General features: G+C 70.7%; 57 protein-coding genes (1 of these 57 running past the window's edge). 19 read left to right on the top strand and 38 right to left on the bottom strand.

Annotated features, from left to right (window positions below; genetic code table 11):
* The 4 genes from CXQ92_RS12950 to pdhA all read right to left on the bottom strand — a co-directional run.
* Positions 1-381, bottom strand: the 5' portion of a protein-coding gene (locus CXQ92_RS12950; RefSeq protein WP_104168089.1) for a hypothetical protein. 3 nt of this gene lie to the left of the window's left edge; 381 of the gene's 384 nt are visible here — the first part of the coding sequence; the start codon lies at positions 379-381; its stop codon lies beyond the left edge, outside the window.
* Positions 382-454: 73 nt separating this feature from the next.
* Positions 455-2080 carry a dihydrolipoamide acetyltransferase family protein gene (locus tag CXQ92_RS12945; RefSeq protein ID WP_104168088.1) on the bottom strand — a complete coding sequence of 542 codons (1626 nt, stop codon included), beginning with the start codon at positions 2078-2080 and terminating at the stop codon, positions 455-457.
* 1 nt (position 2081) lies between these two features.
* Positions 2082-3152: an alpha-ketoacid dehydrogenase subunit beta gene (locus CXQ92_RS12940; RefSeq protein WP_104168087.1), complete on the bottom strand. Its 1071-nt coding sequence runs from the start codon at positions 3150-3152 to the stop codon at positions 2082-2084.
* Positions 3149-4318 (bottom strand): pyruvate dehydrogenase (acetyl-transferring) E1 component subunit alpha, encoded by a 1170-nt coding sequence (gene pdhA / locus CXQ92_RS12935; RefSeq protein WP_258069936.1) that lies wholly within the window; start codon positions 4316-4318, stop codon positions 3149-3151. The genes CXQ92_RS12940 and pdhA overlap by 4 nt, the downstream gene beginning before the upstream one ends.
* A gap of 241 nt (positions 4319-4559) precedes the next feature.
* Between pdhA and CXQ92_RS12930 the strand changes: the two genes are divergently transcribed.
* Complete coding sequence (locus CXQ92_RS12930; RefSeq protein ID WP_043441957.1) at positions 4560-5003, top strand: Lrp/AsnC family transcriptional regulator; 444 nt, start codon at positions 4560-4562, stop codon at positions 5001-5003.
* Between the two features lie 55 nt (positions 5004-5058).
* Complete coding sequence (locus tag CXQ92_RS12925; RefSeq protein ID WP_104168085.1) at positions 5059-5718, top strand: dihydrofolate reductase family protein; 660 nt, start codon at positions 5059-5061, stop codon at positions 5716-5718.
* 23 nt (positions 5719-5741) lie between these two features.
* On the opposite strand, the gene CXQ92_RS12920 is transcribed toward CXQ92_RS12925, so the two are convergent.
* The 7 genes from CXQ92_RS12920 to CXQ92_RS12890 all read right to left on the bottom strand — a co-directional run bounded on the left by CXQ92_RS12920 (position 5742) and on the right by CXQ92_RS12890 (position 11054).
* On the bottom strand, positions 5742-6521 hold the full coding sequence (locus tag CXQ92_RS12920; RefSeq protein ID WP_104168256.1) for an enoyl-CoA hydratase/isomerase family protein: 780 nt from the start codon (positions 6519-6521) through the stop codon (positions 5742-5744).
* Positions 6522-6581: 60 nt separating this feature from the next.
* Positions 6582-7712 carry a 1,2-phenylacetyl-CoA epoxidase subunit PaaE gene (paaE, locus tag CXQ92_RS12915; RefSeq protein WP_104168084.1) on the bottom strand — a complete coding sequence of 377 codons (1131 nt, stop codon included), beginning with the start codon at positions 7710-7712 and terminating at the stop codon, positions 6582-6584.
* A complete protein-coding gene (gene paaD, locus CXQ92_RS12910) occupies positions 7712-8224 on the bottom strand; it encodes a 1,2-phenylacetyl-CoA epoxidase subunit PaaD (RefSeq protein ID WP_104168083.1) in 513 nt (170 codons plus the stop codon). Before paaD ends, paaE begins: the two co-directional genes overlap by 1 nt.
* Positions 8225-8245: 21 nt before the next feature.
* The gene (gene paaC / locus CXQ92_RS12905; RefSeq protein ID WP_104168082.1) at positions 8246-9070 is read right to left on the bottom strand and encodes a 1,2-phenylacetyl-CoA epoxidase subunit PaaC; all 825 of its coding nucleotides are present in this window, start codon (positions 9068-9070) and stop codon (positions 8246-8248) included.
* Positions 9067-9414: a 1,2-phenylacetyl-CoA epoxidase subunit PaaB gene (paaB, locus tag CXQ92_RS12900; protein ID WP_104168081.1), complete on the bottom strand. Its 348-nt coding sequence runs from the start codon at positions 9412-9414 to the stop codon at positions 9067-9069. The genes paaC and paaB overlap by 4 nt, the downstream gene beginning before the upstream one ends.
* Positions 9415-10395 carry a 1,2-phenylacetyl-CoA epoxidase subunit PaaA gene (paaA, locus tag CXQ92_RS12895; RefSeq protein WP_104168080.1) on the bottom strand — a complete coding sequence of 327 codons (981 nt, stop codon included), beginning with the start codon at positions 10393-10395 and terminating at the stop codon, positions 9415-9417.
* A gap of 206 nt (positions 10396-10601) precedes the next feature.
* On the bottom strand, positions 10602-11054 hold the full coding sequence (locus tag CXQ92_RS12890; protein ID WP_146067467.1) for a helicase associated domain-containing protein: 453 nt from the start codon (positions 11052-11054) through the stop codon (positions 10602-10604).
* A 27-nt stretch (positions 11055-11081) separates the two neighbouring features.
* On the opposite strand from CXQ92_RS12890, the gene CXQ92_RS12885 reads away from it, so the two are divergent.
* A complete protein-coding gene (locus tag CXQ92_RS12885) occupies positions 11082-11810 on the top strand; it encodes a TetR/AcrR family transcriptional regulator (protein WP_306738593.1) in 729 nt (242 codons plus the stop codon).
* Positions 11811-12467: 657 nt separating this feature from the next.
* Here CXQ92_RS12885 and paaZ read toward each other — a convergent pair.
* The 4 genes from paaZ to CXQ92_RS12860 are packed head-to-tail and all read right to left on the bottom strand — an operon-like array spanning position 12468 to position 17462.
* Positions 12468-14555, bottom strand: a complete 2088-nt coding sequence (gene paaZ, locus CXQ92_RS12875; RefSeq protein WP_104168076.1) for a phenylacetic acid degradation bifunctional protein PaaZ — start codon at positions 14553-14555, stop codon at positions 12468-12470.
* Positions 14556-14569: 14 nt separating this feature from the next.
* Complete coding sequence (locus CXQ92_RS12870; protein WP_104168075.1) at positions 14570-15517, bottom strand: 3-hydroxyacyl-CoA dehydrogenase family protein; 948 nt, start codon at positions 15515-15517, stop codon at positions 14570-14572.
* Positions 15514-16254 (bottom strand): enoyl-CoA hydratase/isomerase family protein, encoded by a 741-nt coding sequence (locus tag CXQ92_RS12865; RefSeq protein ID WP_104168074.1) that lies wholly within the window; start codon positions 16252-16254, stop codon positions 15514-15516. Before CXQ92_RS12865 ends, CXQ92_RS12870 begins: the two co-directional genes overlap by 4 nt.
* Positions 16254-17462, bottom strand: coding sequence for an acetyl-CoA C-acyltransferase (locus CXQ92_RS12860; RefSeq protein WP_104168073.1), 1209 nt, complete (start codon positions 17460-17462; stop codon positions 16254-16256). The genes CXQ92_RS12865 and CXQ92_RS12860 overlap by 1 nt, the downstream gene beginning before the upstream one ends.
* Before the next feature lie 156 nt (positions 17463-17618).
* Between CXQ92_RS12860 and CXQ92_RS12855 the strand changes: the two genes are divergently transcribed.
* Positions 17619-19814, top strand: a complete 2196-nt coding sequence (locus CXQ92_RS12855) for a S9 family peptidase (protein ID WP_104168072.1) — start codon at positions 17619-17621, stop codon at positions 19812-19814.
* Here CXQ92_RS12855 and CXQ92_RS12850 read toward each other — a convergent pair.
* On the bottom strand, positions 19745-19960 hold the full coding sequence (locus tag CXQ92_RS12850) for a hypothetical protein (RefSeq protein ID WP_104168071.1): 216 nt from the start codon (positions 19958-19960) through the stop codon (positions 19745-19747). The two genes, CXQ92_RS12855 and CXQ92_RS12850, sit on opposite strands and share 70 nt — an antisense overlap.
* 172 nt (positions 19961-20132) lie before the next feature.
* On the opposite strand from CXQ92_RS12850, the gene CXQ92_RS12845 reads away from it, so the two are divergent.
* Together CXQ92_RS12845 and CXQ92_RS12840 are read left to right on the top strand one after the other, a co-directional pair.
* On the top strand, positions 20133-20504 hold the full coding sequence (locus tag CXQ92_RS12845) for a hotdog fold thioesterase (protein ID WP_258069934.1): 372 nt from the start codon (positions 20133-20135) through the stop codon (positions 20502-20504).
* A complete protein-coding gene (locus CXQ92_RS12840) occupies positions 20501-21367 on the top strand; it encodes an SGNH/GDSL hydrolase family protein (RefSeq protein WP_104168070.1) in 867 nt (288 codons plus the stop codon). Before CXQ92_RS12845 ends, CXQ92_RS12840 begins: the two co-directional genes overlap by 4 nt.
* On the opposite strand, the gene CXQ92_RS12835 is transcribed toward CXQ92_RS12840, so the two are convergent.
* A complete protein-coding gene (locus CXQ92_RS12835; protein WP_181033652.1) occupies positions 21364-22152 on the bottom strand; it encodes a tyrosine-protein phosphatase in 789 nt (262 codons plus the stop codon). The two genes, CXQ92_RS12840 and CXQ92_RS12835, sit on opposite strands and share 4 nt — an antisense overlap.
* Before the next feature lie 106 nt (positions 22153-22258).
* Here CXQ92_RS12835 and CXQ92_RS12830 point away from each other — a divergent pair, with 106 nt between their 5' ends.
* From CXQ92_RS12830 to CXQ92_RS12815, 4 genes are read left to right on the top strand one after another with little or no spacing between them, the layout of a single operon-like run.
* The gene (locus CXQ92_RS12830) at positions 22259-22696 is read left to right on the top strand and encodes a VOC family protein (RefSeq protein WP_104168068.1); all 438 of its coding nucleotides are present in this window, start codon (positions 22259-22261) and stop codon (positions 22694-22696) included.
* A 50-nt stretch (positions 22697-22746) separates the two neighbouring features.
* Entirely contained in the window at positions 22747-23700 is a 954-nt protein-coding gene (locus CXQ92_RS12825) for a 1,4-dihydroxy-2-naphthoyl-CoA synthase (protein ID WP_104168067.1), read from the top strand.
* Positions 23701-23707: 7 nt separating this feature from the next.
* Positions 23708-24838 carry an AMP-binding protein gene (locus tag CXQ92_RS12820; RefSeq protein ID WP_258069902.1) on the top strand — a complete coding sequence of 377 codons (1131 nt, stop codon included), beginning with the start codon at positions 23708-23710 and terminating at the stop codon, positions 24836-24838.
* Between the two features lie 49 nt (positions 24839-24887).
* Positions 24888-25772 carry a 1,4-dihydroxy-2-naphthoate polyprenyltransferase gene (locus CXQ92_RS12815; RefSeq protein ID WP_104168065.1) on the top strand — a complete coding sequence of 295 codons (885 nt, stop codon included), beginning with the start codon at positions 24888-24890 and terminating at the stop codon, positions 25770-25772.
* 100 nt (positions 25773-25872) lie between these two features.
* Here CXQ92_RS12815 and CXQ92_RS12810 read toward each other — a convergent pair whose 3' ends face one another.
* Positions 25873-26178: a DUF4229 domain-containing protein gene (locus CXQ92_RS12810; protein WP_104168064.1), complete on the bottom strand. Its 306-nt coding sequence runs from the start codon at positions 26176-26178 to the stop codon at positions 25873-25875.
* 30 nt (positions 26179-26208) lie between these two features.
* On the opposite strand from CXQ92_RS12810, the gene CXQ92_RS12805 reads away from it, so the two are divergent.
* Positions 26209-26655 (top strand): PLD nuclease N-terminal domain-containing protein, encoded by a 447-nt coding sequence (locus tag CXQ92_RS12805; RefSeq protein WP_104168063.1) that lies wholly within the window; start codon positions 26209-26211, stop codon positions 26653-26655.
* Positions 26656-26822: 167 nt separating this feature from the next.
* On the opposite strand, the gene ccsB is transcribed toward CXQ92_RS12805, so the two are convergent.
* The 5 genes from ccsB to CXQ92_RS12780 all read right to left on the bottom strand — a co-directional run bounded on the left by ccsB (position 26823) and on the right by CXQ92_RS12780 (position 31774).
* Positions 26823-27848 (bottom strand): c-type cytochrome biogenesis protein CcsB, encoded by a 1026-nt coding sequence (gene ccsB, locus CXQ92_RS12800; protein WP_104168062.1) that lies wholly within the window; start codon positions 27846-27848, stop codon positions 26823-26825.
* A complete protein-coding gene (locus CXQ92_RS12795; protein ID WP_258069901.1) occupies positions 27848-29572 on the bottom strand; it encodes a cytochrome c biogenesis protein ResB in 1725 nt (574 codons plus the stop codon). The genes ccsB and CXQ92_RS12795 overlap by 1 nt, the downstream gene beginning before the upstream one ends.
* 51 nt (positions 29573-29623) lie before the next feature.
* Positions 29624-30415 (bottom strand): cytochrome c biogenesis CcdA family protein, encoded by a 792-nt coding sequence (locus tag CXQ92_RS12790; RefSeq protein ID WP_258069900.1) that lies wholly within the window; start codon positions 30413-30415, stop codon positions 29624-29626.
* A 21-nt stretch (positions 30416-30436) separates the two neighbouring features.
* A complete protein-coding gene (locus CXQ92_RS12785; RefSeq protein WP_258069933.1) occupies positions 30437-31012 on the bottom strand; it encodes a TlpA disulfide reductase family protein in 576 nt (191 codons plus the stop codon).
* 84 nt (positions 31013-31096) lie between these two features.
* Positions 31097-31774 (bottom strand): histidine phosphatase family protein, encoded by a 678-nt coding sequence (locus tag CXQ92_RS12780; protein WP_104168061.1) that lies wholly within the window; start codon positions 31772-31774, stop codon positions 31097-31099.
* Between the two features lie 151 nt (positions 31775-31925).
* Between CXQ92_RS12780 and CXQ92_RS12775 the strand changes: the two genes are divergently transcribed.
* Positions 31926-32483: a YceI family protein gene (locus CXQ92_RS12775; RefSeq protein ID WP_104168060.1), complete on the top strand. Its 558-nt coding sequence runs from the start codon at positions 31926-31928 to the stop codon at positions 32481-32483.
* A gap of 198 nt (positions 32484-32681) precedes the next feature.
* Entirely contained in the window at positions 32682-33329 is a 648-nt protein-coding gene (locus tag CXQ92_RS12770) for a hypothetical protein (protein ID WP_181033651.1), read from the top strand.
* A gap of 24 nt (positions 33330-33353) precedes the next feature.
* Here the strand turns inward: CXQ92_RS12770 and CXQ92_RS12765 are convergent, their stop codons facing one another.
* Both CXQ92_RS12765 and CXQ92_RS12760 read right to left on the bottom strand, forming a co-directional pair.
* Positions 33354-34040 carry a redox-sensing transcriptional repressor Rex gene (locus CXQ92_RS12765; protein ID WP_258069899.1) on the bottom strand — a complete coding sequence of 229 codons (687 nt, stop codon included), beginning with the start codon at positions 34038-34040 and terminating at the stop codon, positions 33354-33356.
* A gap of 196 nt (positions 34041-34236) precedes the next feature.
* A complete protein-coding gene (locus CXQ92_RS12760; RefSeq protein WP_104168057.1) occupies positions 34237-34500 on the bottom strand; it encodes a glutaredoxin family protein in 264 nt (87 codons plus the stop codon).
* A gap of 97 nt (positions 34501-34597) precedes the next feature.
* On the opposite strand from CXQ92_RS12760, the gene CXQ92_RS12755 reads away from it, so the two are divergent.
* A complete protein-coding gene (locus CXQ92_RS12755) occupies positions 34598-35410 on the top strand; it encodes an HAD family phosphatase (RefSeq protein ID WP_104168056.1) in 813 nt (270 codons plus the stop codon).
* A 108-nt stretch (positions 35411-35518) separates the two neighbouring features.
* On the opposite strand, the gene CXQ92_RS12750 is transcribed toward CXQ92_RS12755, so the two are convergent.
* The 4 genes from CXQ92_RS12750 to CXQ92_RS12735 all read right to left on the bottom strand — a co-directional run bounded on the left by CXQ92_RS12750 (position 35519) and on the right by CXQ92_RS12735 (position 38021).
* Positions 35519-35617 carry an AURKAIP1/COX24 domain-containing protein gene (locus CXQ92_RS12750; protein WP_003792170.1) on the bottom strand — a complete coding sequence of 33 codons (99 nt, stop codon included), beginning with the start codon at positions 35615-35617 and terminating at the stop codon, positions 35519-35521.
* Positions 35618-35811: 194 nt separating this feature from the next.
* The gene (locus tag CXQ92_RS12745) at positions 35812-36024 is read right to left on the bottom strand and encodes a helix-turn-helix domain-containing protein (protein ID WP_104168055.1); all 213 of its coding nucleotides are present in this window, start codon (positions 36022-36024) and stop codon (positions 35812-35814) included.
* Positions 36025-36213: 189 nt separating this feature from the next.
* Complete coding sequence (locus CXQ92_RS12740; RefSeq protein WP_104168054.1) at positions 36214-36759, bottom strand: helix-turn-helix transcriptional regulator; 546 nt, start codon at positions 36757-36759, stop codon at positions 36214-36216.
* A gap of 59 nt (positions 36760-36818) precedes the next feature.
* On the bottom strand, positions 36819-38021 hold the full coding sequence (locus CXQ92_RS12735; protein ID WP_258069898.1) for an acetoin utilization protein AcuC: 1203 nt from the start codon (positions 38019-38021) through the stop codon (positions 36819-36821).
* A gap of 136 nt (positions 38022-38157) precedes the next feature.
* Between CXQ92_RS12735 and CXQ92_RS12730 the strand changes: the two genes are divergently transcribed.
* Genes CXQ92_RS12730 through CXQ92_RS12720 form a run of 3 tightly spaced genes read left to right on the top strand, consistent with a single transcriptional unit; the run spans position 38158 to position 41534 of the window.
* Positions 38158-39570, top strand: a complete 1413-nt coding sequence (locus tag CXQ92_RS12730; RefSeq protein ID WP_104168053.1) for a TrkH family potassium uptake protein — start codon at positions 38158-38160, stop codon at positions 39568-39570.
* Positions 39563-40231 carry a TrkA family potassium uptake protein gene (locus CXQ92_RS12725; protein ID WP_043441864.1) on the top strand — a complete coding sequence of 223 codons (669 nt, stop codon included), beginning with the start codon at positions 39563-39565 and terminating at the stop codon, positions 40229-40231. The genes CXQ92_RS12730 and CXQ92_RS12725 overlap by 8 nt, the downstream gene beginning before the upstream one ends.
* Positions 40232-40235: 4 nt before the next feature.
* On the top strand, positions 40236-41534 hold the full coding sequence (locus CXQ92_RS12720; protein WP_104168052.1) for a glycosyltransferase 87 family protein: 1299 nt from the start codon (positions 40236-40238) through the stop codon (positions 41532-41534).
* Here CXQ92_RS12720 and proC read toward each other — a convergent pair.
* The 6 genes from proC to CXQ92_RS12690 form a co-directional block, all read right to left on the bottom strand.
* Complete coding sequence (gene proC, locus CXQ92_RS12715; protein ID WP_104168051.1) at positions 41503-42357, bottom strand: pyrroline-5-carboxylate reductase; 855 nt, start codon at positions 42355-42357, stop codon at positions 41503-41505. The two genes, CXQ92_RS12720 and proC, sit on opposite strands and share 32 nt — an antisense overlap.
* 247 nt (positions 42358-42604) lie before the next feature.
* Positions 42605-43402 carry a sugar phosphate isomerase/epimerase gene (locus CXQ92_RS12710; protein ID WP_104168050.1) on the bottom strand — a complete coding sequence of 266 codons (798 nt, stop codon included), beginning with the start codon at positions 43400-43402 and terminating at the stop codon, positions 42605-42607.
* Position 43403: 1 nt separating this feature from the next.
* A complete protein-coding gene (locus CXQ92_RS12705) occupies positions 43404-44417 on the bottom strand; it encodes a Ppx/GppA phosphatase family protein (RefSeq protein ID WP_104168049.1) in 1014 nt (337 codons plus the stop codon).
* Between the two features lie 60 nt (positions 44418-44477).
* Positions 44478-47225: a type I DNA topoisomerase gene (topA, locus tag CXQ92_RS12700; RefSeq protein ID WP_104168048.1), complete on the bottom strand. Its 2748-nt coding sequence runs from the start codon at positions 47223-47225 to the stop codon at positions 44478-44480.
* A gap of 120 nt (positions 47226-47345) precedes the next feature.
* Positions 47346-48992, bottom strand: a complete 1647-nt coding sequence (locus CXQ92_RS12695) for a methyltransferase (protein ID WP_104168250.1) — start codon at positions 48990-48992, stop codon at positions 47346-47348.
* Positions 48993-49090: 98 nt separating this feature from the next.
* The gene (locus CXQ92_RS12690) at positions 49091-50017 is read right to left on the bottom strand and encodes a rhodanese-related sulfurtransferase (protein WP_104168047.1); all 927 of its coding nucleotides are present in this window, start codon (positions 50015-50017) and stop codon (positions 49091-49093) included.
* 84 nt (positions 50018-50101) lie between these two features.
* On the opposite strand from CXQ92_RS12690, the gene CXQ92_RS12685 reads away from it, so the two are divergent.
* Positions 50102-50752: a GNAT family N-acetyltransferase gene (locus CXQ92_RS12685; protein WP_104168046.1), complete on the top strand. Its 651-nt coding sequence runs from the start codon at positions 50102-50104 to the stop codon at positions 50750-50752.
* Between the two features lie 47 nt (positions 50753-50799).
* Positions 50800-53208, top strand: coding sequence for a DEAD/DEAH box helicase (locus CXQ92_RS12680; RefSeq protein ID WP_104168045.1), 2409 nt, complete (start codon positions 50800-50802; stop codon positions 53206-53208).
* Positions 53209-53271: 63 nt separating this feature from the next.
* Here CXQ92_RS12680 and CXQ92_RS12675 read toward each other — a convergent pair whose 3' ends face one another.
* From CXQ92_RS12675 to CXQ92_RS18695, 3 genes are read right to left on the bottom strand one after another with little or no spacing between them, the layout of a single operon-like run.
* Complete coding sequence (locus CXQ92_RS12675) at positions 53272-53670, bottom strand: Rv3654c family TadE-like protein (RefSeq protein WP_104168044.1); 399 nt, start codon at positions 53668-53670, stop codon at positions 53272-53274.
* Positions 53663-54148 (bottom strand): TadE family type IV pilus minor pilin, encoded by a 486-nt coding sequence (locus CXQ92_RS12670; RefSeq protein ID WP_104168043.1) that lies wholly within the window; start codon positions 54146-54148, stop codon positions 53663-53665. Before CXQ92_RS12670 ends, CXQ92_RS12675 begins: the two co-directional genes overlap by 8 nt.
* Positions 54148-54534, bottom strand: coding sequence for a DUF4244 domain-containing protein (locus CXQ92_RS18695; RefSeq protein ID WP_258069897.1), 387 nt, complete (start codon positions 54532-54534; stop codon positions 54148-54150). The genes CXQ92_RS12670 and CXQ92_RS18695 overlap by 1 nt, the downstream gene beginning before the upstream one ends.
* Positions 54535-54575 lie beyond the last annotated feature (41 nt).

Genomic DNA, 54575 nt, shown 5'->3' with positions numbered 1-54575 from the left:
GGACCTTTCGGGTCCCTCCAGCTCGTGCGGCTGCTCCCGCTCGTCCGGTTCTGCGGCCGCGGGCTGTGCCGGCAGGTGCTTCCGCACCGCATAGTGGTGCCCGAGGGAGTCCGTGTGGATCTCCATGGAGAGCAGGGCGCTGTCGGACAGATCCTCGGCGGCGTCGTGGCGGTGCACGACCGGCGTGCCCCCGTCACTGCGAGCCGCCGGGCCGAGGAAGGTCCGCGCGGCGTTGTCGAGCCCGTCGAAGAAGGACCGGTGGGCGTGCGCCTCCGGGTGCGGCGGTTTCTGGACGGGCCCACCCGGAGCGGTCGGCGCGAGCGGGGACGGTCGGGCGGACTGCTGGTCGTGCTTCCTGTGATTCCGGCGGATTTTCATCATGCACCTGATTCATCGTGGGACCCTCAGTCTACTCCGCCGGGTCCTCGGAGAACCCGGCGGACTGCTCCCACGCCTACAGGTCGGCGAGCATCCCGCCCGGGTTCTCCATCGCGTCCGCGACGAACCGCAGGAAGCCTCCCGCGGTTCCGCCGTCGCACACGCGGTGGTCGAAGGCGAGCGTCAGCTCGGTCACCTTGCGCACCGCGAGCCCGCCGTCCACGACCCACGGGCGGTCGATGATCCGGCCCATCCCGAGGATCGCCGATTCCGGGTAGTTGATGATGGCCGCGCTCCCGTCGACACCGAACACCCCGTAGTTGTTCAGGGTGAAGGTGCCGGAGGACAGGTCCGACGGCGTGGCCCTGCCCTCACGTGCCAGGGCGGCGAGGCGGCGGATCTCGGTGTCGAGCCCGCGGGCGGACAGGGTGTCGGCCCGTCGGATGCCCGGCACCACGAGGCCGCGGTCCGTCTGTGCTGCGATCCCGAGGTTCACGCCGTCGACCCGCACGATCTCCTGGGCGCCGTCGTCACCCGTCGCGATCCGGCTGTTCAGCTCCGGGTAGCGGGCCAGACCCGCCACGACGAACCGCGCCACGAAGGCCAGCAGGCCGGGCACCGCGTCCGGCGTCCTGCGCTTCATCTCCGCCCGCAGTTCCACGAGGGCGGTGGCGTCGACGTCCACCCAGACCGTGGCCTCGGGGATCTCGCGTCGGCTGCGGGTCATCGCATCGGCGATCGTCCGCCGGACTCCCCTCAGGGGGGTGCGTTCGAGGACCGTGAGCCCGGACCGCGGATCGAGCGGAGCGTCCGCGGCTCCCGTGGCGGCCGGCATGTCGCGGGTCACGGGGGAGGCACCGGGGACGGCGTCGGCAGGGACGGCGCCCTCAGGGACATCAAGGCCGGACGACGCCAGAGCCGCGATCGCCTGCTCCACGTCGCGACGGAGGATCAGCCCCTTCTCCCCCGACCCGCGGAGGTCGGCGAGCCGCACGCCGTTGTCGCGCGCGAGCTTCCGGACCAGGGGCGAGACACACAGCGGGGCCGTGCGGGCGTCGGACGCTGCCGTGCCGGCGTCGGACGCTGCCGTGCCGGCGTCGGAGGCCGCGACCGGATCGGTGGCCGCGGCGGCCTGGGCCGCGGGCGACGGCGTCGTCCGAACGGCGGGGGCCGCGGCCGCCGTAGCAGCCGAGGACGCAGCGGACGCCGGTGCCGACGTAGCGGCTCCCGCCGTCGTGCCCTTGCGCGGCCGGGTGCGGCCAGCGGTGAGACCACCCGGAGTGCCGTAGCCGATCAGCACGTTCCCCGAGCCGCCGTCGGCCGCCGAGGCGTCGTCCCCGGTGGCAGCAGCAGGGACACCGGCCTCCTCGCGGAGCTCCGCCGCCGCGGCGTCGACACCTGCAGTGGCGGCTGCCGGTGAGGTGGCCGCAGGTCCGCCGCCGTCGGGCCGGACGGAGAGGAACGGCGCACCGACGTCGAGCACTTCACCGGGCCTGCCGTGCAGCACGGCGACGGTCCCCGCGAAGGGCGAGGGGACCTCGACGACCGACTTGGCGGTCTCGACCTCCGCGATGGGCTGGTCGACGGCCACGGGGTCGCCCTCGGCGACGAGCCAGGACACCAGCTCGGCCTCGGTCAGGCCCTCTCCGAGGTCGGGGAGGGCGAACACCTGGAGCCCGGAATCGACGGCGGGTGCACTCATGTCAGTCCTCCCACTGCAGGTCGTCCACGGCGTCGAGGATGCGGTCGACGCTCGGCAGGTAGAAATGTTCGAGCTTCGGCGAGGGATACGGGATGTCGAACCCGGTCACGCGGAGCACGGGGGCGGCGAGGGAATGGAAGCAGCGCTCCTGCACCCGGGCCACGATCTCCGACGCCACCGACACGAAGCCCGGAGCCTCCGCGACGACGACGGCGCGGCCGGTCCGTCGGACGCTGGCGCAGACGGTCTCGTCGTCGAACGGCACGATGGAGCGGAGGTCGATGACCTCGATGGACCGGCCCTCCTCGGCGGCCGCAGCGGCCGCGGCGAGCGCCGTCGGCACGGACGGGCCGTAGCTGATGAGGGTCGCATCGGTCCCGGGGCGGGCGACGACGGCCTTGCCGATGCGTCGGGGCGCCTGGCCGGCCTCGAAGGTCCTGCGCAGCTCGGCGAGGTCCACCTCCTCCTTGGACCAGTACAGCTTCTTCGGTTCCAGGAACACCACGGGGTCCGGGGACGCGATCGCCTCGCGCAGCATGAAGTAGGCGTCGCGGACGGTCGCGGGGGCCAGGACCGTGAGGCCGGGGGTGTGCGCGTAGTAGGCCTCCGAGGAATCACAGTGGTGCTCCACGCCGCCGATCCCGCCGGCGTACGGGATCCGGATGACGAGGGGCAGGCGGACCCTGCCCTTCGTACGGTTCGGCATCTTCGCGACGTGGCTGACCACCTGCTCGAAGGCCGGATAGGCGAAGGCGTCGAACTGCATCTCGACGACGGGCTTCATGCCGTTCATCGCCATGCCGATGGCCATGCCCATGATGCCGGCCTCCGCGAGGGGGGTGTCGAAGCAGCGCTCCTCGCCGAAGCGGGCCGTCAGGCCGTCCGTGATGCGGAAGACGCCGCCGAGCGGTCCGACGTCCTCGCCGAACATCAGTACGGAGGCATCGGCCGCCATCGAGTCCGCGAGCGCGGCATTGAGGGCCCTGGCGAAGGTGGACGTCACGCGTTTCCCCGGCACGGCGCCGGTCCGGTCCGCCACGCCCCCGGTGGGTGCCTCCGTGGTCTGCGTCATGGTCGGTCCGCCTTCGTGTCTGACGTGGGGGTTCCTGTGCCGGCGGCGTCGCGCGCCAGTTCCTCGCGAAGCTGCTCTGCCTGCTCGCGCAGCTGCGTCGTCTTCTCCGTGTACACGTACTCGAACAGTTCCGCAGGGTTCACTGTGACCTCCGTGTTGAGTCCCTTCCGGATGGCGGCGGCGATCGCGTCCGCCTCGTCGGCCAGGGCCCGCTCCAACTCGACCGTCAGCAGGTCCAGCGCGCGCAGGTAGGTGCGCAGGCGGGTGATCGGATCCTTCGGCACCCAGCGCTCGACGTCGTCGGCGGAACGGTAGCGCGTCGCGTCGTCCGCGTTGGTGTGCGCCTGCATCCGGTAGGTGTGTGCTTCGACGAGGGTGGGGCCGCCACCGTCGCGCGCCCGGTCCACGGCGCTTCCGAGCACGGCGAGGAGCGCGGCGAGGTCGTTGCCGTCCACGCGCTCACCGGGCATGCCGTACCCGATGGCCTTGTGGGCGAGGGACGGTGCGACGCTCTGGCTCCTGAGCGGCACCGAGATCGCGAACTCGTTGTTCTGGACGAAGAACACGACGGGGACGTGGAACACGGCAGCGAAGTTCAGGGCCTCGTGGAAGTCGCCCTCGCTGGTCGCGCCGTCACCGCACATGGCGAGGACGACGGTCGACTCGCCGCGCAGCTTGGCGGCATGGGCCACGCCGACGGCGTGGAGGAGTTGCGTGGCCAGCGGCGTGGCCTGGGTGGCGACGCGGTGCTCGTGCGGGTCGTAGCCGCCGTGCCAGTCGCCGCGGAGCAGCGTGAGGACCTGGAGCGGGTCGACGCCGCGCGTGATGACGGCGACCGTGTCCCGGTAGGTCGGGAAGAGCCAGTCCTCCGCACCGAGGACCACGGCGGCGGCGACCTGGCAGGCCTCCTGGCCGTGGGAGGAGGGGTAGACGGCCATCCGGCCCTGGCGGACGAGGGCGTTGGCCTGGTCGTTGATGCGGCGGCCGGCGATGAGGCGGCCGTAGGCGTCGAGCAGCCGGTCCCCGTCGGGGAGCGGGTAACGCTCGTCGGTGTGGTGATGACCGTCCGGGTCCACCAGCTGCACGGGCTCCACCGACGGGAGCAGGGCGCTGTCCGGCGTCGTGCCGCCGTCGCGCGCTCCGCCCCCGGGTGCACCGCCCAGCATGCCGTTGCGGCCCTCATTCGTTGCCGTACTCATTCCGCCTCCATCACCAGCCGCCGTAGCGGCCTTCCATTCTCGGCGCGGAGCGGTAGCTCCGGCACTGGATGCTGTGTGGAACCAGTATGGCCAGCCGGCATCTTTTGTATCCACGAAGTCGGCGAAGTGTGGATATTCGTTCAACGAACGCGGTATTCTTTGGACGAATCGGCAGTGTGAGCTGGATTACGCGAAGGAGCGTGGACACGTGGTGGACGGAGTGCTCGACGACGTCGATCGGAAGATCCTCGCCGAACTCACGCGGGACGGGCGCCAGTCCGTGACCTCGGTGGCCGAGCGTGTGCACATCTCGCGGGCACACGCCTACTCCCGCATCGCGAAGCTGACCGAGGACGGCGTGCTGACGCGGTTCACGGCGATCATCGACCCGGCCAAGGCCGGCCTCCGGTCCTCCGCCTACGTGACCCTCAAGGTGCGGCAGCACTCCTGGCGCGAGCTCCGCGACAGGCTGCGCAGCGTCCCGGAGATCCACCACATCGCACTGGTCGGCGGGGACTTCGACGTCATCCTCCTGGTGCGGGCGGAGGACAACGTGGGGCTGCGACGGGTCATCTTCGACCAGCTGCAGTCGATGCCCGGCGTCCTCGACACCCAGACGTTCCTCGTCTTCGAGGATCTGGACACGCGCTGACCCGCCGTGGAGCATGGTCATCACCCGCTGGCCGTGCACTGCACAAGGAGATCCCATGTCCCTCGTCCGTGTCCACAACTTCTCCGTCTCCCTCGACGGCTTCGCCACCGGCGAGGGCCAGACCCTCGAGGCCCCGTTCGGCCATGCGGGCTCACGGCTCATGGAGTGGGCGATCGGGACCCGCACCTTCCGCGCGATGGGCCTCCACGGGGAGGGCCCGGGTTCCTCCGGCGTCGACGATGCCTTCGCCGCCGCGTGGGGGCCAGGGATCGGGGTGGAGATCATGGGGAGGAACAAGTTCGGCCCCCACCGCGGCCCCTGGGAGGACGAGGAATGGAAGGGCTGGTGGGGCGGGAACCCCGTCTTCCACACCCCCGTCGTGGTCCTGACGCACCACCCCCGACCGGTCCTCGAGATGGATGGCGGGACGACCTTCCACTTCGTCGACGCCAAGCCCGCCTCCGCACTGGAACAGGCCCGCGACCTGGCCGGGGGCCTCGACGTCCGGATCGGCGGCGGCGCCATCACGGTCCGGCAGTTCCTCGAGGCCGACCTCATCGATCACCTGCACGTCGTCGTCGTACCGATCGTCCTGGGCAGGGGCGAACGCCTGTGGGACGGCCTCGAAGGGCTCGAGGGGCGCTTCGGGATCGAGGCGACCCCCTCCCCGTCGGGGGTCGTGCACCTGGTCCTCACGCGCCGCGGGTCCCGGTAGCCGCCGACGGCCACACCGGGGGCTCAGGCGCCGAAGCGCGGCGCCCGCTTCTCCCGGAACGCCTGGAGGCCCTCGCGGTAGTCGTCCGATGCCCCGAGCACACCCTGGACGTCGTTCTCGCCGCTGACGGCCTGCCACAGTCCGAGCCGCTCGTCACGGATCCGCGCGACGAGCTGCTTCGAGGCGACGAGCGCCTGCAGCGGACCGGTCGCCGCCCGCGCAGCCTTCGCCCGGGTGAACTCGAGCAGCTCCCCGGCAGGCACGGCGCGGCTGAATAGTCCGCCGGCCACCGCCTCCGCTCCGGTCATGAGGTCCCCCGTGTACATCAGGTCCAGGGCCCGGTGCGGACCGAGCCGCTCGGTGAACAGCCAGTGCCCGCCGGAGTCCAGTGCCAGCCCGAGGGCGACGAACGGCGAACCGATCTTCGCGGACTCCGCGACGTACACGACGTCCGTCGCGAGCAGCAGGCCCAGGCCGACGCCGAGGCACGCGCCCTGCGCCGCCGCGAAGGTCGGAGCCGGGAAGTCCGCCATCTTCCGCAGCAGCGGGGTGAGCGTGGCGTCGAGGAACCCGAAGGCGTCGTCGGCCCCGGGTTCGATGGACCCGAGATCCCGGCCCGCACAGAAGGCGCGCCCCTCCCCGCGCAGCACGAGCGCACGGACGGTGCCGTCGCGCACGCCGGCGGCGGCGGCGTCGTAGGCGTCGGCGAGCTCGGCGAGCGCCTGCTCGTCGACGGCGTTGAGCCGGTACGGCGCGTCCAGCACCACCTCGGCGACCCCGCCGTCGATGCTGAGGCGGATCATGCCGGCGGAGGGTTCACTGCCCGACGGCGTCGCGGTGGAGGGGATGGTCATGGCTGCCTCTCAGGCGTCGTAGTCGACGGCGACGGCGTCGCTCGTGGGGTGGGCCTGGCAGGTGAGGACGAACCCTGCGGCGACCTCGTCGGGTTCGAGCGCGTAGTTCTCCTCCATCGCCACGGTCCCCTGGACGAGCTTCGCCCGGCACGTCCCGCACACCCCGCCGGCGCACGCGAACGGCACGTCGGGGCGCACCCTGAGGGCGGCGTTGAGGATCGACTCGCGGGCGTGGGTGGGGCTCTGCACCGAGCCCTGCAGGCCGTCCAGGTTGAAGGAGATGGTGTAGTTCTCCCCGTTGTCCGCCGCCACCACCGGGCGTCCGTGGCTGCCCTCCGGCCGGGTGGGTTCGCCGGTCGTGAACAGCTCGAAGCGCACCTTCTCCGCGGGCACCCCGCGCTCGGTGAGGAAGTCCCGGCAGAGCTGGACGAGCTCGAACGGTCCGCAGAGGAACCACTCGTCCACGCGGTCGGTGGCGATGACCGTGCCGAGCAGGCCCTCGAGTTTCTCGGCGTCGATCCTGCCCGAGAGCAGGGGCGAGATGCGCTGCTCGCGGGACAGGACGTGGTGCACCGCGAAGCGGGCGGGGTAGCGGTCCTTGAGGTCGGCGAGTTCCTCGAGGAACATGACGTCCATCGCGGCCCGGTTGGCGTAGACGAGGTCGAAGCGTACGTTCGGGCCGCCGGCGAGCATGGACCGGGCGATCGCGATCACCGGGGTGATGCCGGACCCGGCGGCGACGGCGACGAACGAGACGGGCTGCTCCCCCGGCGTCGTGCGCGGGGTGAACTGCCCGAGCGGGCTCATGACCTCGAGGGTGTCCCCCGCCGTCAGGGACTCGTTGACCCAGGTGGAGAAGACACCGCCGAGGTCGCGTTTCACGGCGACGCGCAGCTCCCCGGGGCGCGGGTCGGCGCAGATCGAGTAGCTGCGGCGGACCTCCCGCGGCACGCCGTCGACGTCGAGCGTGGTGCGCAGCGCCACGTACTGCCCGGGGAGGTACCCGAACGCGTCCTGCAGGCGGGGAGGGACGTCGAGGGTGACCTCGACGGCGTCCTCCGTCAGCCGGCGGACGCCGCGCACGGTGAGCGTGTGGAAGGCACTCCGCCGTTTGGTGGAGGGGGCGAGGACAACGGCCATCAGTGCACCTTGAAGTAGTCGAAGGGTTCCCTGCAGTCGTTGCACACGTACAGCGCCTTGCAGGAGGTGGACCCGAAGCGGGTCAGTTCGCGGGTGTTCAGGGACGAGCACTGGGGGCACTTGACGCTCAGGCCGATGCGCACCGGCCCGACGGCGGCCTTGCCCGTGGGTGGCGCGATGCCGTACCGGGCGAGCTTCGCCTTGCCGTCGTCGCTCAGCCAGTCGGTGGTCCAGGCGGGCGCGAGCACGAGCCGGACGGCGACGTCGTCGTAGCCCGCCGCGTGCAGCGCCGAGGTGACGTCGTCGCGGATGGCATCCATCGCCGGGCAGCCCGAGTAGGTGGGGGTGATCGCGACCTCGACCCGTCCCGACGGCGCCACGTGGGCTGCGCGCAGCACCCCGAGGTCCTCGATGGTGAGCACCGGGATCTCCGGGTCGCAGACCGTCGCCGCGACGTCCCAGGCCGCGGCGTCGGGGGCCGCCGAGGGCCGCAGGTCCGCTCCGGTCACCATGGGGACCCCATCAGGACACGCTCACCAGGACGCACCCGGATGCTCGCGGGCGAGGACCTGCATCTCGGCGAGCAGGTACCCGAGGTGCTCGCTGTGGCGCCCGAGGCGTCCGCCCCCGACGGCGCCGGGCACCGCGGGGACCTCGAGCTCGGCCTCGGTGAGGACCGTCCGTACCGCGCTGTCGAAGGACTCGCGGAGCTCGCTCGGGCGCACCCCGGCATCGCCCACCTCGTCGATGAGCGGGTAGTCGGTGAACAGTTCCTCCACATAGGGCCAGGTGAGCCGGAGGCCGGCGATCATCCTGCGGCGCGACTCCTCGGTCCCGAGCGCGAGGCGCAGGACCCACTGGGTGGCGTGGTCCCGGTGGTAGTCCACCTCCTTGACGGCCTTCGCGGCGATCGCGGCGAGGGTCGGGTCGCTCGAGTGGACGAGGCGGGAGTAGAGCTCCCACTGGTAGAGCGCGACGACGAACTGCCGGGCGATGGTGCGGGCGAAGTCCCCGTTGGGCTGCTCCACGAGGTGCACCGAGCGGAACTCGGGCTCGCGGCGGAAGTAGGCGAGGTCGTCCTCGGTCTTGTCCCAGGCGCGGCCGGCGTAGGTCAGGAAGGACCGGGCATGCCCGATCTCATCGAGCGCGATGTTCGCCAGCGCCACGTCCTCCTCGAGTTCGGGCGCCCTGGAGATCCACCAGCCGAGCCGCTGCGCGAGGATCAGGGCGTCGTCGCCCAGTCCCAGTGCGTACCGGGCGACGGCGTCGGCGGGCTTCGCGTCCTGGAGGGCGATGTCCTCGGGCCGCAGCGCATTGCCCGGCGTGATGCGCGTGGCACTGGCGTTCGCCTCGCTCACAGGTGCTTCACTCCCTCGCTCTTCGTGTAGTACGTCGCGTGGCGGTAGTCCTTGCCCTGCGGCGACTCGAAGAAGGCGTCCTTCGCGTCGGGATCGCTCGTGATGATCGCCGACGCCGGGACCACCCACAGGCTCACGCCCTCGTTGCGGCGCGTGTAGAGGTCGCGCGCGTTGCGGACGGCCATCTCGGCGTCGGGCGCATGGAGCGATCCCGCATGCACGTGGGAGAGGCCGCGCGAGGACCGCACGAAGACTTCCCAGAGCGGCCAGGCCGCGCGCTCCTCGTGGAGGCCCGACGACGGCGCCGTCGCGCCGTCGTCGCCCGTCGTCGATCCGCCGGTCACCTAGGCCGCCTTCGTCGTCGTGGGCTTCGCGGCCTGCCGGGCGGCGTAGGCCGAGGCGGCGTCGCGGACCCAGGCGCCCTCCTCGTGGGCCTCCCGGCGTCGTTCCAGGCGCTGCGCGTTGCAGGGACCGCGGCCGGCGAGGACTTCCTTGAACTCGTTCCAGTCGAGGGGTCCGTACTGCCACCGGCCGGTCCCCTCGTCGAAGCGGACGTCCTTGTCCGGCAGGTCGAGCCCGAGGACCTTGATCTGTTCGACCATCATGCCGACGAAGCGGGACCGCAGCTCGTCGTTGGAGAAGCGCTTGATGTTCCACTCCATGGACTTCTGCGAATTGGGGGAATCCTCGTCCGGCGGGCCGAACATCATGAGCGACGGCGCGTACCAGCGGTTGACGGCGTCCTGGGCCATGGCGCGCTGCTCGGGGGTGCCGTTGGCCAGTTCGAGCAGGATCTCGAAGCCCTGCCGCTGGTGGAACGACTCCTCCTTGCAGATGCGGACCATCGCACGCCCGTACGGGCCGTAGGAGGCACGGCATAGGGGCACCTGGTTGCAGATGGCTGCTCCGTCCACGAGCCAGCCGATGGCCCCGATGTCCGCCCAGGTCAGCACGGGGTAGTTGAAGATGCTCGAGTAGCGCGCCTTGCCGGCGATCAGGTCCTCGGTCATCTTTTCGCGCGGGGTCCCGAGGGTCTCCGCGGCGGAGTACAGGTAGAGTCCGTGCCCGGCCTCGTCCTGGACCTTGGCCATGAGCACGGCCTTGCGCTTGAGGGACGGGGCGCGCGTGATCCAGTTCGCCTCCGGCTGCATGCCGATGATCTCGGAGTGCGCGTGCTGGGAGATCTGGCGGGTCAGCGACTTGCGGTAGTCGGCGGGCATCCAGTCGCGCGGTTCGATCCGGGAGTCCCGGGCGATGATGTCGTTGAAGACCTTCTCGCCGGCGGCGTCGTGGTCCGCACGGGTGTCGATCGCTGTCGCCGTCATGGTGCCTGCCTCGCTCGTCTGGACGTCCGGTTTAATTACCGACCGTTCGTTCAGTATAGGGAGGGTGCGCGAGGACCGTCAACGGTCGGGGCCGTGCCGGGGGCGGCGCCCGCCTGTGCGGCGCGGACGGTGTTCCCGGGACGACGGGGTGTCGGAAGGTGTTCCTGGTCCACGGTTCGTGGACGGGGAGCAGCAGAGGGCGGCGGTCAGCCGACCCGGGCCAGCGGCGCGTCCCGGCTGCCCTGGCTGCCGGCCACGATCTCCCGCAACGCGCGGACGGGTCCGTTCTCCACGGCCCGCGAGGAGAGCTGGGCGTTCATCCAGGCGGCGAGCCGCTTCTCCCCGACGGATGCGGGGGACGAGAGCGATGGCAGCCGGCCCTCGTCCTCGAGGAACTCGGAGATGCTCTCGACCTTCAGCCAGGCGGCCCCGGTGCGCTCGCGCTCGACGGGCTCCTCGGAGAGCACCCCCGCGGCGCAGAGCTTCGCACGGTGCGCGGCCGTCAGGCGCCCGGCGCGGGCGGCCTTGCGCTGTTCGTCGAGCCACATGGCCATGCGGTGCTCGCCCGGAGTGGATGCTCTGAATGATGGATCACGGCCCTCGCTGTCACGGAAGGCGATGAGTGCCCGCAGGCGGAGATCCCAGGAGGTCGTTAGCACGGGGAGCGCCCTTTCAGACTGGAGCAGGTGATAGTAATAAGCCTACTACTTACTAGGCAAGCTAACTATCACCCGTTAAGAGTGATGCCTCGCTCGTCCCCTGCCACTCGACCGCCCGGACCGCCGTGCAAAAATGAGCGCATGACCGTCGATGGATCCCGCCCTGCCGCCACTGCCCGGCGCGGACGCCCCGGCTACGACCAGCAGTCGGTCCTCGCCGTCGCGGTCTCGGCCTTCAACCGGCACGGCTACGAAGCGACGTCGATGGGGATGCTCGCGGAGGAACTCGGCATCAGCAAGTCCGCGATCTACCACCATGTGCCGTCCAAGGGGGATCTCCTGCGGCTGGCCCTCGATCATGCGCTGGGTGGGCTGGAAGCCGTGCTGCAGGATCCGCGGGCGCACACCGGTCCCGCGGATGCCCGGCTCGAGTTCGTGCTGCGGGGGACCGTCGCCGTCCTGACCGAGCGGCTCCCCTTCGTCACGCTGCTGCTGCGGCTTCGCGGCAACACGGAGATCGAGCGTGAGGCGCTGGAGCGCCGCCGGGCCTTCGACCGGGAGGTGGCGGCCCTCGTCGATGCCGCGCGGCACGAGGGGTCCATCCGGAAGGACATCGACCCGAGGACCACCACGCGCCTGATCTTCGGCACCATCAACTCGATCGTCGAGTGGTACAAGCCGGGCGGGCCCCTGACCGCCGAGAAGCTCTCCGACGACGTCATCCACATGGTGTTCGACGGCCTGCACCGGCGCTGACCGCCTGGCCGCTCCTGCGTCCACTCCCTGTTCCGCTCCGCGGCGACGGTCCTGCCCACTGACGGGCGGTGCTCGATGGGCATCACGCGTCATGCCCACTCACTCCCGGGGCCCGGTGGGCAGGACGGCGAGGGTCCCGTCCCCTGTGCTCGTCCACATAGGCCGTCCTCATGCGGTCATGAGGTCCGGGTGCGGGCAGGGTCCCCTCATGGACCCCCGCACTGCACTGGAAACGCTCGGCGGAGTAGCCCGCAGCAAGACACTCGTCGCGGCCGGCGTCACCCCTATCGGCTCAGGCAGGCGGTGGATCGGGGGGAGGTACTGCGACCGGTCCGCGGCGTGTATCGCCTGCCCGATCTGTACGTCGACGGCATCCTGGGCATCGAGGCGGACGGACGGCAGTACCACAGCGACCGCCGCGAGTTCGAGGAGGACCGCCGCCGCTGGAATCTGCTCACTACCCGGGGCATCCCGGTCCTTCGGGTGACCCATGCCCTGCTGACGCGGCAACCGGACGACTTCCTGACGCTCGTGCGCGCGGCAATATCCGCACGACAACCCGGTGGCTGCGCGGTCCCGGTGGGCATGGATGCTGCTGCCCACGGGGACCTGCGGGTCGGTGGGCGGCAGCGGCAGCGAATGCGCCCGAGGGGCGGACTACTTCCGCACGAGGGTCAGGACGTCGTAGGTCGCCACGATCTCGTCGTCCTGGTTGTGCAGGACGGCGTCCCACGCGACCTCCCCGTACTCGTCCGTCTCGCGCGGCGTGATGCGCTTGGCCGTCAGGGTCACGCGGATGGAGTCCCCCGCGGCGACCGGCGTGATGAACCGGAGGTTCTCCAGGCCGTAGTTGGCGAGCACCGGCCCGGGCGCGGCATCCACGAACAGGCCTGCGGCCCAGGACAGCAGCAGGTACCCGTGGGCCACGATCCCGGGGAAGAACGGGTTCGCGGCCGCCGCCTCCTCGTCGGTGTGCGCGTAGAAGGTGTCCCCCGTGGTCTGCGCGAAGGCCTCGATGTCCTCCAGCGCCACCCGGCGCAGCCCGGACTTCACGGCGTCCCCGATGCGGAGCGTCGCCAGGTCCTTCCGGAACGGGTGGGTGTCGTCGAACCGGCGGTCCGCCCCGGTGTGCCACTCCCCCGTGATGCTCGTGAGCATGTTCGGCGAGCCCTGCACGGCGGTGCGCTGCATGTGGTGCAGCACCGAACGCATGCCCCCCAGTTCCTCGCCGCCGCCCGCGCGCCCGGGCCCTCCGTGCACGAGGTGCGGGACGGGCGACCCGTGGCCCGTGGAACTGCGGGCGTCCTCACGGTTGAGGATGAGGACGCGGCCGTGGTGCGCGGCGATCCCGAGCACGAGCTCCTGCGCCACCGCGGGGTCGTTGGTGCACACCGTGGCGACGAGGGAGCCGGACCCGAGAGCGGCGAGGCGGACGGCGTGCGCGAGGTCGTCGTACCCGATGACGGACGCGACCGGCCCGAACGCCTCCACGGAGTGCAGGGCGCCGGCCTCGACGTCCTTCCAGGTGAGCAGCACCGGCGCCATGAACGCGCCGTCGGGTGCTTTCCCGGACGTGTTGTCGGCGAGCACGACGTCGGGCGCGTCCAGTGAGCCGAACGCCAGGGAGGCCCCGCCGTCGAGCAGTTCGCGGACGGCGTCCTGCACGCCCTCGAGCTGCGCGAGGGACGCGAGCGCGCCCATGGTGACGCCGTCGGCCCGTGGGTCGCCCAGCGTCACCCGCTCGCGGATGCGGTCGCCGGCGGCACGCACGACGTCGTCGACCAGGTTCTCCGGCACGATGGACCGGCGGATGCTCGTGCACTTCTGGCCGGCCTTGACCGTCATCTCGGTGACGAGGGACTTGATGAAGGCCTCGAACTCCGGGGTGCCCGGCACGGCGTCCGGTCCGAGGATGGCGGCGTTGAGGGAATCGGTCTCGCACGTGAAGCGGACGCCACCGCGCTCGACCGACGGGTGGGACTTGAGGTGATTGGCGGTGGACGCCGAGCCGGTGAAGGACACGAGGTCGCGGTAGTCGAGGTGGTCGAGGATGTCGCGGGCCGGCCCCGAGACGAGCTGCAGGGACCCTTCGGGGAGGATGGCGGAGCCGATGATGAGCTTCACGACGGCGGCCGTCAGGAACCCGGTGGGCGTCGCGGGCTTCACGATCGTGGGAACGCCGGCGAGGAACGCGGGGGCGAGCTTCTCGAGCATGCCCCACACCGGGAAGTTGAACGCGTTGATCTGCACCGCGACACCCGGGATGCGCGTGTGGATGTGCGTGCCGAGGAAGGAGCCGTCCTTCGACAGCACCTCGGGTGGGCCGTCCACGATCACGTGCGAGTTCGGCAGCTCGCGGCGTCCCTTCGACCCGAACGTGAAGAGCACGCCGATCCCGCCGTCGATGTCCACCATCGAGTCGACCCTCGTGGCGCCGGTCTTCGCCGACAGCTCGTACAGCGGCTCGCGCTGCGCGTTCAGGTACTGCGCGAGCTCCTTGAGCTTCAGCGCGCGTTCGTGGAAGGTGAACCGGCCGAGGGCCGTCTGGCCCGTGGTGCGCGCGAAGCGGACGGCGGCGGCGGTGTCGATGCCGGCCGTGCTGACGAGGGCGAGGTCCTCGCCGGTGCTGGCGTCGCGCACCACGGTGCCGTCGCCCTCCGCGGCGGTCCGGTCGGGCGTCCACCAGCCGTCCTCGAGGAAGCTGGGGACGACGTCGATCTGTACTCGTTCCGGGGCGGTTGTCATGGTCCGCTCGCCTTTCACTGGTGCTGCCGGGATGGGTTCTGGTCGGTGGCGGCCGACGGCGGGGCGTCGTCCCAGGCGAAGAAGCCCCGTCCGCTCTTGCGGCCGAGTTCGCCGCGTGCCACCTTCTCGCGGAGGATCGCGGGCGGGCTGAAGCGGGGGCCGAGCGTGGCTTCGAGGTACTCGGCGATGCCGAGGCGGACGTCGAGGCCCACGAGATCCGTGGTGCGCAGCGGGCCCACGGGGTGCCGGTAGCCGAGGACCATCGCGGCGTCGATGTCCTCCGCCGTCGCGACGCCCTCCTCGAGCATGCGCATCGCCTCCAGGGCGATGGCCACGCCGAGCCGCGAGCTCGCGAACCCGGGGGAATCGCGGACGACGACGGGCGTCTTGCCGAGCGCTGCCACCCAGGACCGGGCGGCCTCCTCGAGCTCAGCGGAGGTCTCCGTGCCGAGGACCACCTCGATCAGGGCCGACGCCGGGACGGGGTTGAAGAAGTGGAGCCCACAGAAACGGGAGGGTCGCTGGAGGGCGCCCGCCAGTGCGTCGACGGAGAGGGAGGAGGTGTTCGTGGCGAGCCAGGCGCCGTCGTCGAGCTCGTCCTCGACGGCGCGGAGCGCCTGCCGCTTCAGGGCGGGGTCCTCCGGCACGGCCTCCACCACGAGCCCGCATCCGGCGAAGTCCGCGTAGTCCGTGGACACGGCGATCCTGGCCTCGAGGTCGGCGAGCGGGGCCGTCGTCGTCCCTCGTCCGACGCTGTTCGCGAGGGCCCGGGTGACGCGGCCGAGGCCGGCCTCCGCGGCGGCGTCGTCCCGTTCGACGACGACGACGCTCGACCCGGCGAGGCAGAACGCGTGGGCGATGCCCGCGCCCATCCGGCCGCCGCCGAGGACGCCGACCCGCACGGGGAGGCCGGTGGGCCTGCTCGCGGGCGTGCCGTGGTCGCTGGTGGGGTCGCTGCTCATGAGCCCTTCTTCCGGTCGAGGAATCGCTGCATGCGGTCGAACTTCGCGTCGGACTCGAAGAGGACGGCCTGCGCCAGCTGGTCGATCATCGGGTGCGCGTCCCGGGGTGCGTGGAAGACGCTCTTGGTGATGCGGACGGCGAGCGGGTCCTGCCGCGCGATGCGGTCGGCGAGCGCGTGGGCCGCCGGCAGGAGGCCCTCGGGTGCGTGGATCTCCGTGATGAGGCGCGCGGCGAGGGCCTCCTCGGCGGAGAGGATGCGCCCGGCGAGCAGGATCTCCAGGGCGAGGGGCTCCCCCACCAGCTCCTTCAGCCGCCACGTGGCCCCGGCGGCGGGGAGGATCCCGAGGCCGGTCTCCGGGTTGCCGATCCTCAGGCGCGGCGTCCCGAGGCGGAAGTCCGCCGCGAACGCGAGTTCGGCGCCTCCGCCGAGCGCGAACCCGTCGAGCGCCACGATGACGGGCATGGGCAGTGAGGCGATGCGCGCGAAGAGCGTCGAGTTGATGCCGGCCAGGGCGTCGTCGCGGCGGCGCTCGCGCAGCTCGGCGATGTCGGCGCCCGAGGCGAAGACGCCGTCGGACCCGGTGAGGATGAGCGTGCGCGGGGACCCCTCGAGGTCCTGGCACACGGCGTGCAGCTCGTCGACCATCCGGCGGTCGATCGCGTTGCGGGCCTCCGGCCGGTGCAGTTCGACGACGAGGCGGCCGGGTGCGTCGGTGAGCTTCAGCGACGACGGCATCAGACGGCCTCGACGAGCAGGGCGGTGCCCTGGCCGACGCCGACGCACATGGTCGCGAGGCCCAGGCGCCGGGACGGGCCGGCGAGTTCGCGCTCGAGCCTGCCGAGCAGGGTGACGGCGATCCGGGCGCCCGAGGACCCGAGGGGGTGGCCGAGCGCGATCGCCCCGCCGTCGCGGTTCACGATCTCCTCGTCGAGCCCGAGCCGGCGGATACACGCGAGCGACTGGGTCGCGAACGCCTCGTTGAGCTCGACGGCGCCGAGCTCCGCGACGGTGAGGCCGGTGCGCTCGAGCACCTTCTGCGTGGCCGGCACCGGGCCGATGCCCATGATCTCCGGCGGGACGCCCGCGGAGGCGCCGTCGAGGATCCGGGCACGCGGCGTCAGCCCGTACCGCTCGATCGCCGCCTCCGAGGCGACGATGACGGCGGAGGCGCCGTCGTTCAGGGAGCTCGAGTTGCCGGCGGTGACGATGCCGTCCGGGCGGACCACGGGACGGAGTCCTGCGAGGACCTCGAGGGTCGTGTCGGCCCGCGGGCCCTCGTCGGTGTCCACGGAGAAGGACGTCCTGCCGCGGTTCACCTGCACGGGGACGATCTCGTCCGCGAAGCGCCCGGCGTCGATGGCCGCGAGGGCCCGCTGGTGGGACCGGAGCGCGAAGGCGTCGGCGTCGTCGCGCGTGATGCGGTCCAGCGTCGCCAGTTCCTCCGCCGTCTCGGGCATCGAGTAGGTGACCTTGTCGCGGGCGGCGAGCAGCGGGTTGGTGAAGCGCCATCCGATGGAGGTGTCCACGACGGCGCCGGGCTTCGCGAACGCCTTCGCGGGCTTCTCCATGACCCACGGCGCACGGCTCATGGACTCGACCCCGCCGGCGATGACGACGTCCGCGGCCCCGGCCCTGACCATGTGGGACGCCATGATGATGGCCGACAGACCCGAGGCGCAGAGCCGGTTGACGGTGATGCCGGGCACGCTGTCGGGGAACCCCGCGAGGAGGGACGCGAGCCGTGCGACGTTGCGGTTCTCCTCCCCCGCACCGTTGGCGTTGCCGAGGATCACCTCGTCCACAGTGGCCGGGTCGAGGCCGGCGCGCTGCACGACGGCGGAGAGCACGAGCGCCGCGAGGTCGTCCGGGCGGACGCTCGAGAGGGCCCCGCCGTACCGCCCCACGGGGGTGCGGACACCACCCACCAGGAAAGCCTCGGCCATGTTCGTCTCCCTCGTCGTCGTGGTGGGCCCGCTCCGGTCGAACGAATTACCGAACGTTCGTTCTGTAAAGGCCTGCTCCAGAATTGCACGGCCGCCCAGCACGGTCAACCGGCCGGGGCGGCGGGGCGGCGGACCGGCAGTGGCAAGATGGAAGCCATGACCGCTGACGCCACCGTGACCGAGATCCCCCTCCCCTCGCCCGCCCGGAAAGTGCCCTCCGAGCGCACCCACCACGGGGACACGTTCGTCGACCACTACGAGTGGATGCGCGACAAGGAGAGCCCGGAGCTGATCGAGCACCTGAAGCGCGAGAACGCCTACACCGAGGCCGTCACCCGCAGCCAGGAGCCGCTGCGCGAGGCCATCTTCGGCGAGATCAGGGACCGGACGCAGGAGACGGACCTGTCCGTCCCTGCCCGGAAGAAGGGGTGGTGGTACTACTCCCGCACCGAGGAGGGCAAGCAGTACGGCATCCAGTGCCGGGTGGCCGCCGAGGACACCGGCGATCTCAGCCGCGACTGGACGCCGCCCGTGGTGGTCCCCGGGCAGCCTGTCCCCGGCGAGCAGATCATGCTCGACGGCAACGAACTCGCCGAGGGCAAGCCGTTCTTCTCCCTCGGCGGCCTGTCCGTCACCGAGGACGGCACGCTGCTCGCCTACAGCGAGGACAACGCCGGCGACGAGCGCTTCACGCTGCGCATCAAGAACCTCGGGACCGGGGAACTGCTGCCGGACGCCGTGCCGAACGTCTTCTACGGCCTGGCCTTCTCCCCGGACGGCGCGCGGGTCTACTACACCGTCGTCGACGACTCCTGGCGCCCCTACCAGGTGCGCGCGCACACGCTGGGCACGCCCGTCGAGGAGGACGACGTCGTGTTCCAGGAGGACGACGTGGCCCTGTGGACCGGCTTCGAGGTGTCCGCGGACCGCACGCAGCTGCTCATCAGCATCGGGTGCTCCGAGTACAGCGAGTACCGCGTCCTGGACCTCGCCACGCCGGAGCGGGGGCTGACCACGCTGCTCTCCCGCGACGAGCGCATCCTGTACGACGCCGAGCCCGTGACCGTCGACGGCGCACCGTACTACCTGCTCACGCACGACCGCGACGCGAAGAACTCGATGGTGAGCCTGGTGGCGGCTGGCGAGTTCGCCAAACCGCTCGCCGAGCAGGCGTGGACGACGGTCGTCGCGCACGACGACGCCGTCCGCGTCGAGGGTGCCACCGTCACCCGCACCCACCTCGTCCTGTCGGTGCGCAAGGACACCATCGAGCGCGTGCAGGTCCTGCCCCTGGTGGGTCTCGGGACGCCGGCGCAGGGCGTGCCGGCGGAACCCGGCTTCGACGAGGAGCTGTTCACGAGCAACCTCGCCAACGCCGAGTTCGACTCCCCGATCATCCGCCTCTCCTACACCTCCTACCTCACGCCGCCGCGCGTCTACGACTACGTGCTGGAGGACGGCGCGCTGGAGCTGCGGAAGGAGACCGAGGTGCGCGGCGGCTACGACCCCGCCGACTACGTCGCCGAACGGCACTGGGCGCCGGCCGCGGACGGCACGCTGATCCCGCTGTCCGTGATCCGCCGCGCGGACCTCGCCCGGGACGGGTCCAACCCGGCCCTGATCTACGCGTACGGCAGCTACGAGGTCAGCATGGACCCGGCGTTCTCCATCGCCCGGCTCTCCCTGCTGGACCGGGGCATCGTCTTCGTCGTCGCGCACATCCGCGGCGGCGGCGAGATGGGCCGCAGCTGGTACGAGCAGGGCAAGAAGCTCGCCAAGAAGAACACGTTCACGGACTTCGTGGACGCCACGACCTACCTCGGCACCTCGGGATGGGTGGACGCCGGCCGGGTCGCGGCGATGGGCGGGTCCGCGGGAGGGCTGCTCATGGGCGCCGTCGCGAACCTCGCCCCGGAGAAGTACCGGGCGATCGTGGCGCAGGTGCCCTTCGTGGACGCCCTCACGACGATCCTCGACCCGGAGTTGCCGCTCTCCGCGCTCGAGTGGGAGGAATGGGGCAACCCGATCACGGACCCGGCGGTGTACCGGTACATGAAGGAGTACACGCCCTACGAGAGCGTGCGCCCCGTGCCCTATCCGCGCATCGCCGCGGTGACGAGCTTCAACGACACGCGGGTGCTCTACGTGGAGCCCGCGAAGTGGGTGGCCCAGCTGCGCGAGACCACCACGGGCACCGAACCGATCGTGCTGAAGACCGAGATGGACGGCGGCCACGGCGGCGCCAGCGGCCGCTATTCGCGCTGGCGCGACATCGCCTGGGACTACGCGTTTGCCGCGGACGCGGTGGGCGCGACGGCGGTGCCGGCCCGCTCGACGAGCTCCGTCGAGTAGATGACGGGCTCCGGGTGCGAGCCCGGGGCCTCGATCTCCTCGGGGAGCATCGTCCCCGCCCGGACGGCCATCCCGACCATGGGCTGCGTGATCGTGGTGAGGGGTGTCGGCGCCGTCTCGGCGTCGCGGGACGGCGCCGTGTCCACGGCCGGCCGATGAGGATGATGGGGAGGCCGTCGAACGGGAGCGCTGCTGGAGGCGGGGCCGCGCGGCGCTAGAGTGGCGGACGACCCACGAACCCGGACCCAGGAGCAGCACGCCGTGACGCATGAACCCCTACCGCCCTGGACCATCACCCTCGGAGAGCTGGACGAGCGGATGGGAGTCGCCATCGTCGAACAGTCGGTCGAGCGGGTGGTCGCGACCATGCCCGTCGAGGGGAACCGCCAGTCCTTCGGGCTCCTCCACGGCGGTGCGTCCCTCGCCGTGGGTGAGGCCGTGGGGTCCTGGGCTGCCGTGATCCACGCGTCCACCCTCGGCAGGACGGCGGTAGGCGTCGATGTGTCCGCGACCCACCACCGGAGCGTGAGGGACGGCACCGTCACCGTCACCGCGACGCCGATCCACCTCGGCCGGACCCTCACCACGCACGAGGTGCTGATCACCGACGACGCCGGTCGGCGCCTGTGCACGCTGCGCATCACGAACCTGCTGCTGGACCGCCCGATCCCCGGTACCGTGAGCCCATGAACCTCGCACAGCACTCCACCGGGATCCGGCCCAGGCTCGTCGCCCTCGCCGCGGCTGCCGCGGCAGCCCTGATCGGGGGCACCGCCGGCCCCGTGGCGGCCGCCCCGCCGACACCGCTGTCCTATGTGGCGCTCGGGGACTCGTACGCCTCGGGGTTCGGCGCCGGGTCCTACGTGAATGCGTGCGGCCAGACGCCCCTCGGACTGCCCGGGATCCTCGACACGAAGAAGCAGGTGGATCTGGTGGCCGACGCCACCTGCGCCGGCGCCACGGTGGCCGTGGAGCCCGGCGGCGCCCTGGACCTGCCGGAGCAGGTGGCACGCGCCGTCGCCTCGGGCGCCCTCTCCCCGTCCACGGACCTCGTCACCGTCTCCGCAGGCGGCAACGATGCGGGCTTCGGGCAGGTCGCCGGAGTGTGTGCCACCCGTCCCACCGCGGAGTGCGAGCAGTTCATCGCCGTCCAGAACGCCACGGCCCTGCCGGCGCTGGAGCGCGCCCTCGACGCGCTGTACGGCACCATCGGTTCCGCGGCACCCTGTGCAACCGTGGTGGTCACCGGCTATCCGCATCTTTTCTCCCCCGAGGAGGAGACGCCCGTCCTCCTGCCCGTCGCCTCGCAGACCGCGTTCAACGAGGGCACGGACGCCGTGAACACCGTGATCAGGAGCCGGGCCGAGGCGCACGGCTTCACGTTCGTGGACCTGGTGCAGAAGTTCGAAGGGCACGGGCTCGGCTCCACGGACCCCTGGATCACCTTCGAGCCCGGCGCCGCCGACAACCTGCACCCTACTGCCGAGGGCTACCGGTCCGGCTACTTCCCCGCCGTGCGCAGCTCCGTGAACTTCTCGCAGCTCCAGCGCTAGCCGGGCCAGGACGGGTGCGTCAGGCGTGCCTTCAGGGCGGCGAGTTCCGTCGCCGTCAGGCCGGCGTCGCGGAGGTAGCGCACGGCGTCGAACGATGACAGCAGGTCCTCGAGCTGCCTCCCTGCGCGCGTGAGCCACACCGCGAGTTCGTCCTCCGTCCTCGGCGTCTCGCGCGGCGTCTCCTGGCCGCGGTACCGCTCATTCATGGCGGTGACGGCCCGCGCGTAGTCGGCGCTGGTCGCCGCGGGCCCTATTCCCGCCGCGCTGAGCAGCAGGGCGACCACGAGTCCCGTACGGTCCCTCCCGGCGGCGCAATGGATCACCACTCCCCCGGCGGGAGCCGTCACGAACGCGCGGGCCACGCGGGCGAACTTCTCCGGCCATCGCCTGAGGTTCTCGCCGTAGTGCTCCGGCGAGCTGAGATACGGCCCGCAGAGCGCCATGAATTCCTCGTCCGACGGGTCCTCCGTCGGGAGGTTGAGGAGAACGAACCGGTCGACGGCGCGCGGGTGGACGAGCGGGTCCGTTCCCCGGCGGCCGAGCTCGGAAGGGTGCCGCAGATCGACGACGGTCCGGACGCCCTGCTCCCAGGCCTGACGCCACCCCGCCTCTGTGAGCCACTCGCTCCGGCCCATCCGGTAGAGCCTGCCCGGCTGGATGGATCCTTCGATACCCCCGAGGTCCCGTGCGTTCACCGCGCCCTCCCACGGGGCGTCTGGTGCCGCCGGTCCGGGAGCAGGGGCATCGACCGTGAGGTCGTTTCCGAAGAGCGGAACGGCGTCCATGGCCGAAAGCGTAGCAATCCCCCGGCGCGCAGGCCGGGCCGCCGACGCGAGACGGTGCGATCCCACCACCCTTCCCATCCTGCGCCGGAGGTCCTAGCCTTCCGTCATGTCTTTCTCCATCCAGGTCTCGATCGACTGCAGGGATCCCCACGCCCAGGCGGACTGGTGGGCGGAGACGCTCGACTGGGTCGTCGAACCGACCGACGAGGCGTTCCTCGACCGAATGATCGCGGAGGGTTACGCGCGGGAGTCGGACGTCATCACGCACAACGGCACGCGCGTCTGGAAGGACGGCACCGCCATCTGCCGGGCGGACGACGTCGGCCGCCCGGGGCGTGAGCGCATCCTCTTCCAGCCGGTGCCCGAACCGAAGATCACCAAGAATCGCGTACATCTCGACGTCAACCTGGCCGGCGCCGACCGTGATGCCCAGCGGGCGCGGCTCGAGGCGCGGGGTGCGCGGTACGTGGAGCAGCACTCCCAGGGTCCGCACGCCTGGTACGTCATGCTCGATCCCGAGGGCAACGAGTTCTGCATCGCCTGACGGGCGAGGGCCGCGGCACCCGGCCGGGCCCGCGCCGCTAGACTCGACGGGTGACTTCAGAGCTCCCTGCCAAGGTATCCGACATCTTCGACCCCACCCGCTGGCGGGTCGTCACGGGCTTCGAGGAGTTCACGGACCTCACGTACCACCGCCAGGTGGAGCGCGACGCCGACGGCGGGATCGTCCGCGACCTGCCCACCGTGAGGATCGCCTTCGACCGCCCCGAGGTACGCAACGCGTTCCGGCCCGGGACCGTCGACGAGCTCTACCGGGCCCTCGACCACGCCCGCATGACGCCCGACGTCGCCACCGTCCTGCTCACGGGCAACGGGCCCAGCCCGCGCGACGGCGGCCACTCGTTCTGTTCGGGGGGCGACCAACGGATCCGTGGCCGCGACGGCTATCGGTACGCGGAGGGCGAGACGAGGGAGACGATCGACCCGGCGCGGGCCGGGCGGCTCCACATCCTCGAGGTGCAACGGCTGATCCGCACCATGCCGAAGGTGGTCATCGCCGTCGTCAACGGGTGGGCCGCCGGCGGTGGGCACAGCCTGCACGTCGTCGCGGACCTGACCATCGCCTCGGCGCAGCACGGCAGGTTCAAGCAGACGGACGCCACCGTGGGCAGCTTCGACGCCGGCTACGGCTCCGCCCTCCTGGCCCGGCAGATCGGCCAGAAGAAGGCGCGGGAGATCTTCTTCCTCGCCCGCGAATATTCCGCGCGGGACATGGTGGAGATGGGCGCGGTCAACGAGGCCGTCGACCATGCGGAACTCGAGGTGACCGCCCTCGCGTACGCCGCGGACATCGCCCGCCAGAGCCCGCAGGCCCTGAGGATGCTCAAGTTCGCCTTCAACCTCGCGGACGACGGCCTCGCCGGCCAGCAGGTCTTCGCAGGTGAGGCGACCCGCCTCGCCTACATGACGGATGAGGCGGTGGAGGGCAAGGAGGCGTTCCTCGAGAAGCGCTCCCCGGACTGGTCCTCCTTCCCCTACTACTTCTAGGAGCGGCGTGGAACTCCTCCCCGTGCACACCCCCGACGGCTTCGACGCCCTCGGACTGCTCAAGCCCCTCGCCGCTGCCCTCGCCGGTGATGGTCCAGCCGTCGCCCCGCACGTGATGCCCGATCAGGTGTTCTCCGGGGAACTGCCCAACGACGACATCGCGGCGGTCATCAGCACCTCGGGATCGACCGGGACCCCCAAGCAGACCATGCTCAGTGTCGACGCGCTCGCGGCCTCGGCCATGGGCACCGCGTTCGCCCTGAAGGCGGAGGGCCAGTGGCTCCTCACGCTGCCGGTGCACTACGTCGCGGGCTTCCAGGTCCTCGTACGCTCCCTGTATGCCGGGACGCAGCCCTGGGTCATGGACACCTCCGCGGGGTTCACGCCGCAGGCCTTCACCGACGCCGCAGCCGAGCTGACCGACCGCGTACGGTTCACCTCCCTGGTTCCCACGCAGCTCCACCGATTGCTGGCCCGCCCGTCGCCCGAGACGCTCCGCCTCCTGCGGCGCTTCGACGCCATTCTGCTCGGCGGAGCGCCGGCCGGGGCGTCCCTGCGGTCCCTCGCCCGCAGCCAGGACCTGAAGATCGTCGAGACCTACGGCATGAGCGAGACCTGCGGCGGGTGCGTCTACGACGGGACGCCGCTGGACGGCGTCGAGCTCCGCTCGGTGGAGGGCCGCCTGCGCATCGGCGGCCCGGTCCTCGCCGACGGATATCTCGACGCACCAGGGACCACCGAGGAGAAGTTCGTCTTCAATTCCGGTCAGCGCTGGTTCGTGACCGATGACGCCGGAGAAGTGGCGACGGACGACTCCGTGACGGTGCACGGCCGGCTCGACGACGTCATCATCACCGGTGCCCTGAAGGTCTCGGCGACGAGGGTCTCCGACGTCATCCAGGCCCTGCCCGGCGTCGAACAGGCCATGGTGCTCGGGATCCGCAGCGAGGAGTGGGGCACGGCTGTCGCCGCGGCGATCGTCGGCGATGTCGACGCCGACGTCATCCGGCAGGCCGTCCACGTCGAACTGGGGGCGCACGCCGTTCCCAAGGCCATCGTGGCGCTCGACGCCCTTCCCCTGCTCCCGGGCGGGAAGCCCGATCGCCGGACCATCCATACGCTCCTCGAACGCGCCTAGGCGTTCGACGGACACCCCGCACCACCTACCCGACCTGAAGGACTGACCCGTGGCGACTGCCGCCCAGTGGCTCGAAGGAGCCCGCCCCCGCACCCTGCCGATGGCCTTCGCCCCCGTGATCGTCGGAAGCGCTGCCGCCGTCGGGCTCGGTTCCTTCAGGCCCCTCCATGCGACGCTCGCGTTGATCGTGTCGGTGCTGCTGCAGGTCGGCGTGAACTATGCCAACGACTACTCGGACGGCATCCGCGGCACGGACGACGTCCGGGTGGGTCCGCTGCGCCTGACGGGGTCGGGCGCGGCCCGGCCCCGGCAGGTGAAGCTCGCCGCGTTCGCCTGCTTCGGTCTCGCCGTGCTCGCCGGGCTGGTCCTGATCGTGCTGTCGCAGGCGTGGTTCCTGCTGCTCGTCGGCGCGGGCTGCATCGCCGCCGCGTGGGGCTACACGGGCGGCAAGAACCCGTACGGCTATCTCGGGCTGGGCGACGTGTTCGTCTTCGTGTTCTTCGGACTGGTGGCGACCCTCGGTACCACGTTCACGCAGGCGGGTGGGCTCAGTGCGGCCGCGTGGATCGGCTCAGTGAGCACGGGACTGATCGCCACGGCCCTGCTGATGGCCAACAACGTCCGGGACATCCCGACCGACACCGCCGTGGGGAAGAAGACCCTGGCCGTGAGGCTCGGCGACAAGGCCGCGCGGGTCGGCTACGTGGTGATGCTCGCCGCCGCCGTCCTGCTGCCGCTGTTGCTGAGCGGCGAGTACCCGTGGATGCTGCTGGTCCTGCTGCTCGTCCCGGCCTGCCTCGTGCCGAGCCGCCTGATGCTCACGGGCACCCAGCGCATGAGCCTGATCCCCGTCCTCAAGCAGACGGGGCTGATCAGCCTGGCGTTCAGCATCCTGTTCGCGGCGGGCATCGTGATCACGCGGGCCCTCGCCTAGCAGTCGACCCGATCACGACGGCGACACCACGACCCTCGGCATCACGCGGGTCACACGGCATCAGGGTGCGGCGGGCGGTCGGCTCGACGGGCGTGTTCGCTCAGGCGGCGTCGCGGCGGGGCTTTCGATCGGCGTTGACGGGCGTGTTGGGGTCCAGTGCGTCCTCGGCGGCGGCGTCGTCGAGCTCGACGGCCGTCCGGACCGGAGGGGCGCCCGGTGCCATGCGGCGCTGCAGGGTGGCCGCGGCGGCATCCCGGAGATCCCGGGCGAACAGGTAGGTCACGCACCACGCGAGGACGGCGGCCACGACCGCCGAGAGGAAGAGCCCGAGCCCCAGCAGGACGCACGCCACATAGAAGGCGACGATCAGGAGCAGTCGGAGGGCGGTGAATTTGAGGAAGGCCACTCTCCGAGTTTACTCGCCTACAATTGGCGCATGCCCCGCCTCCTGCTGTTCGCCGCGATCCTCGGAGTCGCCGTCATCATCTACGCGCTCATCGACTGCGTCCTGAGCCGAAAACACGAAGTGCGGAGCATCTCGAAGACCGCGTGGTTCATCACCATCCTGCTCCTGCCGCTCATCGGAGCGGGCATGTGGTTCCTGTTCGGCCGTCCGCGCAGCGAACGGCCCCCGGGTCCGCGCCGCCCGGCACCCCGCCAGCCGACGGCCCCCGACGACGATCCCGCCTTCCTGCAGAACCTCGAGACCCAGCGATGGCAGCAGGCCCGCGAGCAGGAGCGGCGACGCCGCGAGCAGGAGGAGAAGGAGCGCGAGGCGAAGACCCGCGACGCCGGGAAGAACAAGCCGGCACAGGACGACAAGCACGACGGCAACGGCAACGACGACGCCGGACCGGGCACCACGGGAGCACACCGGCCCTGACCCGCAGTGCCGTGCACTCGCGATGATCGAGCACGGCCGTCCGCCGGCCCTGCCCACCGGTGGCACGGAGTGCCAGGGTACGGACCGGCGTCCGGACACACGAGAGCCCCGCAGCAGGAGCTGCGGGGCTCTCGTGTGTCCGGGCCGAGGCCCCGGAGCAGCGGCCGTCAGACCCCCGAGTAGCTGTGGAGGCCCGAGAAGTAGATGTTGACGATCGTGAAGTTGAAGACGATGCAGAGGTAGCCGACGATCGAGAGCCACGCGGCGCGCGTCCCCGTCCAGCCGCGCGTCGCACGGGCGTGCAGGTAGCCGGCGTACACGGTCCAGATCACGAAGGTCCAGACCTCCTTGGTGTCCCAGCCCCAGTACCTGCCCCAGGCCTGCTCGGCCCAGATGGCACCGGCCATGAGGGTGAAGGTCCAGCCCACGAACGCGATGGCGTTGAGGCGGTAGGCGAGGTTCTCGAGGCTCAGCGCGGACGGTACCAGGCGCAGGAACCGGGCCGAGTCCGCCTTGCCCGCGAGCAGCTTGGCCTCACGGGAGGACTGGAGGAGCTGCAGCACCGACATCGCGAAGGTGATGGTGAACAGCGCGGAGGAGGCCACCGCGATGGAGACATGCACGATCAGCCAGTAGCTCTGCAGCGCCGGGATCAGCCGGGCGACGGGCGTGGGGAAACCGACGGTGGCCGCGCACAGCATGACGACGACGAGTCCGACCACGAAGGACCCGACGAAGCGGAGGTCCTTGCGGGTGAGCGTGACCAGGAAGATGGCTGCGACCAGGAACGCACCCGTGGTGCAGAACTCGTACATGTTGCCCCACGGCACGCGGTTCGCGGCGACGCCGCGGGTGATGACGGCGGCACCGTGGATGACCGCGGCGAGCACGGTCAGCGCAACGGCGATGCGCGCCGCGCCCCGCCGCGGTCCGGAGCCGTAGTCCATCGAGTCGTCGGCGGTGGCGGGACCGGTCGGCGCAGCGGTCGACGTCGAACCCCCGCGCGCGCCGATGCCGGCGAGGGCGGGCGTGGCCTTCTCCCGGGCGAGCCGGCTCTCGAGCGAGCCGATGGTCGTGCTCGATCGCACGAGGTCGAGCACGAAGAAGATCAGGGCCGCCACGTAGGCGATGGAGGCCAGCAGCATGAAGAGCTCACTGACCTGCCCGAGCTCTGCGTTGACTGGTTGTGGCATCAGTTGTCCTTTGAGTTGTGGTGCGACTGCCCCGTGCCCGCTGCCGACGACGCGGCCTCCGGCACCTTATTTTCCCCTGTGCCGCTGTCCGGCACCAACCAGCGGTCCATGAGCAGCTTCTCGACGGCCTGGCCCTCGGCGGGCAGCCGGTGGTCCTCGCCGCGTGCGAGCAGGCCGTACTCGACCATGAGGCGGCCGTCGGGGTGCTCCGCCGTGCGGACCCAGAGCCTGCGGCGTCCGATGAACAGCGACGCCGTCAGGCCGAGCAGCGCGAGGGTCGAGAAGACGAGCGCGCCGACCTCCCCCGGGTCGTGGTGGATGTCGAGGGCCACGTACCGCTTCAGCCCGTCGAACGTGACCGAGCCCTTGCCCTCGGGCAGGTCGTAGCTCTGGCCCACGCCGAGCACGATCCCGCCGTCGTCGCTGGTGCGGCTGTTCAGCTCCGTCAGGTTCTCGGTGTCCAGGACGTACACGTTCTCGGGGGTGCCGTCGTCGAGCCCCAGGTCACCGTAGTAGGAGTTGAGGTTGAGCTGGGGGTTGAAGGGGTCGGGGTCCCGCGAGAAGGACACCCCCTGCTCGTCGACGAACGCCGTGGGGAGGAAGAATCCCACGAACCCGAGCTGGTCCGGCTTGGCGTCCGGGGCCTTGATGACGATGAGCGACGTGTAGAGGCCGTCCGACGGGACCGAGACGACCGGACCCTGCGAGGCGATGTTGCCCTCGCCGTCGCGGACCGTCACGACCGGCGCGTAGCCGTTGCCGACGAGGTACACGTTCGTCCCGCCGATCGTGATCGGCGCATTGACCTTGAGGACCTGGGACTCCTCGGCCGCGCCCGGACCGTCCTGCGTGGTCACCTCGGCGGTGAAGTCCAGCGGCTGACCGTAGTGGCTCTCCTGGTCGCGGTCGAAGCGGACGTCGAAGGAGTCCAGCCGGAGGGAGTACGGCTCGAGCCGGTCGTCGGAGAAGTTGGAGCCCGGGTTGAAGGAGTCGTAGCCGATCAGGGTGTTGACGAAGCTGTCACCCTCGACGACGACCTTCTGGCCGTTGTAGCCGAACAGCCCTCCGACGGCGACCGAGACCAGGACCCCGATGAGGGAGGTGTGGAACACGAGGTTGCCGAGTTCCTTGGCGAGTCCGCGTTCGGCACCGACCGAGGGATGGTCGGTGTCGGCGTCCCGCACGTCCACGCGGTAGCCGCGCTTCCGGAGGACGGCCGCGGCCTGCTCGGCGGCAGCGGCCGGGGTGAGCCCCGACCGGTGCGCCTGGTCCGCCGGCACGTCGAACGTGCCGTGGACGGGCAGGCGCGAGAGCCGCTTCGGTGTGCGCGGCGGCGTGGAGCGCACCGCCCTGAAGTGGGCGATAGCGCGCGGGATCACACAGCCGATGAGCGAGACGAAGAGCAGGAGGTAGATGGCGGAGAACCAGACCGACGAGTAGACGTCGAAGAGCTGGAACCAGTCGAGGACGGGCCCCGTGTCCGGGTTGTCCTCGATGTACTGCGTGACGACGGCGGGGTTGGCGGGGCGCTGCGGGAACAGCGACCCGGGAACGGCGGCGACGGCGAGCAGCAGGAGCAGGAACAGCGCGGTGCGCATGCTCGTGAGCTGCGTCCAGGCCCACCGGAGGGTTCCGAGGAACCCGAGGGAGGGCAGGACGACGTCGGACCGGGCCGTCGAGGCTCCCGGCCTGTCCCTCGTGTCCTGTGTGACGTCCTGCTTCACTGTGGGCCTTCCATCAAGTCGATTCGATTCCGTGCCGTGCGCGCCCGCCGATCAGATCGGGAGGACGACGTTGCCGATCAGGAGATCCTGCAGCTGGGTGATCCAGAGGTTCCAGACGCCCGTGACCATGAGGACGCCCACGAGCACGAGGAGCCCTCCCCCGGAACGCTGCAGCAGGAGCCGGTGCTTCCGGAAGAACGCGAGCGCGCCCATACCGCGCCGCACGCCGAGTGCGATCAGCAGGAACGGCAGCCCGAGCCCGAGGCAGTACACGAACGTGAGGACGGCACCCTTCAGGGCCGTGGCGTCGTTGCCGGAGATGGCGAGCAGCTGCACCGCGCCCAGGGTGGGCCCGATGCACGGAGCCCAGCCGAGCCCGAAGGTCACCCCGAGCAGAGGTGCACCGAGGAGCCCGGCCGGGACCCTCGCATGGAGGCGGCTCTCCCGCTGGAACCAGGAGAGACCGCCCATGAAGATGATGCCCAGGAGGATCACGACGACGCCGAGGCCCTGGAGGAGCCACCCCTGCGAGACCCGCAGGAAGGCCCCCAGCTGGCCGAAGAGTGTCCCGTACGCCATGAAGACCACCGAGAACCCGACGACGAACAGGCCGATCCCCGCGAGCATGCGGCCCTTCTTCTGCTGCTCGAGGTCGACACCGGTCAGGCCCGTCACGTACCCGAGATAGCCGGGAACCAGGGGCAGGACGCAGGGAGAGACGAAGGAGACGAGACCCGCCAGGAGGGCGACCGGCAGCGCCAGGAGCATGGAGCCGTTCAGGACGGCGTCGGCGAAGGCGTTGCCGACGGCGAGGGGCATCGACGCGGCCGGCGGCCCCGTCATCGGCATGCCCGGCGCGGCGCGCTATTCGGCGAGGGCATCGGAGATCAGGGCCTTGAGCGTGCTGCGGTCCGCGAGTCCGAGGATCCGCGCCGAGACGCGCCCCTCGCGGTCCAGCACGATCGTGGTGGGAACCGCCTGCGGCGGGACGTACTGCGTCATGTCCAGCAGGACGCCGCCGTCCTTGTCGTCGAAGCTCTGGTACGGGATGCCGAAGCTGCGCTCGAAGGCTTCTGCCGTGGCCTGCTCGTCGCGGATGTTCACGCCGTAGAAAGCGGCCCCCTGCGGCGCGTAGTCGTCGTGCAGCGAGACGAGATCGGGGGCTTCCTCGCGGCAGGGTGCACACGAGGCGTACCAGAAGTTGAGCACGGTGACCTGGCCCACCCAGTCGGAACTCGCAACGGAGGTGCCGTCGAACAGGGTGCCGGAGACCTCGACGGGCTCTCCCCGGTCGGTCGCCGCGTATTCGGTGACCGAGCCGTCTCCCGCGATGTAGTTCTTGCCGTCTCCCGCGGCGGCCTGCTGCGCCAGGGGGTCATCCGCCGCGCAGGACGTCATCGCGAGCGAGACCGGCACGGCGAACGCCAGCGCCAGGCGCAGCGTGAGCAGGCGACGGCGCGGTGCGGGACGGGCAGGTGTGGTCACGGCTTCTTCCGTTGATTTCTACGACGTGTAGTAATCCTATTATGCGCCGGGGACATTCGCCGCCTCGGGCAGCAGGTCGGCACACGGCTCGGCATAGCGCACGCGCCGTATGGTCTCGCCGTCGAAGTCGAGGGAGGTGACGGACGTGAGCGTGCACTCGCGCTGGCGCGGGTCGTGCCAGAGCCGGCGGTGTTCGGCGGCGAGCCTCGTCACCCAGATCGGGAGCTGGTGGCTGACCAGGATGACCTCCGCGGGGCGGCCCCGACCTTCGTCGGCGCTGAGCTCGAGGGCCAGACGCCGTGCGTCATGGACTCCGGCCATCATGCGTTCGACCTGCCGACGGTAGGGCTCGCCCCAGGAGGGGCGGAGGGGGTTGACGAGGAGGGGCCAGTTGCGGGGCTGCCGGAGCCTGCTCTTGATCCCCGACATCCCTTCGAAGCGGTTCTCCGCCTCGATGATGCGCTCGTCGGTGGAGACGGAGAGCCCGAGGGTCTCCGCCAGCGGCCGGGCGGTCTCCTGCGCACGGTCCAGCGGCGAGGCCACCAGATGCACGATATCGGCACCTTCGTCGCGCCGCTCCTGGAAGTGCCGGGCCATCTGGACGGCCATCTGACGGCCCAGATCCGAAAGGTGGAACTCGGGGAGCCGCCCGTAGAGGACTCCATCGGGGTTGTGGACCTCACCGTGGCGCACCAGGTGGACGGTTGATCGCTGCATCCTTCCAGTTTCGCGCATGCTGCGTGCGACGGCCAATCGGCATCTGGGCAAGGGTTGGTTGAACATTTTACCGATCTGTGGAATAAAACATGCATATGCATGCTTCTAATCCCTGTAAGCATCCGCACGCCACCTTTCTCAGGAGCTCTTCATGACTGTCCCCTCAGGCCTCACCTCCGGCACCTGGTCCTTCGACCCCTCCCACAGCGAGGTGGGCTTCAGCGTCCGCCACGCCGGCATCAGCAAGGTCCGCGGCTCGTTCCAGGACGTCGACGCCGCGCTCACCGTCGGCTCGTCCCTCGAGGACTCGAGCATCTCGGCGACCATCAGGACCGCCTCCTTCACCTCCGGTGACGAGAACCGCGACGGCCACGTCAAGGGCGCCGACTTCTTCGACGTCGAGCAGTTCCCCGAGATGACCTTCGTGTCCACCTCCCACGAGGGTTCCGGCGAGACGTACAGGATCAACGGTGACCTGACCATCCGCGGCATCACCAAGTCCGTGGTCCTCGACGCCGAGTTCAACGGCGTGGCCGTGGACCCCTTCGGCGCCACCCGCGCCGGGGTCTCCGCCTCCACGAGCATCTCGCGCAAGGACTTCGGCCTCACCTGGAACGCCGCACTCGAAGCCGGCGGCGTCCTCGTGGGCGACAAGGTGACCATCACCATCGAAGCCGCTTTCGTGGCTCCCGCGGTCGCCACGGTCTGATCCGCCACCCGGGCCCACCGCCCGCCCGCAGGCCCCGACGGCCGGCGTCGTCCTCCCGACGACGCCGGCCGTCGGCGTTTCGTCCCGCCCCCACCGGGAGCCGACGATCTAGGCTGACGGTGACCACATCCACGAGGGGCGCGTCCATGGGGGCACCACCGGGCGGATGACCACCACTGATCAGCGAAGGACGCGATGATGAGCACACCACAGGACAACCCGAACGGGCAGGACAACGGGCCCGACTGGAATCCTCCGGGATCGGGCAGCAGCGGCCAGAACCCCTATCCCCCGCAGGGCCAGCCGTCGCACGGCGGGCAGGACGACGGGAACCGGGCTGCCCAGTCCCCGGGGTACGCCTACCCGACGTCGGCCGCACCGGGTCCCGCCGAGAAGGGGCCGGCCCCCAAGGAGGTCCACCGGGCCTACTACCTCATCCTCGCCGCGGGCATCGTCTACCTGCTGTCCTCCGTCGTCTCCCTGCTGACGACCGATGTGCCGGACATGGCCGGAGCCGCGGTCGGGGTGGGCGTCGGACTCGTCGTCTCGGTGATCATCGCGGCCCTGTACGTGGTCCTGGCCGTCTTCATCCGCAGGGGCCGGAACTGGGCGCGCATCACCGCGACGGTCCTCGCCGCACTCAACGTAGTGGGCACACTCGGCATCCTCTTCCTGACGCCCGTACTCACCGCCGCCGCGGAGTCGGCCGGACAGCCCGTGGCCGAAACGTCCGCGATCTCGACGGTGTCCAGCGTGCTGGTCATGCTGCTGGGCGTGGCCGGCGTCGTCCTGACCTACCTCAAGCCCGCGCGGCCGTACTTCGCACCGCAGAAGCTCGGGTACTGAACGCGCAGTCGCGCGTAACCCTGCCTACTGGGCGCGGGAGATCGGACCGAGGTCCGGCTCCTGCGCCCTTTGCGCGTGGTAGGCCAGGATCTGCAGCTCCGTGGACAGGTCCACCTTGCGCAGCTGGACATGCGGTGGCACCTGCAGCACCACGGGCGCGAAGCTGAGGATGCTGGAGATCCCGGCCGCGACGAGGCGGTCACACAGTTCCTGGGCGACCCCCGCGGGAACCGCGAGCACCGCCATGTTGGTGCGGGTGCGTTCCAGCACCGCCTCGAGGTCGTCGACGGCGCTGACCCGGAGGTAGCCCACCTCGGAGCCGACGACCAGCTGGTCGGCGTCGAAGAGCGCCACGATCTCGAAGCCCCGCGAGCCGAACCCCGAATAGCCGGCGAGGGCCCGTCCGAGGTTGCCCACGCCGAGGATGGCGACGCGCCAGTCGAGCGTCAGCCCGAGGGCCACCGAGATCTGCCGGTTGAGGAACTGCACGTCGTACCCGACGCCCCGGGTGCCGTAGGACCCGAGGTAGGAGAGGTCCTTGCGGAGCTTCGGGGAATTCACTCCGGCGGCATCCGCGAGCTCCTCGGAGGACACCCGTTCGATGCCCTCGGCGAGCAGGGAATTCAGCGCCCGCAGGTAGATGGTGAGACGGGCGACCGACGCCGGAGGGATATGGCGCGCCGCATCGTCCACGGGGTGAAGGCCTGGCATGTCCGGCGGTGTCACTGTCATCGGCTCCGTTGCTAGCACCGCCGCGCCCGGTGCGGGAGCCGCGGTTCCGGGGTCCCTCGGCGTCGGGGGCGGAAGTACCACCACTGTATGCCGACGGCGCGGGGCCTCCAAGCCGGACGGCGGGCGGCCGTCAGCGCGGCTGCAGGGCTGGGCCGGCCGTCGCCCGTCGGGGCTGTCAGGTGCCGGTCAGCAGCCGCCTCAGCCTCGACTCGTCGATCGACCAGAAGTCCCGCTGCACCCCGTCGATGAACAGGACGGGCAGCTCCTCCGCGAACCGGGCGCCGAGCGCGGGAACCTCGGCCGCGCTCACCTCGCGCCAGCCCAGACCCAGGTCGGCGGTCACCCGCCGCACGACGGCGCGGGCGTCCTCGCAGAGATGACACCCGGGGCGGGTGAGGAGTACGACGCCGGCACCGGGCGCCTCCGCGGGGGATTCCATCCCTCCACGGTACTGCGCCCGTGCGGCGCGAGCGGCGGGAAGCAGCACCGGCGGGAGATCACGCCGGGGGGAGGAGCCGAAGAACTAGACTCGGATCATGCCGGACGCCGCCCGGGTCACGCACCCCACCCTCCAGCCTCCGGCGACCGTCGCGGGCGAAGCAGCCTTCTTCGACGTGGACAACACGCTGATGCGCGGCGCGAGCCTCTTCCACGTGGCCCGCAAGATGTACCAGCGCAAGGCCTTCACGCTGCGCTTCGCCGCAGGACTGGCCTGGAAGCAGCTCCGCTTCATCATGCGTGGCGAGACGATGACGGATGTGAACTCGGTGCGGGACGCCGCCCTCGCGTTCGCCATCGGGATCGCCCACGAGGACATCCTGGCCCTGGGCGAGGAGGTCTACGACGAGATGATCGCGTCGAAGATCTGGCCCGGCGCGCGTGCCCTCGCCGAGCAGCACCTGAGCTCGCACCGGCAGGTCTGGCTGGTGACCGGCACCCCGGTGGAGGTAGCAGGCGTGATCGCCAGTCGCCTCGGCCTCACCGGAGCGCTCGGCACCGTGGGGGAGGTGGCCGACGGCCTGTACACCGGCAAGCTGGTCGGCGACTTCCTGCACGGGCCGGCCAAGGCCGCAGCCGTGCTGGGACTGGCCCGGCGGGAGAACCTGGACCTCTCGCGCTGCTGGGGCTACAGCGACTCCTACAACGACATCCCCCTGCTGACCGCCGTCGGGCATCCGGTGGCCATCAACCCGGACAGCCGGCTCCGCCGCCATGCCCGTGCGCACAACTGGCCCGTCTACGATTTCCGCAGCGGGCGACGGGCGGCGACCCTGGGCCTCCGCGCGGCCACCGTCATCGGATCCGTCTACGGACTGTGGCGCGGGTACTCACGGTTCAGGAGTTCCTGACCTGCGGATCCGCCCGGGAAGCCCGCCGGACGACAACGGCCCGGGTTCCACGCATGGAGCGGGAATCCGGGCCGGTCAGCACACTCCGGCTCGCGGCCGGGCGCCTGCCTACTTCTTGTTGCGGCGCTGGTGACGGGTCTTGCGAAGCAGCTTGCGGTGCTTCTTCTTTGCCATACGCTTGCGGCGCTTCTTGATTACTGAACCCATAGAGTCCTCACAAACTGTTGTGTTGCCAGGGCGGACTGCGGCGAGGTGCCACGGGGGAAGCCCTGGTGATGACGAAAGGCGCGTGCCTGGTGGCAGTTGCCCGTTTGATGCAATAAGTCGAGCGGGCTCGGAACCCGCCCAAAACGCTCCTTAACAGGGTACATCCGTTTGAGGAGCCCACGGACGACGGGCGATCAGGCGCTCTCGGACTGTCCGTCGACCTGCGCCCGGTGGAGGAACCCCTCGACCGCGGACTCGGGGACACGGTAGGAGCGGCCGAACTGCACAGCCGGCAGCTCTCCCGCGTGGACGAGCCTGTACACGGTCATCTTCGATACGCGCATGAGCTCGGCCACTTCCGCGACCGTCAGGAACCGCACGTCCGAGAAGTGATTCCCGTCGGCCATCTCACCACTATTCCTTTGCATGGAGGCTTGCACGTCACCCTGGGACCGGCATCGCGGAAGCGATCCGGGGGCAACCGTTCGGCGTGTCGCCCTGTAGCCAGAGGACAATCCGCCCAAGGATCCACTCTAGTGGCAGATGTGACGCAAGTGAAAGATGGTCGACAGTGAAAGATGGTCGACGAAGAGGCCCTACGACGACGGATCGCGCCGACGGCGCAGTTGGGACAGGAGGTCCGCGGCGCGCTCCGCCGCCCGGCCCATGGTCCGGCCCATCGGGGGACGCGGTGCATCGGGCCCGCCGGACACAGGAGGTGCTGCCAGGACCGCTGCGGCCAGCGCCGTCGTGCCTGCGGTGACCGATGCCTCGGCGGTCTCCGGTTCGAGCGCCGCGACGACGTCCTCCACCGTCGTCACCTCGGAGGAGTGACCGTCCTGAAGGAGGTCCCCGGAGGCCGCGACGGACACCGGATCGGCGGCCGGCTCGAATCCGGCGAGCCAGTCGCGCACGCGGCCGAGCGGTGCGGTGTCGAGCGAGTAGTAGCGCTTCTGCCCCTGCGCGCGCATGCTCACCAGACCCGCCTCCCGCAGCACCTTCAGGTGCTTCGACACCGTGGGCTGGCTGACCTGCAGCTCGATCACGAGCTCCCCCACCGCCTTGTCGCCGTCCCGCAGATTCTCGAGGATCTGCCGGCGTGTTCCTTCGGCGATGACGGCGAATACATCATCGATTCCCATTCGCCTACCCTAACGACATATACGCCGCACGGCATCATGACGCGATCGGCGGGTCCCGGTCAGTCGAACCAGGGGTCCAGCCCGTGCAGCGGGAAGAGGGCCTTCCGGGTCGCCATCACCGTCCGGTCGAGGTCGTCGTTCGGGTCGTAGCCGATCTCCCACGACCGCCACCAGATGTCCGCTCCGTCGCCCATCAAACGCGGCGCCTCGACGCCGTGCCGCTCGAGCACGTACTCCCGCCAGGCAGCCGGGACGGGGGTGGCCGGGCCCATCGGCGCGCCGGCAGCCACCGCCACGAGCAACGACCAGGACCGCGGCACCACGCTCGCGAGGGCGTAGCCGCCGCCGCCGGTCGCGATCCACCGCCCCTCGCACAGGCGGTCCGCCAGTTCCCGCACGCCCACCATCAGGGCATGCTGGGCGTCGACACTGACGCGCAGGTTCGTGAGAGGGTCCTCGCGATGGGAGTCACAGCCGTGCTGGCTCACGATGACCCCCGGCGCGAAGGCCGCGGCGAGTTGCGGCACGACGGCGTGGAAGGCCCGCAGCACCGCCGCGTCCCCGGCGACGGTGGGCAGGGCCACGTTCACGGCATACCCCTCCGCGCCGGGCCCCCCGGTCTCGCTGGCGAAGCCCGTGCCCGGAAAGAGGCTCATGCCCGTCTCGTGCAGGGAGATCGTCATGACGCGCGGATCGTCCCAGAAGATGCTCTGCGTCCCGTCGCCGTGGTGTGCATCGACGTCGATGTAGAGGACGCGCGGGACGCCGCGGTCGAGCAGCCGCTGGATGGAGGCCGCGGCGTCGTTGTAGATGCAGAAGCCGCTGGCCCGGGACCGCGCCGCGTGGTGCATGCCGCCGCCGAAATTCACCGCCCGGACGGCGGAGCCCCGGATGATCGCCTCGGCCGCGTCGAGGGACCCGCCGGCAAGCCGGGCACTGGCCTCGTGCATCCCGGCGAAGGCGGGGGTGTCCTCCGTGCCGAGGCCCCTGGCCTCGTCCGAGGTGTCAGGGTTGCTGCTGATCCGGCGGACCGCCCCGATGTAGTCCGGGCTGTGGACCGCTGCCAGGTCGTCGTCCGAGGCCACGGGGGGAGCGGCGACCGTCACGCCGTCGAGCTCCAACAGCCCGCAGTCACGCGCGAGCCGCGCCGTCAGGTGCAGCCGCTCCGGGTTCATGGGGTGCTGCCCGCCGAAGTCGTAGGCCAGCATCGACTCGTCCCAGGCGACCTGGAGGGGCACCGCCGACCTTGAGTGCGTAGACATTCCTGAAAGGCTACGCGATGCGGGATAGTCCGACGACGCACACCGGTGAGATGCTTTACTACTGCAAGGGACAATTCAGGCATGGTTGTGCGCCGGTGCGGCGGAAGGACCAGCGGACAGGGCAGAGCGGACGTCAATGTTAGGTCAACAGCCACGATGGCTGACGGACGATCGCCGCGGGTACATCAGGCTGCTGGCCTCGATCCGCGACTTCGCCGACTCCTTCGCGAACAGTTCGCCCGCGCGCCTGGCCCTCTTCATCTTCACCGCCGTGATCCTGGTGTTCACCGCGCTGCTGAGCCTGCCGATGGCCGCCAGCAGCGGTACCGTGACGCCCCTGCACGACGCCTTCTTCACGGCGGTGTCCGCCGTGTGCGTCACGGGCCTCACCGTGGTGTCCACCGCCACCCACTGGTCCTTCTTCGGCCAGCTCGTGATCCTGCTGGGCATCTTCATCGGAGGCCTCGGCACACTGACGCTGGCCTCGTTGCTCGCGCTGATCGTGAGCAAGCGGCTCGGGGTGCGCGGCAAGCTGCTGGCCCAGGAGGCCCTCAACAACGCGAGCCGCCTCGGCGAGATCGGCACACTCCTGCGGATCGTCATCACGACGTCGGTGCTGATCGAGATCGTCCTCGCCGTCGTCCTGATCCCCCGGTTCATGCTGCTCGGCGAGCCCTGGTGGCAGGCCCTCTGGCACGGCATCTTCTACTCCATCTCGGCCTTCAACAACGCCGGCTTCACCCCGCACAGCGACGGCCTGGTCCCGTACGAGACGGACCTCTGGATCCTGACCCCGCTCATGGTCGGCGTGTTCCTCGGAAGCCTCGGCTTCCCGGTGATCATGGTCCTCGTACAGGTGCGCCACCGCTTCAACAAGTGGACGCTGCACGCCAAGCTCACAATGTCCGTGTCGCTGATCCTGCTCGTGGCCGGGACGTTCGCCTGGGGCTTCCTGGAATGGGAGAACTCCGACACCATCGGCACGCTGAGCGTCACCGACCGGGTGATCCATGCCCTCTTCGCCTCGGTCATGACCCGCTCCGGCGGCTTCAACCTCGTGGACCAGAACGACATGACGACCACGACGATGCTCCTGACGGACGCCCTCATGTTCGCCGGAGGAGGTTCAGCGTCCACGGCCGGCGGTATCAAGGTGACCACCATCGCGGTCATGTTCCTCGCCATCGTGGCCGAGGCCCGCGGCGACTCGGACGTCCGTGCGTGGGGCCGGACCATCCCCTCCGGCGTGATGCGGGTCGCGATCTCCGTGATCTTCATGGGCGCCACCCTCGTCCTGATCGGTAGTGGCCTGCTCCTCCGCATGACGGACGAGCCGCTCGACAAGGTGGTCTTCGAAGTCATCTCCGCCTTCGCGACCTGCGGCCTCAGCACCAACCTGAGCGCCGAACTGCCGCCCGAAGGAAAATACGTCCTGTCCGCCCTGATGTTCGCCGGGCGCATGGGCACCATCACCCTCGCCTCCGCCCTCGCGCTGAGGCAACGCAGCACGCTGTACCGCTACCCCGACGAGAGGCCGATCATTGGCTGAAAGACCCGCCCACAACGCACCCGTCCTCGTGATCGGCCTCGGCCGGTTCGGCGCGGCGACCGCGGAACAGCTCGTCCGGCAGGGACGGGAGGTGCTGGCCATCGAACGGGACCCCCAGCTCGTGCAGAAGTTCTCGGGCATCCTCACGCACGTGGTCGAGGCCGACGCGACGAACCTCGACGCCCTCCGACAGCTCGGTGCCCAGGAGTTCTCGGCTGCCGTGGTGGGGGTGGGAACCTCGATCGAATCGAGCGTGCTGATCACCGCGAACCTCGTGGACCTCGGCATCGACCACCTGTGGGTCAAAGCCATCACGCCCTCGCACGGCAAGATCCTCAAGCGCATCGGCGCCAACCACGTGATCTACCCGGAGGCGGACGCCGGCCAGCGCGCCGCGCACCTCGTCGGCGGCCGCATGCTCGACTTCATCGAGTTCGACGACGGCTTCGCGATCGTGAAGATGTACCCGCCGAAGGAGACCCAGGGCTTCACGCTCGCGGAGTCGTCGGTGCGATCGAAGTACGGCGTCACCGTGGTCGGCGTGAAGTCGCCGGGCGAGGACTTCACCTACGCGCGCCCCGACACCAAGGTGTCCAGCCGCGACATGCTGATCGTGTCCGGTCACGTGGACCTGCTGGAACGTTTTGCCGGCCGGCCCTAGCCGCATGGAGGAGACCACCGGGGCGCCGGTGCGGCGGATGCGCAGCTCCGGTGGGTCCCGCCGTCGGACACCCGCCACCGCTGCGCGTTCGGCGGTGGGCCGGTGGGCCGCCGGGCTCGTCGGTGCCCTCGTGCTCGCCGCCGTCGTGCTCGCCGCCGGGATCCACGGCCTCGACCTCTCGGTGTACCGCGAGGGGGCCCTCGCCCTGCTCGGCCGCGCAGGCGAGAAGACCCTGTACGACGACGCCCTGATCCAGACCGACACGCGGGGGCTGCCCTTCACGTACCCGCCCTTCGCCGCCCTCCTCTTCGTGCCCCTCGCGCTGGTCCCCGAGGCCCTCGCCCTCGGCATCGTGACCGCGCTGACGTGCGTGTGCCTCGTGGGCGTGGCGGTCGTCGTGGTGCGCTACCTGCGCGCGTCGGGGGTCGTGTCGGGGGCGGGGACCCGGGCCGGCTGGCGGGGTCCCGTCCCCGTCCTCGCCGCCCTGCTGCTCATCGGCGTCAGCGGGCCGTGGCGTGAGGGCCTCGGGTTCGGGCAGGTCAACGCCCTGCTGATGGTGCTGATCCTGGCCGACCTGCTGCGCTCCACCAGGCTTCCCTCGGGCGTGCTCATCGGCATCGCCGCCGGGATCAAGCTGACACCGCTCGCGTTCGGCCTGGTGTTCCTCGCACGCCGCGACTGGCGGTCCCTGGCGTGGCTCGGGGCGTCCTTCACAGCGACAGTGGCCGTCGGCTGGTTCCTGGCACCGCGCGAGTCCGCGATCTTCTGGCTGGACGCACTCTTCGACGCCTCGCGGGTGGGGGCGACGGCCGACCTCTACAACGTGTCCCTGAACTCGATCGTCGCGCAGTCGGGCATGGCGGAGGGCGTGCAGCGGCCCGTGTGGGTCCTGGCGTCGCTGGCGGTGATCGCGGTCGGCTACCTGGCGATCCGTCGGGCGGACGACGACGGCGACCCCGTCCGGGCGATCGCCGCGAACGCGGTCGTCATGCTCGCGATCTCACCCATCTCGTGGTTCCACCACTGGGTGTGGATCGCCCTCGTGTTCCCGGCCGGCTGGGTCCTCGCCCGGCAGCAGGCCGGCATGCCACGCGCGGCGGGACGGGCGCTCCTGGCGCTCCTGGTGCCCGTGATGATGTTCTCCTCGATCACCGTCACCCTCACCCTCACCGGCACGGTCTCCGGCGAGGGGCCGCTGCCGCTCCGGCTCTTCACCGGCCTCGGAGTGGTCCTGCCCGTCGCCCTGCTGATCCTGTGGGCGCTCCGGCCCGTCAGCCGGCAGGAAGCGTCAGTTCGCGGGTGATCTCCGCCGCACGTGCCGTGGCGGCGCGGGCGCCGTCCGCGACGATGCCCGGAAGACCGAGCTCCTCGAAGGTCTCGATGGCGCTCTGCGTGGTCCCGTTGGGGCTGGTGACGGCACGGCGGAGGGTGGCGGCGTCCGCCCCCTCCTCGGCGAGCATGAAGCCGGCGCCCGCAACGGTCTCCCGGGCGATCAGCGCGGCCAGGTCGGCATCGAGACCCAGGTCGACGCCGGCGGCGGCCATCGCTTCCGCCAGGTAGAACGCGTAGGCCGGTCCGGACCCGCTGACGGCGGAGAGGGCGTCCACCTGGTCCTCGGCAATCTCGACGACGGTCCCGGCGGATGCCAGGAGCTCCCGGGCCTGTGCCATCTGCCCGGGACCGGCTGCGGTCCCGGCGGAGATCGAGAGCACCCCCCTGCCGACCCGCGACGGGGTGTTGGGCATCGAGCGGATGACAGGCTGGCCCTCGGGGAGGACGGCCTCGATCATCGCGATCGTCACGGCCGCGGCGACGCTGAGGACGAGGGCGGTCGGCTGCAGGGACGGGCCGATCCCGCGGGCCAGCGCGACGATGCCGGCGGGCTTCACCCCGAGGATGACGACGTCGGCATCCTGCGCGGCGACGGTGTTCGCGGCGGCGTCCTCGGACGTCGCGAGGGCTGTGACGCCGTGGCGCCGCCGGAGCTCCGCCGCGCGCTCGGCGCGTCGGACCGTGGCGGTGACCCGCCGGGGGTCGAGGCCCGCGGCGAGGAGACCGGCCAGGATGGACTCGTTCATGGATCCGCAGCCGAGGAAGGCGATGCGCGGGGCGCCCGGGGTAGTCATGATCCCATCCTGCCACGGAGCCTCACAGGCTACTCCCAGCCCCTGTGGTGTTGCAGCACAAGGAGGGGCCCTAGTGTTGCTACTACCTCATAAGGGTGCGAGTGATGCGGCCGGAACTTCCTGATCCGGCCCGGCGTCGGTGGCACCGGATGGATTCCCCCACCATCCGGCCCGTCCACCGGCGCCATTCCTCGTTCAGCGCCCTGTTCAGCCCCTGGTCCGGCTCCTGATCGATCGGCGCGGCCCGTCAGTGGCCCAGGTGCTCCCGGGCGAAACGCAGCGTCTCCGCGAGCCAGTCCTCGCGCTCCCCGGCGGCCCGGGCGCGGCGCGTGCTCACCTCGACGGCGACCACGCCGTCCCACTCCGACTCCGCGAGGTGCCCCAGCGCCTCCGCGCACCGCTGCTGCCCCTGGCCGGGAAGCAGGTGTTCGTCCTTGCCGTTGGGCGTGCCGTCCGTCAGGTGCACGTGCGCGAGCCTGTCGCCGAGCGTCCGGATCTCCTCGTAGGAGTCCATGCCGGCGATCGCCGCATGCGAGAAGTCCCAGGTGATCCGCTCGTAGGGCTCGGGGATCGGGTTCCAGTGCGGCAGGTAGGCCTTCGCCTCGCGGCCACGGACCTTCCACGGGTACATGTTCTCGACGGCGATGTCGACGCCGTACTCGGTCGCGATACGCGCGATGCCCTCGGGGAACGCCTCGGCGTACCCCGTCTGCCAGCGGAACGGCGGGTGGGTCACGACGGTCGCGGCACCCACCTCCGCGGCCATCGCCGCGGACATCTCGATCTTCGTCCAGGCCTTGCCCCACACCTGCTGGGTCAGGAGCAGGGTCGGGGCATGGATGGCGAGGATCGGGAGCTCATAGCGTTCGCTCAGCGTCGAGAGCTGGTTCGGGTCCTGGCTGACCGAGTTGTTGGTGACCATCACCTCGACGCCGTCGTACCCGAGGTCCTGGGCCAGAGCGAAGGCGTCGTGGACGGCGAGTGGGTAGACCGACGCGCTGGAGAGTGCGACGGGGATGGAGGGCAGGCTGCCGGCGCGCGCCACGTCAGGCTCCCCGCGCCACAGGGGTGCGCGACGTCGCGTCGAGCTGGGTGTGTCCCACCCCGGCTCCCGGGAGGGGCTCGTCGGCGTCGAACATCTTGGTGTCGAAGCGCCGCAGCAGCAGTCCCTCGCGCAGCGCCCACGGGCAGATGCTGATCGACGGGACGCCGAACAGGTCGAGCGCGGCCTCGGCCACGAGCGCGCCCGCGAGCACCTGCGGGGCACGCAGTTCGGAGACGCCGTCCAGGTGGGTGCGGTCCTCCACGGTCATGGCGGCGAGTCGCTTGGTCCACAGGCCGAGGTCCTCGAGGCGCAGCTCACGGCGGACGAACGGCCCGGCCGCCGAGGGTGCGGCCCCCGCGATCCGGGCCAGGGAGCGGAAGGTCTTCGACGTGCCCGCGACCAGGTGCGGCGTGCCGAGGTGGGCGAAGCGAGGGACGGCCTCGCGCAGGGTCGCCCGGATGTAGCGGCGCAGCTCCTTCACGCTCTTGGCCGACGGCGGGTCCCCGTGCAGCCAGTCACGCGTGAGCCTGCCCGCGCCCAGCGGCACGGAGAGGGCTACCTCGGGCAGTTCGTCCGTGCCCATGGCCATCTCGAAGGAGCCGCCGCCGATGTCCAGGTTGAGGATGGACTCCGAGCCCCAGCCGTACCAGCGGCGCACGGCCTGGAAGGTCACCGCGGCCTCCTGGTCCCCGGAGAGTTCCTGGAGGTCGACGCCGGTCTCCCGGCGCACGCGATCGAGGACCTCACGGCCGTTGGCAGCCTCCCTGATCGCGGACGTGCAGAACGCGAGGAAGTCCTCGGCGTCGTGCCCTGCCGCGAACGCGCGGGCCTCGCGGACGAAGCCGACCAGCTCGTCCTGGCCCCGCCGCGAGATGCCGCCGTCCTCCTCCAGGTAGGCCACGAGCTGCAGGGGCCTCTTGTGGCTCGCGAAGGGCACGGGCCGCCCCCCGGGATGGGCATCCACGAGGAGCAGATGAACCGTGTTCGACCCTATGTCCAGTACGCCTAGCCGCATTGTTCCCGCGCTTCCAGCTCATCCCCCGCCAACGTGTGTGTTCCTGCCGTGCCGTCCGGGCTACTTGCCCGCGGCGACCTTGCGCTTCGCGGGCGCCCGGCGGGTCGTCTTCTTCGGGGCCGGACCCTTGGCGCGCTTCTCGGCGAGCATGTCGATCGCCTGTTCGCGCGTCAGTTCCTCGATCGCCATCGACCCGGGCACCGTGATGTTCGTGTCGCCGTCGGTGATGTAGGGGCCGAAGCGGCCGTCCTTCACCACGATCGGCTTCTCGCTCACGGGATCGTCGCCGAATTCGGCCAGCGGTGGCGTGACGGCTCGGCCGCCACGCTGCTTGGGCTGCTTGTAGATCTCCAGCGCCTGCTCGAGGGTGATCGTGAAGATCTCCTCCTCCGAGCCGATGGAGCGGGAGTCGCTGCCCTTCTTCAGGTACGGGCCGAACCGGCCGTTCTGCACCGTGACCTCCTTGCCCTCCTCGTCCGTGCCGAGGACCCGCGGCAGGTTCATGAGCCGGAGGGCGTCCTCGAGGGTCACGGTGTCCACGGACATGGACTTGAAGAGGGAGCCGGTGCGGGGCTTGACCTTCGCGGGCTTCTTCGGGGGCTTGGGCTTGCCGTTCTTGTAGTACTCGACCGGCTGGCCGGCGAGTTCCTCCGCCGTCGGCTCGGTGATCAGTTCGATCACGTACGGTCCGTAGCGGCCGTCGCGTGCCACGATGCTCCGACCCGTTTCCGGGTCGGTGCCCAGGACGCGATCCTGCGACGTCGGGGCCTCCATCAGTTCGATGGCCTTCTCGGCCGTCAGTTCGTCCGGCGCGAGGTCCTCCGGGACGTTCGCGCGCTGCGGCTCCGTGCCCTCGGGGGCGTCGGCCGGCAGGGGCTTCTCGAGGTACGGACCGAACTTGCCCACCCGGAGTGTGATGCCCTCGGCGATCTCCACCGAGTTGATGCGCCGCGCGTCGATCTCCCCGAGGTCGTTGACGATGGTGTGCAGCCCGGTGTCCTTGCGGTCGCCGTAGTAGAACCGGTTGAGCCACTCCACACGGCCCGCCTCGCCGCGGGAGATGCGGTCGAGGTCCTCCTCGAGCTCGGCGGTGAAGTCGTAGTCGACGTAGTCGTTGAAGTGCTCCTCGAGCAGGCGGACCACCGAGAACGCGATCCAGCTCGGTACGAGGGCCTGCCCTCGGGTGCGGACGTAGCCGCGGTCCATGATGGTGGACATCGTCGCGGCGTACGTCGACGGACGGCCGATGCCGCGCTCGTCGAGCACCTTGACGAGCGAGGCCTCCGTGTAGCGCGGGGGCGGCGACGTCTCGTGGCCGATGGCCTCGATGGCCGTCGCGCCGAGCGCGTCGCCCTGGGCGACGTTCGGCAGGCGCGTGCCCTGGGCGTCGTCGCCCGTGGCCTCCTCGTCGCGGCCCGCGTCGCGGCCTTCCTCGTAGGCGGCCATGAAGCCGCGGAAGGTGATGACGGTGCCGGAGGCCGCGAACTCCGCGTCCCGGCCGTCCGCGCTCTTCGCGCCGAGACGCAGTGACGCCGTCGACCCCTTGGCGTCGGCCATCTGCGAGGCGACGGTGCGCTTCCAGATCAGTTCGTACAGGCGGAACTCGTCGCCGCGCAGGGACTGGGCCACCTGGGCGGGTGTCCGGAAGGAATCACCGGCGGGGCGGATGGCCTCGTGGGCCTCCTGCGCGTTCTTGGCCTTGCCCTTGTAGACGCGCGGGGACTCGGGGACGTATTCGGGACCGTACAGCTCGGAGGCCTGGCGGCGGGCGGCGTTGATCGCCTGGTCCGAGAGCGCCGACGAGTCGGTACGCATGTACGTGATGTAGCCGTTCTCGTACAGCCGCTGCGCCACCTGCATGGTGACCTTCGAGCTGAAGCGCAGCTTGCGGGCCGCCTCCTGCTGCAGGGTCGACGTCGTGAACGGTGCGGCGGGACGGCGCGTGTAGGGCTTGGTCTCGACGGAGCGCACCGCGAAGACGGCGCCCTCGAGCCCGGTGACGAGTGAGCGCGCGGCCTCCTCGTCGAGCGGGACGACATTGGCGGCCTTCAGCTCGCCACGGTCGGAGAAATCCTTGCCCGAGGCGATCCGGCTGCCGTCGACGGCCACGAGCTTGGCCGGGAAGGTGCTGCCCTTGCTCGCGTCCTCGGGCGTGAAGGTGCCGGTCAGGTCCCAGTACGACGCCGCGCGGAACGCCATGCGCTCACGCTCCCGTTCCACGACGAGGCGGGTGGCGACGGACTGCACGCGTCCGGCGGACAGGCCGCGGGCCACCTTGCGCCACAGCACCGGGGAGATCTCGTAGCCGTACAGGCGGTCGAGGATACGCCGGGTCTCCTGGGCGTCGACCATGGGGATGTCGACGTCGCGCAGCTCACCCATGGCGCGCGTCACGGCTTCCTTGGTGATCTCGCCGAAGGTCAGCCGGTAGACGGGGACCTTCGGCTTCAGGACCTGCAGCAGGTGCCACGCGATGGCCTCGCCCTCGCGGTCGTTATCCGTGGCGAGGTAGAGCTCGTCGGCGTCCTTGAGCGCGGCCTTCAGCTCGGCGACGGTCTTCCGCTTCTCCGGGGAGACCACGTAGTAGGGCTCGAAGTCCTTGTCGAGGTCCACCGCGAACTTGCCCACCGAGGACTTCTTCAGCTCGGCAGGGAGGTCGGACGGCTGGGGGAGGTCGCGGATATGCCCCATGGACGCGGCCACCTGGAAACCCTCGCCGAGATAGCCCGAGATGCTCTTGATCTTGCTGGGGGACTCAACGATGACGAGTTTCTTGCCGTGCTTCTTGTCCGTGGCCTTGGTCGGCACTTCTCTCCTATATATACGGGTGGATGCCGCGGCAGATCCTGGGCATCCGGTCCGGATCCCGCTGCCGGGCTCACCTCACAGTATGCGCCATGAGTACCTGCACAAGACTAATGGCAGCTTTCAGGGGGCCGGTAGGAGGAAGCCCTCGCGGACGAGCTGCTCGACATCGAGCAGCAGTTCCGAGGTGAACGCGGCGTCGGGCCGGTCCAGCAGCATGGCGAGGGCTCCCGCGATCTGCCCGGCCGTGAGGTCGCCGTCGCACGTGGAGACGAACCCGGCCAGTTCGGTGCTGAGCAGGGTGGTCCGCCGGAGGCCTGCACCCTGCCGCAGCAGGATGACCCCGGGGTGCTCGGCGCCGGGCCGCTGGTGGCGTTCCTCGGTGACGTCCTCGGCGACGAGCAGGAACTCGTCGGCGATGCCGACCCCGGTCGCGGCCTGCTCGGTGTGGGCGGCGAGCCAGTCGCTGCGGCCGATCGCTGCGGCGAGGTGCGGTCCCACGGGCTGTTCGATGTCGTGGGTGATCTCCTCGAGCGTCACCCGGACGAGGTCGCTCGGCTTCCGGGGGCGCCGCAGCCAGACGGACCCGAAGCCGATGCCCTCGACGTCCCGGGCGGCGAAGTCGTCGAGATAGGCGGCGAAGCTCGCCGCGTAGGCCTCACGGTCGCGGTTCTCGGCGGCGTCCCGCAGCCAGGTCTCGGCGTACTGGACCGGCGTCAGCTGCTCGCGCTGGATGATCCACGCGTCGACGCCGGGAGGTACGAACGTTCGGATGCGGCGGTCCCACGGCGTCCCCTCGGTGATCTCCCAGTTGCCGAGCAGTTGCGCCGACCCGCCCGGCGCGAGGACGCCCGGAAGCTCCCGGACGAGTGTGCTGACGATGGCGTCGCCCGCGAGACCGCCGTCCCGGTAGGTGTACGCCCGGCCCGGGCTCCCCGTGCGGGGCGTGATGACGAAGGGAGGATTGGACACCACGAGGTCGAACTCCTCCCCGCGGACCGGTTCGAGGAGGCTGCCGCGCCGGAGGCTGACCCGCGGGCCGGGCCGGTGGGGATCGATGTCCAGCGCGGACGCGTTCAGGAGGAGGTTGAAGCGGGCGAAGGCCAGGGCACGGTCCGAGATGTCGGTCACCGTCACGTGGCCGGCGTGTGCCAGCAGGTGGAAGGCCTGGATGCCGCAGCCCGTCCCCAGGTCCAGCGCCCGACCGACCGGCGTCCTCATGACGGTCCGGGCGAGGGTCAGCGAGGCTCCGCCGATCCCGAGGACGTGGTCGTGCCGCAGGGGCCCGGGGCGCTGCTCCGAGCCGAGGTCGCTCGCCACCCAGAGGCTCCCTCCGACGTCCGAGCCGTAGGGGCGGAGCTCGACGGCGGCACGCCAGCGGCGCTCGCGGGCAGGGTCGGTGACAGGGTCGGTGACGGCAGGGGTCCCTGCTGTGCTTCCGGCGGGGTGGTCCGCCGTGTCCTCCGCCGTCCTCTCCGCGGTGCTTCCTCCGGCACTGTCCGCTGCGTGCTCGATGAGCCTCAGCTGCTCGAGGCCCGCCACGCCGGTGCGGGGGAAGGCCTGCCCGAGTTCCTGTTCCGTCACGGTCTCGCCGAGCAGCCACAGCAGCACGGGGATGGCGCGGGCGCCGTCCCCTGATTCGGAGCCACCGTCGGCGAGGCGGCGGCATGCCAGCAGTGCCGGGACCAGCTGGTCCCGGCCGAGGGCCGCGTACGCCGCCGCACCGAGGAGCGCTTCGACGCCGTCGACCGTGTAGTCGAGGGCCGTCAGGTCATCGGCGAGGACCGCGAGCGCCGCGAGGTCGCGGGTCGACGGCGCCGACGCGACGTCGTCGTCGAACTCCGGCCAGGCCGGGGCATCGGCCGGTATCACGCGGCACCCGCGGCCGTCGCCTCGGCCTCGTCCGACTCGCAGCCCTGCGGGCAGCGGAGGGTCGAGGGGTCGGCCGCGCAGGCGGCGCAGTACAGGGTGAGGTTGCGGCAGGACGGGTTGGAGCAGTTCTCGAACTTGTTGGTGGGCGCCTGGCAGCGCACGCACTTGCCGATCGTCACGGCGTCGTCGCTGAACTCGAGGTGCATCCGCTTGTCGAAGACGTACAGTGAGCCCTCCCACAATCCCGCGTCCCGGTACTTCTCGCCGTAGCGGACGATCCCGCCATCGAGCTGGTAGACCTCCCGGAAACCCCGGTTGACCATGAGGCTGGACAGCACCTCGCAGCGGATCCCGCCCGTGCAGTAGGTGACCACGGGCTTGTCCTTCAGGTCGTCGTACTTGCCCGAATCGAGTTCACGGACGAAGTCGTGCGTCGTCCGGACGTCGGGGACGACGGCGCCCTTGAAACGCCCGATCTGCGCCTCGAAGGCGTTCCGCCCGTCGAAGAAGACGACCTCCTCCCCCGCCTCGCGCCTGGCGTCGACGAGTGCGTGCAGTTCGTCCGGGGCGAGGTGGACGCCGCCGCCCACGACGCCGTTCCCGTCGACCTCCAGCTCGCCGGGAGCACCGAAGGAGACGATCTCGTCGCGCACCTTGACGCTGAGCCGCGGGAAGTCCTCCGCACCGCCGTCGGACCACTTGATCTCCAGACCTTTGAAGGCCGGATATTCGCGCGTGGTCTTGACGTACTGCTTCACGGCACCGATCTCGCCGCCCACGGTGCCGTTGATCCCGTCCTTCGAGATGAGGATCCTGCCGCGCAGCCCCCATCTCTCACAGAGGGCCCGCTGCCACAGCCTGACGGCTTCGGGATCGGGCAGCGGCGCAAAGGCGTAATACAGGGCAATCCGGTTCATCGACACGGGTCAAAGCCTACTTCGCGACTCATAACGGTCACCTCGGGACCGCCTATACCATCGGCGACGCAGGGCTACTATCGTCAGCACATGAATGCTCATGCAGACGCCCAGCTTCTCCAGACCTGGATCACGGGATGGTCCAGATGCCGGGGCTACGAGCGTCATGATGACGGACGCAGCACCTCCGTCCTGCTCACCGACCAGCAGAACCAGACGGAGCATTTCCTGTTCGAGCCGACGACCGAGCAGTTCCTCGAGCTGGCCACCGACACGAAGCGGGACCCGACGCGGATCCTGACGGTCGTCACCAACCGGATGCGGGAGCTGATCGACGCGGCCCACCCGCTCGGCATGCGGGTCACGGACCGGCAGCAGGCCCTGATGAGCGTCGACATGAGCGGCCAGGACGTCGAGGATCCGCGTCCGCCCGGTGACGATTTCACGCTGGAGCATGCCCGCGACGGCGAATGCCGCCGTGTCCTGGTGCGGGCCCATGGGGAGCTCGCAGCCCGCGGGTCCGTGTCGGCCGTGGGCGACTACGCGGTCTATGACCGCATCATCACGGAAGAGGGTTTCCGACGGCGGGGCCTGGGCAGCTTCGTCATGCGCGCGCTCACGGCAGGGGTCCTGGAGGACGACGTCACCACAGGCCTGCTCATGGCCTCGGCCGACGGTCGCGCGCTCTACGCGTTCCTCGGCTGGGAGCACCTCGCCGACGTGTTCGTCATCAGAGGATAGGGCGCGTTTCCGCGGTTCCGCCCCTGCGCCGATGGGAGAATGGCACGGTGGCTGCGCGCGATTCCCTCATCGACCTGCTCGGGGGTGGACCCGACCCCGAGCAGCTGCTGCACGTCCGTGAGATTCCCGCCCGCGACGCGGAGCATGCACCGTGGCCCGCCTGGGCGCACCCGGACGTCGTCGAGGCGTTCACCCGGCGCGGCGTGCATCAGCCGTGGCGTCACCAGGTCGAGGGGGCCACCTCCGCCCACGACGGAGCACACACCATCATCGCGACGGGGACCGCGTCGGGGAAGTCCCTGTGCTACCAGCTGCCGGTGCTCGACGAGATCCACCGCAGCGAACTGCTGGACCGCGCCACGCTGGCGCCCACCGGGTCCGTCGCCCTGTACCTGGCCCCCACGAAGGCGCTGGCCGCCGACCAGTTGTCGGCCATCAACGCACTGGGCATCCCCACTGTCCGCGCCGAGACCTACGACGGCGACACGGAGTCGGGTGCCCGCCGCTGGATCCGCGACCACGCCAACCTGGTCCTCGCGAACCCCGACATGCTCCACTACGGCATCCTGCCCAACCACACCTGGTGGGCCAGGTTCTTCCGCCGACTGAAATACGTGATCATCGACGAGGCCCACAGCTACCGGGGCGTGTTCGGTTCCCACGTCGCGAATCTCCTGCGCCGCCTGCGGCGCATCTGCGCGAGCTACGGGGCGGATCCCGTGTTCGTCGGGGCGTCCGCGACGTCGGCCGAGCCCGCCGCGTCCTTCGGGAAGCTGATCGGTGCCCCGGTGCGCGCCGTCGACCGGGACAGCTCGCCGCACGGCTCCACGACGGTCGCGTTCTGGGAGCCGCAGCTCACCGGCAGGAAGGGCGAGAACGGGGCGCCCACCCGACGGACCGTGATCGCCGAGACCTCGGACCTCCTGGCCAATCTCGTCTCCTCCTCCGTCCGCACCATCGCGTTCATCAAGTCGAGGCGGGGCGCGGAGAGTATCGCGCAGACCTCGCGGCGCATGCTCGAGGACGTGCATCCGAGCCTGCCCCACCGCATCGCCGCCTACCGTTCGGGGTACCTGCCGGAGGAACGGCGCGCCCTCGAGGCGTCGCTGCGCAGCGGTGAACTGCTGGGCGTGGCGAGCACCTCGGCCCTTGAACTCGGGATCGACATCTCCGGCCTCGATGCGGTCCTCGTGGCGGGGTGGCCCGGGACCCGCGCGTCCCTCATGCAGCAGATCGGCCGGGCGGGCCGCTCCGGCCAGGACGCCATCGCGGCCTTCGTGGCGAGCGACGACCCCCTCGACACCTATCTCGTCCACCACCCGGAAGCGGTGTTCGACCTCGCCGTCGAAGCCACCGTCTTCGACCCGTCGAACCCCTATGTGCTCGGCCCGCACCTCTGTGCCGCCGCAGCCGAGCTCCCGTTGACGGAGAAGGACCTGCCCCTGTTCGGTCCGACCTCGGAGGCCCTGCTCGGCACGCTGTGCGAGCAGGGCTTCCTGCGGCGTCGCCCCGCCGGCTGGTTCTGGACGCACCCCCAGAGTGCCGCCGGGATGGTGAACCTCAGGGCCGACGGCGGTGGCCCGATCAACATCGTCGAGGAGGAGTCGGGTGCTCTGCTCGGGACGATGGACTCGCCGCAGAGCCACTACCAGGCCCACCCCGGCGCCGTGTACGTGCACCAGGGACGGACGTACGTGGTGCAGGACCTCGACGAGCAGGACCACTGTGCCGTGGTGGCCCGCGCCCAGCCGGACTACTACACGCAGGCGCGGGACGTCACGCAGATCGAGGTCCTCGACCGGGACGTGAGCCGCCTGTGGGGTGGCGTCCTCGCGAATTTCGGGGATGTGAAGGTGACGACCCAGGTGGTGTCCTTCCAGCGCAAGGCCTTCTCCTCGAACGAGATCCTCGGCGAGGAGCCGCTCGAGCTGGCGGCGCGCGACCTCTTCACGAAGAGCGTGTGGTTCGAGATCAGCCCGGAACTGCTCGAGGCCGAAGGCATCCTCGCCGAGGAACTCCCGGGGGCGCTCCACGCCGCCGAGCATGCAGCGATCGGGCTGCTGCCTCTCGTCGCCTCGAGCGACCGCTGGGACATCGGGGGCGTGTCGACGGCCCTGCATGCCGACACCGGCCTGCCGACCATCTTCGTGTACGACGGCCACCCCGGGGGCGCCGGGTTCGCCGAGCGGGGCTTCGAGGCCGCCCGCACCTGGCTGGGGGCGACCCGCGACGCCATCGAGGCCTGCGAGTGCGAGTCCGGCTGCCCGTCCTGCGTCCAGTCCCCCAAGTGCGGCAACCGGAACAATCCGTTGAGCAAGGGCGGTGCCGTGGCGGTGCTGTCGCTGATCCTGCGGCAGGCTGCCGGCAGCGTCGCCCCGGCGGGTGGCGTCTCCGACACCTCCGGATCGGACGTCCCATCGGAGCTGGACACCGGAACCAGGACCGCCGGGTCCTGACGTATCGGGTCGGGCGGCATCCACCCGACCCGGAACCAGGACCCGCCTGGCAGCCCTCCGCCCTCACGGCGGCGGTCCGGCCCGGGCCGCACCGACGGCATCCGGAAGCAGGCCGGGCATCCCCACGGACACCCGGATGACCGCGGTCCCCGGGCCGGTCGCGCCGATCTCGCAGTCCTCGACCACGGCACCGTGCTGGTCCGCCACTGCTGCGGCCGCCGGGCAGGGGTCCTCGGAGGACAGTCCCCGGGCGGCGTCCGCGGCGGCGAGCGCCGCGAGGTCGGCCGCCGTCGCTGCCCTCGAGGCCGCTGATGCGGCCTGGAGCAGGAGTACCGCCGACGCGATCAGCAGCAGCGCCAGGAGGGCGAGAGCCCCCATCAGGACCGTGCCGGCGCCGCGCTCGGAATCGATGGGTCTCCGCGGCGCCGCGTCCTCCCGCGCATCCTCCCGCGGATCACCCATCGTGTTCCTTCCTCCCCGCTGCCGACGCGTGCAGTTCGAGGTCCAGGAGGTCCACGAGGGGACCCTCCACGCGTGCCCGCACCTCGATGGTCGTCCAGTCCCCGGCCGACCCCACCTGCGCCGTGGCGTTGTCCCCGGCGAGGCGTTGAACGGTCTGTTGCACGCTCGCGCTGCTCTCGCCCCGCATCACCTCGCGGGCTCCGGCCCGTGCGGCCTCCTCCAGGCGCAGTTGCACGGTCCCGACGTGGGCTGTGGCGAGCAGGAGCGCGAGCAGGACGACCAGGGCGGGGAGCACGACGGCGACCTCGGCTGTGACGGATCCCCGCTGCGGGCCCGCTGGACGTTCCCGTCGCGTGCACCACGCGTGGAGAACCCCGACGAGCACCCCGGAGCGCGGCACGGAGGGGCGCCGGTGCTTCCGTGCCGGTGGCGCGGGTTCCCCGTCGTCGCAGGTGGTCCCACCCTGGCCGGTCCGCATCAGCCGAAATTCAGCGCCGAGGTGATGAGGGACATCAGGAGTCCCCTGATCTCGCCGCTGGACAGGACTGCGGCGAGGAGCGCGGCGAATCCGACGGCGGCGAGGGTGGCGATGGCGTACTCCGCGGTCGCCATACCGGCCTCCTGGTCCGTGGTGCGGTCCCGGCCCTGCCGGATGACCCGGTCATTGGCCCGCCACCGCCGCGCCTCTGCCCGCCGCGCCGCCCTGTTCGCGGGGCGGATCGGTCCGCTGCCACCCGGACGGTCCGTTCCGGGCTCGGCCTCCGGTTGAGCATCGAAGGACCGCACAGACCCGATGAACGACACCGGAGCCGCCGTGTGCTCCTCGGCGCGGACGGCCCGTTGCCGTTCGGGCCTCAGGGGCATCGGCTCCTGCTCGAGTGGCCCGTTCCGCGATGACTCGTCCT

Source organism: Arthrobacter sp. SX1312, assembly GCF_002929295.1.
GTDB lineage: Bacteria > Actinomycetota > Actinomycetes > Actinomycetales > Micrococcaceae > Arthrobacter_D.
The sequence above is the reverse complement of the archived record's forward strand: the minus strand, read 5'-3'. Positions and strand labels throughout refer to the sequence as shown.

What these genes read in the sequence shown, in the direction of transcription:
- pdhA (WP_258069936.1), bottom strand. Translation starts at nt 4,318, where the DNA reads ATGCTGGGCGGTGCACCCGGGGGCGGAGCGCGCGACGGCGGCACGACG.
- CXQ92_RS12945 (WP_104168088.1), bottom strand. Translation starts at nt 2,080, where the DNA reads ATGAGTGCACCCGCCGTCGATTCCGGGCTCCAGGTGTTCGCCCTCCCC.
- CXQ92_RS12840 (WP_104168070.1), top strand. Translation starts at nt 20,501, where the DNA reads ATGAACCTCGCACAGCACTCCACCGGGATCCGGCCCAGGCTCGTCGCC.
- CXQ92_RS12775 (WP_104168060.1), top strand. Translation starts at nt 31,926, where the DNA reads ATGACTGTCCCCTCAGGCCTCACCTCCGGCACCTGGTCCTTCGACCCC.
- CXQ92_RS12745 (WP_104168055.1), bottom strand. Translation starts at nt 36,024, where the DNA reads ATGGCCGACGGGAATCACTTCTCGGACGTGCGGTTCCTGACGGTCGCG.
- CXQ92_RS12730 (WP_104168053.1), top strand. Translation starts at nt 38,158, where the DNA reads ATGTTAGGTCAACAGCCACGATGGCTGACGGACGATCGCCGCGGGTAC.
- CXQ92_RS12750 (WP_003792170.1), bottom strand. Translation starts at nt 35,617, where the DNA reads ATGGGTTCAGTAATCAAGAAGCGCCGCAAGCGTATGGCAAAGAAGAAG.
- CXQ92_RS12940 (WP_104168087.1), bottom strand. Translation starts at nt 3,152, where the DNA reads ATGACGCAGACCACGGAGGCACCCACCGGGGGCGTGGCGGACCGGACC.
- CXQ92_RS12740 (WP_104168054.1), bottom strand. Translation starts at nt 36,759, where the DNA reads ATGGGAATCGATGATGTATTCGCCGTCATCGCCGAAGGAACACGCCGG.
- CXQ92_RS12755 (WP_104168056.1), top strand. Translation starts at nt 34,598, where the DNA reads ATGCCGGACGCCGCCCGGGTCACGCACCCCACCCTCCAGCCTCCGGCG.
- CXQ92_RS12845 (WP_258069934.1), top strand. Translation starts at nt 20,133, where the DNA reads ATGGGAGTCGCCATCGTCGAACAGTCGGTCGAGCGGGTGGTCGCGACC.
- CXQ92_RS12805 (WP_104168063.1), top strand. Translation starts at nt 26,209, where the DNA reads ATGCCCCGCCTCCTGCTGTTCGCCGCGATCCTCGGAGTCGCCGTCATC.
- CXQ92_RS12925 (WP_104168085.1), top strand. Translation starts at nt 5,059, where the DNA reads ATGTCCCTCGTCCGTGTCCACAACTTCTCCGTCTCCCTCGACGGCTTC.
- paaZ (WP_104168076.1), bottom strand. Translation starts at nt 14,555, where the DNA reads ATGACAACCGCCCCGGAACGAGTACAGATCGACGTCGTCCCCAGCTTC.
- CXQ92_RS12860 (WP_104168073.1), bottom strand. Translation starts at nt 17,462, where the DNA reads ATGGCCGAGGCTTTCCTGGTGGGTGGTGTCCGCACCCCCGTGGGGCGG.
- CXQ92_RS12855 (WP_104168072.1), top strand. Translation starts at nt 17,619, where the DNA reads ATGACCGCTGACGCCACCGTGACCGAGATCCCCCTCCCCTCGCCCGCC.
- CXQ92_RS12780 (WP_104168061.1), bottom strand. Translation starts at nt 31,774, where the DNA reads ATGCAGCGATCAACCGTCCACCTGGTGCGCCACGGTGAGGTCCACAAC.
- CXQ92_RS12770 (WP_181033651.1), top strand. Translation starts at nt 32,682, where the DNA reads ATGAGCACACCACAGGACAACCCGAACGGGCAGGACAACGGGCCCGAC.
- CXQ92_RS12765 (WP_258069899.1), bottom strand. Translation starts at nt 34,040, where the DNA reads ATGCCAGGCCTTCACCCCGTGGACGATGCGGCGCGCCATATCCCTCCG.
- ccsB (WP_104168062.1), bottom strand. Translation starts at nt 27,848, where the DNA reads ATGCCACAACCAGTCAACGCAGAGCTCGGGCAGGTCAGTGAGCTCTTC.
- CXQ92_RS12830 (WP_104168068.1), top strand. Translation starts at nt 22,259, where the DNA reads ATGTCTTTCTCCATCCAGGTCTCGATCGACTGCAGGGATCCCCACGCC.
- paaE (WP_104168084.1), bottom strand. Translation starts at nt 7,712, where the DNA reads ATGGCCGTTGTCCTCGCCCCCTCCACCAAACGGCGGAGTGCCTTCCAC.
- CXQ92_RS12720 (WP_104168052.1), top strand. Translation starts at nt 40,236, where the DNA reads ATGGAGGAGACCACCGGGGCGCCGGTGCGGCGGATGCGCAGCTCCGGT.
- CXQ92_RS12790 (WP_258069900.1), bottom strand. Translation starts at nt 30,415, where the DNA reads ATGACGGGGCCGCCGGCCGCGTCGATGCCCCTCGCCGTCGGCAACGCC.
- CXQ92_RS12920 (WP_104168256.1), bottom strand. Translation starts at nt 6,521, where the DNA reads ATGATCCGCCTCAGCATCGACGGCGGGGTCGCCGAGGTGGTGCTGGAC.
- proC (WP_104168051.1), bottom strand. Translation starts at nt 42,357, where the DNA reads ATGACTACCCCGGGCGCCCCGCGCATCGCCTTCCTCGGCTGCGGATCC.
- CXQ92_RS18695 (WP_258069897.1), bottom strand. Translation starts at nt 54,534, where the DNA reads ATGCCCCTGAGGCCCGAACGGCAACGGGCCGTCCGCGCCGAGGAGCAC.
- CXQ92_RS12870 (WP_104168075.1), bottom strand. Translation starts at nt 15,517, where the DNA reads ATGAGCAGCGACCCCACCAGCGACCACGGCACGCCCGCGAGCAGGCCC.
- paaD (WP_104168083.1), bottom strand. Translation starts at nt 8,224, where the DNA reads ATGGTGACCGGAGCGGACCTGCGGCCCTCGGCGGCCCCCGACGCCGCG.
- CXQ92_RS12865 (WP_104168074.1), bottom strand. Translation starts at nt 16,254, where the DNA reads ATGCCGTCGTCGCTGAAGCTCACCGACGCACCCGGCCGCCTCGTCGTC.
- CXQ92_RS12675 (WP_104168044.1), bottom strand. Translation starts at nt 53,670, where the DNA reads ATGGGTGATCCGCGGGAGGATGCGCGGGAGGACGCGGCGCCGCGGAGA.
- CXQ92_RS12735 (WP_258069898.1), bottom strand. Translation starts at nt 38,021, where the DNA reads ATGTCTACGCACTCAAGGTCGGCGGTGCCCCTCCAGGTCGCCTGGGAC.
- CXQ92_RS12670 (WP_104168043.1), bottom strand. Translation starts at nt 54,148, where the DNA reads ATGCGGACCGGCCAGGGTGGGACCACCTGCGACGACGGGGAACCCGCG.
- CXQ92_RS12685 (WP_104168046.1), top strand. Translation starts at nt 50,102, where the DNA reads ATGAATGCTCATGCAGACGCCCAGCTTCTCCAGACCTGGATCACGGGA.
- CXQ92_RS12760 (WP_104168057.1), bottom strand. Translation starts at nt 34,500, where the DNA reads ATGGAATCCCCCGCGGAGGCGCCCGGTGCCGGCGTCGTACTCCTCACC.
- CXQ92_RS12835 (WP_181033652.1), bottom strand. Translation starts at nt 22,152, where the DNA reads ATGGACGCCGTTCCGCTCTTCGGAAACGACCTCACGGTCGATGCCCCT.
- paaA (WP_104168080.1), bottom strand. Translation starts at nt 10,395, where the DNA reads ATGACGGCGACAGCGATCGACACCCGTGCGGACCACGACGCCGCCGGC.
- CXQ92_RS12705 (WP_104168049.1), bottom strand. Translation starts at nt 44,417, where the DNA reads ATGCGGCTAGGCGTACTGGACATAGGGTCGAACACGGTTCATCTGCTC.